This is a genomic window from Caballeronia udeis (assembly GCF_044909315.1).
In the GTDB taxonomy this organism is placed as follows: Bacteria; Pseudomonadota; Gammaproteobacteria; order Burkholderiales; family Burkholderiaceae; genus Caballeronia; species Caballeronia udeis_A.
In genome coordinates, this window is the sequence record NZ_JBIYEB010000024.1 from 111,965 (window position 1) to 155,754 (window position 43,790).

Here is a 43,790-nt window from a genome sequence, read left to right on the forward strand (position 1 = left end):
ACGAACGCTTCCTGTGCCACGTCGCTCGCCTCGTCACGGTCTCCCAGCATGCGGGTCGCGAGCGCGAGCAGCCGCGGCAGTTTGCGCGCGACCATCTCGCGAACCGCTCCGGGTTCCCTGCCATCGATACGGGCTAGCAACTCCGCGTCCGGGTCTTCTTGGTTCAATGTGTTTGATCTCGCAGCACATGTTCAACAGCCTGCGCCGGGTTGGCCTGCGACCCGGTGCGCTAGCGTGGGGACTGCTCAGTACACGACGACCGCGGGTCGATAATAAGCCGGCCGCGCGGGATAAACGACGCACGCGGAAAGCGCCGCGGCCGCCAGCGCAATGGTGACTAGAGTTTTAAGCATGAGTGCCTGCCTTGGCCCGAAGGGGGTGACATGCGGGTGCCCCGAGGGTTACCCGCGATGAAAGCGCCTGTGCCCGGTCTAGCGGGCCCAGTGACCTTCGATCCAGCGCCAGTTGGGTCCTCGTTGCACCCAGTGGCCCGGCACCCAATGTGCGCCGACTTGTACCGGCCGCCAGTGGCCCGGTATCCATTCGTAGCCCCGGCCGGCCCAGCGCCAGTGACCGCCGTCCCACACATAGCCGGGGCGTGCCGCGGGAACGACTTCCGTGCGCATCGGCGGCGGCGCCGACGGGGCGATGATCACTTCCTGAGCGAGTGCGGACACGCTGGTCAGTGCAGCCAGTGCGGTGACCATAGCCAAAACGGCTTTTACCGCGACGGCCTTTACCGCGAAGTTGGGCGAAGCCCGTTCTTTTAGTGCTTTCATAACGCTTCCTTGAAGGTGGAAAAGACGCTCGATGCAGGTGTCTGTCGAGTGCTTAAACGCGAGCCTCCAAGAAATCCGTCTCAAGATCTGAAATTTATTTATGCGGGCTGAAACCGGTGGCGATGCCGCAATACATCCGGGCCCGGATAAGCGGGTGAGCGCGCGGCTTCCCCTTATCCATCATCAATCTGCCCAGGTTCGACATTCCCTCAAGCCATGGAATCAGGAAATCTTCTTACAAATAAATGAAAACTTTCCTAAAGTATTTAGTTGGCTTTTAGTAATACACAGGTAATTAGTAGTAACATTAGGTAACATACGATGCCGCTCAACGATGCGGCAATGCATCACGCGAATGAGTGAACCGGAGCGCGGTTTGTAGCCCGTTTATAGCCCGATTCACAGGCTGATTCATAGCCCGGATTAAAGCCCCTTAACAACGACTTAAACGGCTTTTTCCTGCCGCTTGTGACGAAAGTGGCATCGCGTGCATGACGGCTGGATGTCGATCAGCCTAACCCCGGCGCTCACCAAGGGAGTTCGAGTTTCTATGTCTGACGCAATCAAGTCCGCGGGACAATCTCTGATCAACGGCTCGACCGGCAAGAATACCGACGTCCCCGCGCTGGTCGCGGCTATCGTCAACGCACGGGTTGCCGGATTAAACGCAACCAACGCGGCAAAACAGAAGACCAGCACCTCCCAACTGACGGCTGTCGGCTCGTTGAAATCGATCATGTCGCTGCTGCAAAGCTCGCTGGCGTCGCTGTCCGACGGCACCGCACTGGCCGCTGTCACCGCCAAGGCCGACGGCAAGGGCGTGACGGCTGTTGCAGGCAAGGGCGCGACGACAGGCAGCTATGCGATCCAGGTCACCAACATCGCGACATCGCAAAGTATCACTTCGGGCGCGTTCGGCGCCAAGGAAGCGCTGGGCGCCGGCACGCTGAAACTATCGGTAGGCGGCTCGGACGTTTCGATCAAGATCGATTCGTCGAACAACACGCTGAGCGGCATTGCGGCCGCGATCAATTCCGCCTCCGGCAATCCCGGCGTGAGCGCGACGGTGATCACCGGCACGGACGGCGCGCATCTTGTACTGCACTCGTCCACCACGGGCGTGGCAAACAGTATCTCGGTGGAGGTCACGCCGACCGGCTCCGGCGACAACACCGGGTTATCGAAGCTCAACGTCAGCTCGACCACGTCGACCGTCGATCCTTCGGACCCGGCCAAGACCGTGGCGCCGTACACGACCATCGGGACATCGGCGAACTGGAAGCAAACCGCGGCCGGCAAGGACGCGTTGCTGACCGTGGCTGGCACGGAGGTTAGCAGCCCGAGCAACAGCGTGACGTCGGCCATTGCGGGCTTGTCGATCAACCTGACCTCGGAGTCAGTGGGAACGACCCAGACGCTGGCCGTCACCTCCGACACGAGCGCCCAGACGACATCGATCAAGGCCTTCGTCACCGCGTATAACAATTTCGTCAACATGGCTGCGTCGCTGACGTCTTTCGACAAGTCGCAACCCAAGGGCTCGCAAGGCGGCCCGTTGCTCGGCGACTCGATGATGAATACGGTCAGGAACGCGCTTGCAACCGTGATCAGCAAGGGCGTGCCGACGGCGTCGGGCTCGACCAAGGCAATGGCGAACCTGGGAACCATTGGTATCACGCTGCAGCAGGACGGCACGTTGAAGATCGACGACACCGCGTTGAACTCGGCGCTGACCAACAAGCCCGGCACGGTCAACGCGTTGTTCAACCCGACCTCCGGCCTCGGCGCGGAGATGAACAAAACGCTCACGACCTTTCTCAAGAAAGACGGCCTGCTCGATACAAGAACAACGTCGCTCAACAAGGACCTCGACAACGTCAAGGTCCAGAGCACGAAGCTGGATGCATTCGCCACGCAACTGACGAACAGCTACAACGCGCAGTTCACCGCGCTCAACACGCTGATGGCGCATATGGCCAGCAATACGAGCTACCTGACTGCGTTGTTCGGCGGGGCCAACAGTGCGGGCGCACTGGCCGGAAACAAGGGTTGATCAGGAACGCGCCGCGCGACGAATGGCGGTAAAAACGAACCGGGGCGTCCTGTCAGGACGCCCCGGTTCGTTGTGCGGCGAAGAAGGGCGCGTGCGCCCCTTACTTGTGTTCTCTACCTGAGCGCTCTATTTAAAATCCCAGCGCATCTGCTCGACGATCCCCACGCCGCGCGACGTCCGCACGCATTCGCTCACGTAGTCGACAAACGGCAAGGGCTCGAAGCCGATCTCATCACGCAGGCGGCTGTTATCGAACTGATAGTCCAGGTTGGCGAACCCCGCGTAGAGACCCAGCGCATGTTCGATCACGCGGGCCACGCCTGAGTCCTGACGCCCGACCACCTCGCACGCGATCCTGCGGAAATCCCGCGGTGCGCAGATGGAATAGCGTTTCCCCGATACGCCCGTGGCTTCGTCCATTGCGCCGATAATCTGCCCGATGGTCGGTGCCTCCGATCCGGCCGATACGTGGTACGTATCGAACGCCAGCTTCGGCTTGACGGCGAGCAGGGCCAGTGCGCGGGCGCAATCGTCGACTGAAACCACATCCAGCCGGGTCATCGCTTTTGCGCTGAAACGCCGCGCGCCGTGCACCACGCGAAACACCCAGAAGATGCTCGCCGACGGCAACGTGCCCAGCACCGTATGCCCGACGACAATCGATGGCCGCACCACGACCACCGGCAACGACGGGTAGTAGATGCGCAGGAGCCGCTCGACGTCGCGTTTGCTTTGCGTATAGGGAACGAGATGGTTCGTTTCGCTCTCGTTTCCGGTATGGGTGAACGTGGATTCCGCCACGACCGGACTGCACTGCGTGCCGCATGCCATGGCCGTGCTGACGTGCAGGAAACGCCGCAGCGTCTTGCTGTCGGCAAAGTGCGACGCGAAACGCAACGTGTCGCGCACGTTGATTTCGAGTACTTGCGGGTTCGTGGAGAACGACGCCATGGCTGCGCAGTTGATCACATGGGACGCCTCCGTCAGGCGGGCGAGATCCGCTTCCGTAAAATCGCCGCCCAGGTCGCCCACGATCACGTTCGCCTCGGTCAGCCGTTGCGCGCGGACGTGGGGCAGGCCGCAACGGATGGCGGATACGCGCAGGCGGGTCAGCGCCTCGGCCTTGTTCGCCGCGCGCACGAGGCACACGAGGCGTTCGATCAGCCCGGCATTCATGAGCGTCACCAGCACAGTGCCGCCGATAAAACCGGTGGCGCCGGTCAGCACCAGCCGGTCGATGCCCACCACATGCATGCGCGTGGACGACGTGAGGCTGTCTTGCCAGGCGGTGGACAGAGGGGTTTGCCATGCAAACATAGCGTTCTCCGTTCAGAAGCAAAATAAGTAGTGGCCAAGCGCGGCCAATAGCGGCGGGCAGCGGATGGTCGCCGCGCCGATGCCGCGCCTGATACCTGATAGCGCCACGCCTAATATCGATAGGTCACTGCTGTCGTTGCGAAATAAGCGTTCTTCTTTTGCACGATCGGGCTGTCGGCGGACGAACCGAGAATGCGTGTCAGGCCGCCCGATGTGCGCAGCGACCATTTCGGCGTAAAGGAATAGGTCCATGCGGCCGAGACTGTCGCGTTGTCGAAACCAGCCTTGACCGAGTAAGGCCGGAAACCGCTGCTCGCGGACTGCGCTTCGGTGACGCCGAAGAAGGTCTGCGTATAGCGGCCGCTGCCGGCGTGCAGGCTGCCTGTGATGCTGATGTCGTTGGTGGCGGTGTGCAGGACCGGCTTGGTGATGTCGAGGTGTCCGCTGACGCCGCGCGTGGTGTGGGTGAGCGGCTGGTCGAGCGTCACGCTGATGGTGGTATCGCCGAACACGGTGGCGCCGACCTGGAACGACATCATCAGCGAGCCGGGAATGCGGCCCATGCCTTTCAGGTAGTTCGAGCCGGGCAGGTCCGCGCGGTTGCTGTCGCTGCGGCCGAAGTCATAGTCGAGCGCGGTCGAGACGAACATGCCATTGGCGAAGGTCTTTTTATAGCCGGCGCCTTCGAACGGGCTGATGAAAAAGCCGTTGGAAAATTCAGCGGAGAAGACCGGTGCGACCAGGCCACGGTAGTCCTTGCTGCCAAGGTAACGCGGTGCGACTCCGGTTCCCAGTCCGAAGGTATAGAAATTCTCGGCGTGCGCCATGGAGGAACACGTCAGGCCAAGCAGGGGGAGGCAAAGATAAGAAAGGCGTTTGCGCACGGTCAGGTCTTTTTTTAGGAGAGAAGCCGCAGTCTAGGTACGCCGCTGACCGGTGTCTGTTTTGAAGTTGAGCGAATTTGTGCTGAATTGTGTTCAAGTGTCCTTGAGTGTTGCGGGCGGCCCTTCCATACGCGCGCGAGGATAGAATCGACGGCTGCTAGTGTGCAAGTGCGGAGAAGAAAGATGAACGAGGTCTCGCCCAAGTACAACGTGTTGCTGATCGAGGACGATGACCGTCTCGCGCAACTGGTCGCGGAGTATCTGGATAGCTATGAATTTGCTGTGACCATTGTGCGGCGTGGCGATATTGCCGTGGCTGCCGTACGCGAGCATAAACCGGCGCTGGTGATTCTCGACCTGATGCTGCCCAACATGGATGGCATGGAAGTGTGCCGGCGCATTCGCGGTTTTTCGAGCGTGCCGGTGTTGATCCTGACTGCTCGTGTCGATGTCTTCGACCAGGTTGCCGGACTTGAAACCGGCGCGGACGACTATGTCGTCAAGCCGATCGAACCGCGTGTGCTGGTGGCGCGCGCACGAGCGCTGCTCAGGCGCTCGCAGCCGGCGGAGGAAGTCATCATGCCGGCCGTGGATGCCGGCACGCTCACGTTCGGCGAACTGGTGATCTCGCCGCCGAACCGGACCGTGACGTGGCGCGGCCAGGACATCGACCTGAAGACCGCCGAGTTCAACCTGCTCGTGATTCTCGCGCGCGCCGCCGGTACCGTGCTGAGCCGCGACGATATCCTCAAGCAATTGCGCGGCATCGAATTCGACGGGCTGGACCGCACCGTCGACTCCGGTATCTCGCGGCTGCGGCGCCGCTTCGAAGACGCATCACCGGAGCCGCACAAGATCAAGACGATCTGGGGCCGCGGTTATCTATTCAGCCCGTCTGCGTGGGAGGATTGAATGCTGCGTTCCCTGATCCGCCTGTATCTGATCGTGTTGCTGGGCGGCGGCCTGGCTATCGTGTTCGTCGATCAATCGTTCTCGCAACTGTTTCATCATCGGGTCACCCAGAACGTACGTGACAGCGTAAAAGCCTATGCGTTCGTGCTGACCGATTATCTTGAACGGCATCCTGGTGAGCAGCGGGCGGCGGCACTGGCTGAACTGCAACAACATGGTGAAGAGGGTTTCAGCCTGCTCACGATGAAAGACGTGATCCCTGTTCTCGACACCGAGCAGTTGCGCGACCTTCGGGATGGCAAGCTGGTGCTCAGCATGGATGCCAAGGATTACTACCTGCCGTTGCCCGACGGCACGATCGTCCATGCCCATCCCGATGAGCCCGGCAACCTGGACATCAAGGCGCTGGCTTATAGCCTGGTCGCGCTCGCGACGCTGTTGTCCGTCGTCCTGTGGGTTCACTATCACTGGCGCGACCTGAGGAAGCTCGAGGCTGCTGCCCGCGCGTTCGGCAGAGGCCAATTGTCGACCCGCGCCGATCTGTCGAAGAAATCGAATATCTACGACCTTTCAAAGCAGTTCAACGAAATGGCGCGGCAGATTGAAGCGTCGATCCTGCATCAGCGCGACATGATGCACGGCATCTCGCATGAGCTGAAAACGCCTCTTGCACGCCTCGAATTCGGCCTTGCGCTGTTGCAGTCGCCTGAATCCCCGGAGCGGCAGCGCGAACGTCAGCTTGCGCTGCGCCGCGATGTGCGTGAACTCGATGAGCTCGTCACCGAACTGCTGACGTTGAGCCGGCTTGAACAAGGCGCGGCGCATATGGTGCTGATGCAGGTGTCCGTAAGTGAATTGCTGGACAGCGTGGCGGCGAGCATGGCCCATGACGTCGCTGACCGCGCGTTGTCCCTGTCGGTCATCACAGCCGGCGCGCCCGTTAGTCATGTCTGCGATCCGAAGCTGGTCGCGCGGGCATTGTTGAACCTGATCCGCAACAGCACCCGCTACGCGCGGCACGCCATTTCGCTGAGTGCTTGCCTCGGGCCGGCGGGCGCGCTCGTGCTGATCGTGGACGATGACGGCCCCGGTATCCCGATCACGGAGCGCTCGCGTATCTTCGAACCGTTTCATCGGCTCGATGCAAGCCGCGACCGGCACACCGGCGGCTTCGGGCTTGGTCTGGCCATCGTGCACCGGGTGGCCCTGGTCCACGGCGGTGAGGTACGGCTGGAAGAGTCCGCGTCGGGTGGCGCGCGTTTCCTGATCACTTTGCCATCCGTGCCTTTGCCTGCAGCGGTAGGAACCCCGGGCGGCGCGACCGCCATCCAGGACAAGAGAGGGTTCGCGACCAAGCTCATGGTCTGATGGATGGTCAGTCCTCGTGACCCTGTCGCCTGTCGGCAAAATAACGGGCGGGGGGCTTGTGTTTACACATGCCCCATGACGCGGGTTTCGCGGCATACCACGCGGCGCATTCGATCGTATCCTTGCGCGGCCCTTGTCCGTTAGTAAGCGCTTGCCTGCTTAGTCACGCTAAGCGCACCGTTGCGCGTTAGCGGACTCCGCGTGAGCGGCACACGGAACTCAAGACCCGTCCACCACCAAAACCCACCGCCAATCGTTAAATGTTGTCAGATCGAGGCCGGCATTATTTCCTTTCGGCACGAATGCGGAGACACTAGCGTCACCCTTCCGAGGGTGTGTCCCGCGACGAAATCATCCTCGTCGCGCTTCAAGTCCCATCCCGCCCGGGTGGGACTTTTTTTTGATGCATCGACTAGCGGTTCGCAAAAGCCTGGCCACGGCGGAACAGGTCACGCGCGATGGAACAGAAGAGGGCGGTGGTCTGGCCTTCGTCCTGAAGACGGCGGCTCATGATGATCGGTGACGTGGGGCCGGGTTCAGGCAGGTGCCGGTAGACCACCCCATGCACCCTTAAACCATCGACACTCTCCGGTACAAGCGACACACCCACTCGCGCCGCCACGAGTCCAAGCGCCGTCTGCAGCTCCCGTACTTCGTGTACGGCGGCCGGTTCCAGCGCATGATCACGCAGTGCGGATAACTGCTGGTCCGCATAACTCGGACGCGGCGAACTCGGATAGACAATCAGCGTCTCGCGGGCCATATCCTCCAGCGTCACTTTCACCGAAGCGGCCGCTAATGGATGATCTTCCGGCAGCGCGGCAATCATCCGTTCCTCGACCAGTACTTCGCGCGTGAGTTGCACGTCGTCGAAACGCAATCGTCCAAAACCGACATCGATCCGTCCGCCCTTTAATGCACCGAGCTGTTCAAGCGTGAACATCTCGATCAACGACAATTCGATCTGCGGAGCAGCCTCGCGAAATGCGCGGATCACCTGTGGCAGCGCACCATAAAGCGTGGACGGTACGAAGCCGATCACAATGCGTTCGGCGAGTTGCGCGAGCCTGCGCGTGAGCGGAACGAGTTCGTCGCTTTCATCGATCAGGCGCTTGGCCTGCGCGTAGAAAACGCGGCCCGCTTCGGTCAGGCGCAAAGGCCGTGAGCCGTGCTCGAACAGCGGCAACCCGACGCTTTCTTCAATCTGCTGGATCTGCCGGCTGAGCGGCGGCTGCGTCATATGCAGGCGACCGGCCGCGCGCGTGATGTTCATTTCTTCGGCTACCGCGATGAAATAGCGGAGTTGTCGCAGCTCCATGCAAGCCTCAAGTGGTTAAAGATCCAGCGGTAGTGCCAACACGTCCGAATCGCTCCGAAGGACGGGCACAGGACATTGCATGAGGAGGTGTCCGGCGCCCGCATTTCATGGAGGCGCCGGGCGTGATTGTGGCATGGGGAATGAGCGAGCCGGCAAACGAGGGCGCTTGCCGATATGGAACCGTTTCTCCAGCGCCCGGCGGATTCAGCATCCGGAGCCCGGGAAACCCTGCGTTTCAACGGTCCTTGGCGACTTGTTCGATTGCACCGCCTAGCGTTGGCTTAGCAGTTTTATCGACAATGGCTGCCCTAAGGATCCAGTTATAAATGGCGCCCGCGATCATCAGGGCCGAGGTGCCGAAAAACACTTCCCGCATGCCGAAATGCCCTCCGACAAAACCGCCCGCAAGCGGTCCGGCAACCTGCCCGGTATATTGCGCCGACGTCGAATAACCCAGCATATTTCCCGCAACGGACGCCGGCACGTTGTGCCGGATCACGCTGGCAACGCAAGGCAGCAGTCCGCCGAGCGCCAGGCCCATCAGGAAGCGCAGCACGACCAATTGCCAGCCCCGCGTGACGAACGCCTGCGGGATCAGCAGGACGCCCGCGACCGCGAGGCAGGCGATAATGACGTTCCAGTGCCCTACGCGATCCGCGAGCTTGCCGAGGTACGAGGCCGAGAGAATGCTGCCCAATGCCGCGGCCGACATCACCAGTCCCGCTACAAACGTGACCTGATGCACATCGACCACCTGCGCCACATAAACGGTGATGATCGGCTCGATCGACATGTTTGCCAGCATCAGGAGCATGCCGGTCACCAGCATGGCGACCGTCGGCCGCTTGTCCGCGATCTCGGCCCAACTGCCACGCCGCTTGCCCTTCTTGTTCACGCCCGGGTGACGCTCGTTCTTGACGAAGAATACGGTCGCCAGGAATGTAATGAAAATAAGAGCGCCCGAGGCGAGAAAGGTCGACCGGATTCCGATCAGCGGCGGCAGTGAGCCACCAATGATCGGACCCACCAGATTGCCGGCCATGATGCCGGAAGACAGGACACCAAGCGCCCAGCCGCATCGATCCTTGGGTGTCTGGGTGGCGACCAGCACGGTGGAACCCGACGCAAATCCGCCGAGCAAGCCCGCAACAAGTCTAAGGCCCACAAGTTGCCAGACGTTATGCGCCATTCCCATCAACGACATGATGACGGCCATGCCGAGGCTGGCGCGGATCAGCATCGGCTTGCGGCCGTAGAGGTCGGCAAGCCGGCCCCACAGCGGCGCGGTCAGCGCGGCAGTGAAAAACGTCGCACCGTAAGCGACGCCGGACCACTGGACGATCGCAGCATGATCCCTGACGCCGAGCTGTTCCACGTAAAGCGGCAGGAATGGCAGCATGAGCGTCATGGCCACGATGGTCGTGAACGATCCAAATACGCAGACGATGAGATTGCGCCGCCAGTGAGTGAATTCCTCCGCGGCCGGGAAATCATCTTGACGGGCGCTTGCGGTTTGTTTGTTCATCAGTCTGTCCGGGTCAGCGCGGGAGGTTGAGTGTTGCCCGGCAACTTCCAGAGGGCCGGAACAACCGTCCCGCGCAAAGTGACGAAGCGAGCGGGCTTCAACCCGGATCGTAAGGCGTGAACCGCGGCGCAACCAGTCCGCTGTCTATACCGGTATTGCAACTACCCGGCAGGGTTCGGTCACGTGACAGAAGACGTGACCTAAGACGTCACCGAAGGCTCGAACTAAGCCGGCGCTTCAACACCGCGGGCCTGTAATGAAGTAAGCAGCTTCATCATAAGCCGGATGAGATCCTTCCTGTCTCGCGGGGTCAGATCTTCGAACAGCTCCGCTATTGCGAGTTGCGACGGCAGAAGTGTTTTTTCCACGACTCGTTTTCCGTCCTCTGTGATCTCGATGAGCGTGGCGCGGCGATCACGCTCGTGAGGCACACGCCGCACCAGATTCTCTTTTTCGAGGCCGTCAACGAGGACTGTCACATTACGGGGTGACATCTCGAGAAACTCCGCCAGCTCTCCCATGCTGACGCGCTCCGCCTTTGTCGCCAGACCCAGCAGCATGGTGGCGCGAGGCACGGTCAAGCCGGCGTCGACCGGCAGGTGCGAACGCGCCCAGCGATGATAAGCCAGACCGAATTTGCCAAAGACAACAAGCAACTGGCTGCTCTCCGGAGAGACAGGAACGCTAGCGGACAATTCGGCCGGAACACTTTTTCTTGACATCTAATTTAGTATCAATTGATAATTTATTAGATGATATCTAATCGCGGTTGCTTGCTCAACCTTTCGAAAAGATACGCGCCATACGGGGTGTCATGCCCACATCTGCGGGAAACTTCTACTGAGATTATGCTATGCGCTAACTCTCAGGATGACGCGTTGTCTGTGGGTGGTGCGAGATAAAAGAGGTGGATAGGTGATTGATGTCTTTCGGGACTTTTCTTTCTAAATACTTCGGATTACTTTCAATTATTTTGCAAGGTAATGCTCGCGAATATCTCCGTTGGCGGACAGAAGAATATGACACTGAATGAGTTCCCGATACGAAACGCTGGTGGGGTTCTATCCCGGATCGTGGGAAACGCGTGGCGGCGTTGCGGTATCGGACTGGTTGCGCTGGGCGTCGCCGGCTGCGCGGTCGGCCCGGATTACCAGAAACCAACCGTCGAGATTCCCGCCACTTTCAAGGAAGGAGTCGACTGGCAGCGGGCGCAGGCGAATCCCCAGGGGTCGCTGACAAGCACCTGGTGGCTCGCGTACCAGGACGATCAGCTCACGGACCTGATTGGCAAGGCGCTCAAGGCCAATCAGTCGATCGCACAGGCGGAGGCTGCCTATCGCCTCGCGCAGGCGACGGTTGAAGCCAACCGGGCGAGCCTGTTCCCTACGGTCACCGCGGGCTTGTCCGGCTCGCGAACCGGTGTAGGGGCGGGTGCGGTCGGCAGTAGCACGACAGCCACCCGCGCGGGCGTGTCCAATTCCGTCAACGCAAACGTGGCGGCGAGCTGGGAGCTTGACCTGTGGGGCGAAATCCGGCGTGAAGTCGAATCGAGCAAAGCCAGCGCTCAGGCAAGCGACGCCCAACTCGCGGGAGAGCGCCTGTCGATTTCGGCTACGCTCGCGACCGATTATTTTCTGCTGCGGCAAGACGATTTCGACATCGAATCGCTCAAACAGCAGCAGCATATTGACGAGCGCATCCTCGACATGACGCGGGCGGGCTTTATCCAGGGTACCCAGTCGAACGACGAAGTGCTGGTGGCACAGGACTCGCTGGAACTGGTGATCGCCGACCTGCAGACCACGCAGACGGCGCGTGAGCAATCTGAACATGCGATTGCCGTGCTGATCGGTGTGCCGCCAGGCAGCTTTACCCTGACGCCGCGGCCGGATTACGCCTTCGTGACGCCGGTGGTGCCGCTTGCCCTGCCTTCGCAGCTGCTCGAACGACGCTACGACGTGGTCAGCGCCGAGCGCACGGCAGCGGCGGCGAACGCAAAGATCGGCGCCGCCGAAGCGGCGTTCTATCCGACGCTCGATCTGTCGGCTCAAGGCGAGTTCCAGCACAACACGCTTGCCCACCTGTTCTCGCTGCCCAACCGCATCTGGACCCTGGGCCCCGATCTGGCCGCGACGATCTTCGACGGCGGTGCGCGCACGGCGGCGGTGCGGGAAGCGCGGGCGACTTACGACGGAGACGTGGCCGCCTATCGCGGGACCGTCCTGAGCGCATTCGAGAGCGTGGAGGACGGTCTGTCGAACTGGAATCACCTGCAGCAGCAGGAGCAGGCGTTCGCCAATATCTATCAGCGTAACCAGCAGCTCTTCTCGAGCGAGCATGCTCAGTTTCAGGTCGGCAGCGCGAGCGAGCAGAGCCTGCTGACGCAGCAGCTGACGCTGCTGCAGGCGCAACAGAACCTGAAAGATACCCAGTCCTCGCTGACGCAGGCCAGCGTCACGATGATCAAGGACCTGGGCGGCGGCTGGCAATGGGACGAGGCGCAAGGGGGAGCGGTGAGTACCGGTGCGCCGTCGGCGAGCGGGCCGAAAGCCGATCCATCAGTAACGGAAGCCTCGGCGCATTAAGGTGCGGCCGCCGAACGTGTGGCTGCATGAGTCCGCCATGCCCGGTTCGATCCCTTTCTTGTGTTGCAACCGGGATTGGCCGTGCCCGTCATCTCAAGATGAACATTTTATTTCCGTTTCCGCCCACCACGGCGAAAACGACGCAAAACGTGTCCCGACCGGCTGCTATCGAGCTCAAGCAAGAATGGAGTTTCAATGAATAAGCTATCAACACTGCGTGTACCCCTGCTTTGCCTGGGCGTGATTGCCGTTGCCGCTTGCAGCAAGAGCGGGCCGCCTCCTGCGCCCCCGCCGCCGCAGGTCGGCGTGGTGACAGTCGCGCCGCAAAGCACACCGCTCACCAAAAATCTGGTCGGCCGATTGTCGGCCTACATGAGCGCCAACGTGACCGCTCGTGTGTCGGGCGTGCTGATCAGGCGTGCCTATAAGGAAGGCGGTGCGGTCAAGAAAGGGCAGTTGCTGTTCGAGATTGATCCGACCTTCTACCAGACCGCGCTTAACAATAGTCTCGCCACGCTTGCCGGCGACCAGGCCACGTATGCCAACGACCGCGTGACGGCGGAGCGCAACCACAAGTTGCTGCCGGTCGGTTCGGTGTCGCAACAAACCGTGGACAATTCCGATGCGACCGTGCGCACCGACGCCGCCAAGGTCAAGGCTGACCAGGCGTCGGTTCAAAGCGCGCGGATCAATCTCGGCTATACGAAGGTCGTTTCGCCGATCGATGGCATTGCCAGCCAGCAACAGGTGACCGAGGGCGCTGTCGTCGGCAGCAGCACCAGCGATGCCGGCTCCAGCGGCACCTCGCTCACTACCGTCGACCAGATCGATTCCCTGTACGTCAACTTCTCGATGAGCGCGGCGGATCTGGTGACGCTGCGCCAGGCGCAGGGACTGGGCAACGTCGCCCTGTCTGCCCAGGACGAGACCAAGGTCCAGATCGTATTGCCCAACGGCACCGCCTATGACCAGTCAGGCACGCTGGACTTCTCCGATGTCGCCGTGAGTTCGGCCACGGGCTCCGTCAGCTTGCGCGCGCGCGTGCCGAATCCCCAGCACCAGCTGCTGCCCGGCATGTATGTGACGCTGGACGTCAATCTCGGCCAGCAGCACAACGTCTTCCTGGTCCCGCAGCAGGCTTTGCAGCGCGACACCGCCGGCGCCTATGTGTTGGTCGTGGGGCCGGACGGAAAGGTGAAGCGAAAGACTGTCGAGACGAGAGACAGTTATCGCAACAACTGGATCGTCACGAATGGCCTGGACAACGGCGATCAGGTCGTCGTGACGGGTCTGCAGGCCGTCCAGGTCGGCGGGCAGGCCAAGCCGGTGCCCTGGCAGTCACCAAGCGCGGCTTCGAACGGAAGCAATGCCCCCCAGGCATCCGCTGACCACGCTTAAGGAGTCTGCCTCATGCCACGTTTCTTTATCGACCGTCCCGTCTTCGCCTGGGTGATTCCGATCCTGATCTGCCTGATCGGCATCATTCTCATGCAGCGCATGGGCGTGGATTCCTATCCCGACGTTGCACCGCCCCAGGTCACGGTCACGGCGACCTATCCCGGCGCGAACGCGACGACCATGGAGTCGACGGTCACCCAGGTGATCGAGCAGCAGCTCACCGGGATCGACAACCTGTTGTACTTCAGTTCGTCATCCGGCAGCAACGGCACCGCGACGATCACGCTGAGCTTTGCGACGGGCACCAACCCGGATATTGCCGAGGTTCAGGTGCAGAACCGCGTCACCCTGGCGAACCCCTTGCTGCCGGCCGCGGTGACCCAGCAGGGCGTGACGGTCGCCAAGGCCAGCCCCGACATCCTGCTGTTCATCGGGCTGCAGTCTTCCGATCCGTCTATTGATGCGTCGCGGCTGAGCGACATCATCGCCTCGCAGATCCAGCCGGTGATCGCGCGTCTGAACGGCGTCGGCAACACGTTCATGCTGGGTTCGGAGTACGCGCTGCGGATCTGGCTGGACCCCGACAAGCTGCAGGGTTACGGGCTGTCGACCACCCAGGTGCTCAATGCGGTCACGTCGCAGAATGCGCAGTTCGCAACCGGCGCATTGGGCTCGGATCCCGCGGTCAAGGGACAGGTGTTTACCGCGACCGTGTCGGGAGACAGCCTGTTTTCGTCGCTACAGCAGTTTCGCGACATCATCCTGCTGACCAACACCGACGGTACCGTCGTTCGCCTCAGTGACGTGGCCCGGATTGATTTCGGGGCGCAATCGTACGGCTCGGCTGCGGCCTATAACGGCAAGGCGGCGGGCGGGATGGGCGTGTATCTGCTGCCGGGCGCCAACGCGCTGGCGGTCGCCAAGTCGGTCAAGGAGGAGATGGCGACGCTGGCAAAAGATCTGCCGCCCGGCGTGACCTGGAGCGTGCCGTACGACACCACGCCATTCATCACGGCGTCGATCACCGACGTGGTGCGCACGCTCGCCGAAGCAATCGGGCTGGTGTTCATCGTGATGCTGATCTTTCTGCAGAACATCCGCGCCACCATCATTCCGACGCTGGTTATTCCGGTGGCCCTGCTTGGCACGTTCATCGGGCTGTCGATACTGCATTACACGATCAACCAGCTCACGCTGTTCGGCATGGTGCTCGCAATCGGCATTGTGGTTGACGACGCAATCGTCGTCATCGAGAACGTCGAGCGGATCATGAGCGAAGAGCGGCTCAACCCCAAGGCTGCCACGCGCAAGGCAATGGGGCAGATCACCGGCGCGATTATCGCAATCACGGTGGTGCTGACGGCGGTGTTCGTGCCGTCCGCGCTGCAGCCGGGCGCGACCGGGATCATCTATGCGCAGTTTGCGCTGACCATCGCGATTTCGATGGCAATGTCCGCATTCCTGGCGATGTCGTTTACGCCGGCCCTGTGCGCCGCCATTCTGAAAGCGAACCATGATGAGCACAAGAACGTCGTCTTCCGCTGGTTCAACCAGGGGTTCGACCGGCTCACTCACGGGTATCACGGCCAGGTCGGGCGCGCGGTCCGCCACGCGCCGCGCTGGATGATCCTGTTCGTGCTGCTCGCCGCGCTCGCAGGGTTCATGTATACGCGGTTGCCGACGAGCTTCGTCCCGGACGAGGATCAGGGTTTCATGCTGGCCATCGTCAACCTCCCGTCGGGGGCGACGCTCGAACGCACCAGCTCGGTGATGGATGAAATCAGCGACAAGCTGAGTCATAGCGCGATAGCGAAAGACATCGACGGCATGTTCGCGGTCAAGGGCTTCAGCTTCGTGGGCAACAGCGAAAACAGCGGCATGGCCTTTATCAAGCTGAAGGACTGGGGCCAGCGCGACAGGACCGCCATGCAGTTGATCGGGCAGGCCAACATGATCCTGCACGGCATTCCGGACGCGCAGATTTTCGTGGTGAACCTGCCGACCATTCGCGGTCTGAGCCAGTTTGGCGGTATCGACATGTACCTGCAGGCGCGGTCGGGACAGACGCGTGCACAGCTTGCCCAGGCTCAAGGCATGTTGCTGGGAGCGGCGGCCAAGAGTTCGGTGCTGTACGGCATTCGACCCAACTCGCTGCCCGCGGCGACCCAGTTGAATGTGGCGGTGGACCGCGTGCAGGCTCAGTCGATGGGGCTCTCGCTGACCGACGTCTATGACGCGATCCAGATGCAACTCGCGCCTTTCTACGTGAATCAGTTCACGTACGGCGGCCGTGTCAAACGCGTTTATCTCGAAGCGGACGCACCGTTCCGGATGGGGCTGGATGCATTGCAGCACTCCTATACGCCGAGCGGCATTGCCAACGCAGCGTCGGGCACGGCCAGCACCACCGGATCGGCGACCACTACCGTCAGCAATCTGACGACCGTCAATCCGTCGGCGAGCAACACGTCGATCAGCCCGTACAACATGGTGCCGCTCTCGAGCGTGGTGAAGGCGGACTGGGGGGTGGGACCGCAGGCGCTGCCGCGCTACAACGGTTATTCGGCCGTCGAGATCGTGGGTAATTCGGCGCCTGGTTATTCCACCGGCCAGGCCATGGACGTGCTGCAGGGCATGGTCGACAAATCGTTGCCGGCGGGCTTCGCGGCGAACTGGACGGGGCAGTCATACCAGGAAGTATTGGCCGGCAATTCGGCGACCCAGTTAATGGTGCTGTCGATCGTGATCGTGTTCCTGTGTCTTGCAGCGCTTTACGAGAGCTGGTCGATTCCGGTCTCGGTTTTGCTCGTGGTGCCGTTGGGCCTGCTGGGTATGGCGGTCTTCTGCATGATGCGTGGCATACCGAACGATATCTACTTCAAGATCGGCATGGTGACCGTGATCGGGCTTGCCGCGAAGAATGCAATCCTGATCGTGGAGTTCGCCGTGGAGGGACAAAACGAGGGCAAGACCTTGTTCGACGCGGTGCTCCATGCAGCGAGGTTGCGGCTGCGCCCGATCCTGATGACGTCGATGGCTTTCATCCTGGGTGTCGTGCCGCTGGTGCTGTCGACCGGTGCGGGCGCGTCCTCGCGTCACGAGATCGGTACCGGCGTGATTGGCGGCATGCTGTTCGCCACCGTTTTTGGCTTGCTGCTGATCCCGGTGTTCTACGTGGCGGTTCGACGGGTGCTTGGCGACAAACTCGATGAAGCGTCACATAAGCTTCATCGTCACGATGAAACGCCCGACGAGGCTGAGGGCAGTGCGTGACCTTGAATTTCAGGCTTCGTGTCGTCGGTCATTCTCACGGCGGCGCCGTTTCTTGTTGTCATGGAACACGCGTTGCCGGCCAGTACCGCGATTCCTGTGATTGCGGCGCTGGCGCTCGTTCAGGTCGTCGTGCATTTTGGCGGCGGCAAACGGGCCGGTCATCCGAAGAAGATTATTCGCTCCATACCCCCAAGGTATTTCAAAAAGGTGTGGCACGACGAGCAGAGCATCGTAAGCGGGCGCGACGGTGATTGTCCTGGGCAGCTTCCGGTCACGCCCACTGCTGACGCGCATGTTTTACACGCAGGATGGTCACCACTTCATCGCTTGCCCTTTCGCATCGCCTCGATGCGCGCATCAGCTTTCCCCATTACATCGTCGTGGGCGATCGTCGGGAGCGGATCGTCGATCGCCTCTTGTACCTGCTGACGCACCCATGTGTCGTAGGCCGCTGCGCTCGCATGTGTGGCCTTCATCGCCTGCGCACGATCGGGGCGATTTTGCCGCTCGAACTTGACCTCATCCGGCCGCCATGCTTCAAGCGAGAAACGGCCAGTCTGTAATCCAAGCTCACGAATTACTTCCAACGCCTTGACAGGGTTGCGGAACGCACGGGGGCGTCGGTTGTTCGATGTGACGAGCACCGCAACGCCGGCCGTGCGCGTCTCCAGTTCGACATAAAACGAGCCACCCTCGGCTTTCAGGATGGCCGACAGAACGCCCCCCGTGTGAGCGGCGGCCGCGGCCTGAGACACGTCTAGCGTTTTCATGGCATGACCTATAGATGATTTCCCCACAATCAATTATAAACTGTTGCACAAGATTAGCTACCGTGACGGCGATTTTGGCTGATCCTGGCAGCGCCTAGGCGCCATGTGGCTTTGCGGCCCTATTAAAAGATCTCATTAAATCAAGTGCGTCCCGTCTGGTCTCTTTCCGGCAGCGGGAACGCCTTCATGACCACGACTCGAAGCCAGGGGTATGGCGAGTAACGGAACACAAAATCCGTCCGAGAGATTGCTCCCTGATAAACCGTTGCCCGCAGCTCGAGAAACGCCTTGGGGGAGTCCTGCCAACGGGCCGTTCGCATTCGCGCCGAGTCAAGTTTGCAAGAAAAATGCCGTTATTGGGCAGGTAGGCGCTGTGGCGCTGTCAGAAAAATAATGATATGGCTCGCGCTTTCATAAAAATTGGAATGTTGGCATTTGCCCTGCCTGCGGTCGCCTTACTTGCAGTGTCCTCGGTCACTCATGCGTCGGAGACGCTCGGGCCGGTTGACCCGAAACCTGGAGCGGTGGCCTCCGAGCCGGACAGCGCGGATTTGACATCCCTCCCGCTTGAACAGTTGATGGACGTATCCGTGATAACGACCGCGTCCAAGTTTGAGCAATCGATCAGCGAAGCACCGTCGGCTGTGGTCGTCTTGACGGCGCAGGACATCAAAGAATTCGGCTGGCGAACACTGGCCGATGCGTTAGCGTCGCTGCCGGGTCTATATGTCAGCAACGATCGAAATTACTCTTACCTGGGAGCACGCGGGTTTTTACGTCCGGGCGACTACGACAGCCGGTTTCTCTTAATGATCGACGGATACCGGACCAACGACGCCGTGTACGACGAAGCGACCATTGGGACCGAAGGGTTGATCGACATGGATCTGGTCGAGCGTATCGAGTACGTGCCGGGCCCTGGGTCCGCCGTTTACGGCTCCAACGCTTTTTTCGGCGTGGTCAATGTCATTACAAAAAAGGGGAGCGCTATCAATGGCGCCCAGACTGCGGTGGCAGCAGGAAGTTACGGGGAGAAAAGGGCGCGCGCCACGTACGGTTGGCATGGGCAAAACGGGGCCGACATCGTCCTGTCTGCGACGTCCTACATTCGAGACGGTCAGGACCTGTTCTACCCTGAATTCAATACTCCGCAACAAAATAACGGCGTCGCGCAAGGCCTCGATTACGACCGGGCACAAAACTTCTTCGCCAAAGTAACCTACGGCGACTTCACGGTCTCCGCAGCTCACAGCAACCGAACCAAGGGCGTTCCCACGGGGTCTTTCGGAGCGATCTTCAACACCCCCAATTCAACGAATGACGCGCAAAGTTTCATCAACGCTGTTTTCGCACATCAGATCAATTCCGGATTGGCCGTCTCGACGCAGGCTTATTGGGGACGATATGACTATCAGGGCGTCGCGATCGACCCTGGTGAAATCCCAACGACGAATGTCGACGGAGATCACGCCCTTTGGTATGGCGGTGACGCGCATGTCACCGTCACCAGCATATCGAACCAGAAAATCGTCGCGGGATTTGATTTCCAGCGTGACGCACGGCGCGACCAGTACAACTACAATCTGAACCCTTACGTCTCTCTGCTCGACGACAAGCGCTCCAGCAATCGGACAGGTGCGTACTTTGAAGATGAGATTCAACTACCCGCGAACTTCGCCCTCAATGCGGGGTTGCGGTACGACTGGGATAGCGTCACAGCCAGTAACGTAAATCCGCGCCTGGCGCTCATCTACAAACTGACTTCAAGGGATACCGTCAAACTCATTTATGGTACGGCGTACCGCGCGCCCAACGCATATGAGTTGTACTACGCGGTGCCGGGAAGCGGCGGACAATTGCCGAACCCCGATCTCAAGCCCGAACACATCACGACGGCCGAACTCGTGTTGGACCACGCCTTCTCCGATTCGGGACGCGCGACGCTGTCCCTGTTCAGATACTCGGTGAAAAACCTGATCTCCCTTGAAACCGATCCTGCCAGCGGATTGCTCATTTATCAGAATCTGGATCAAGCAAAGGCCACGGGGGTGGAACTCGCGACAGAACAGTCGTTTGGCGATGGTTACCGCGTGCGAGCGAGTTATTCCTGGCAGTTGGCGAAGGACGGCCAAACGGGCGCGATACTCCAAAACTCGCCACGCGACCTTGTCAAGCTCAATGCAGTTGCCCCGTTATTTCATAACGCGGTTCGATTCGGCACGGAGCTGCAATGCGTGTCGTCCCGGCTCAGCGAAAGTTCGACATCGGGAGGTTATTGCCTTGCGAACCTTACGGTCACTTCGTCCCGAGTGATTCCGCGGGCAATTGTTTCCCTCAGCGTGTACAACGCGTTCAACAAGCGTTATTCAGACCCTGCAGGGCCCGCCTTTGTCCAACAGGCAATTGAGCAGCAGAGCCGTACGCTCTATGCGAAATTGGTCTACGGATTCTGAGATGTGTGTGTCCACCCGATCCCGCTTCCACGTCTCTCTAGGGGGGGTGTGCCTGCTCGTATCTGTCTTATGCCACGGGCAGGTCCAGGACGCCGCCTTGAAGGCTGCGTTCATCTATAACTTCGCGCTCTTCACCAACTGGCCTCAATCACCATCAGCCTCGTCTACCTTCAATGTATGCGTCGTTCACCGCAGCCCAATGTGGGACAGCTTGCAGAAGCTGAATGGCAAGCTGATCGGTGGCAGGCCGTGGACGGTCCGGGATGCGCCCTCCACTGGCCAAAAGGTGGACTGCGACGTCGCCGTGTTAAGCGACGCATCGCAGTCCTTCGTGCCTGCATCGTCGAGCGCGACATTGGTCGTGCGCGACGGCGGGATATCTGGAGCGGACGGTGCGGCGATCACTCTGGTCACTGAAGACGATCACATCCATTTTGATATCGACACGGTGCAGGCGCAACGAAATGGATTGCGATTTAGTTCGAAGCTCCTGGCGCTTGCGAGGAACGTCCTATGACAACGAAACACGCGAGCGACACAAAACCGTTGGCCGACACATTCGGTCTGGGACAACTTGTCGCCGCCGCTACCGCCCTTTTCGTGGCCGGATGCATTTTGGCGGCATTCCAATTTATATCGCTTCGGCAGTCGCTTACCGACGATGTCGAGGTGCAAGCAGCGCTCGTTGCGGACAATCTCGCGGCTGCCATGATGTTTCGGGACAAGCAAACCGCGACGGAGTCTTTGCGCACGTTCAGGCCACCTCCCTATCTTCTCTCAATTTCGGCCTATGACCGGGATGGAAACCTGTTCGCGGGATTCGCCAAACTTGGGATGGTTCCCGACAAGAAGGAGGTGCTGCGACTTCTTGTGTCGGGCGGCGACAGCGCCTTGCTGCAGATATCCGTCGTAAAGCGGGTCGAATACAGACAGACGGAACTTGGCTATGTGGTTGTGGTTGCGAGTACTGCCCGCGTGCAGTCGGGTTTGCTCCGATACGTAGGTTTATTTGCGGTGGCCGCGTTCGGAGCATTGTTTGTGGCCGTACTCGTCGTTCTCAAGACGAAAGCACGCATGGCAAAAGCTGAGGAGCGACTGGACTACCTCGCGTACACAGACCCTGTCACGGAGCTCGCTAACCGTCGGGCAACTTACGACACTTTGGCCACGCAGATAAACATGCAGGGCAAGGAGGGAAGACAAGTTGCGCTTCTGATTGTTGATTTGGATAATTTCAAAGCGGTGAACGACACCGCCGGGCATAGTGCCGGGGATGCGCTGCTCCGAATGGTGGGAGAGGTATTGCGGGACGCTGTTCGAGAATCAGATGTCGTCGGACGGATTGGCGGAGATGAATTCGCGGTTATCGCGTCCCCGGTGCGCAATCGCATGGAAGCGGCCAACATCGCAGGGAGAATGGCCGACGCACTTGGTCGACCGTTCGACTTGGACGGGCAAAAGGTCTTCGCAACAGCAAGCATCGGCGTGAGCATCTTCCCAGACGATGCACAAACGCTTTCTGAACTGATCAGTAATGCAGACGTCGCGCTCTATCACGCCAAGGCCGCGGGCAAGAACCGGTTCGCTGAATTCAAGCGCGAAATGACGTTGGAAACGCAGCGACGAGTAAGCATCGAGCGTGATCTGCGCAAGGCGATGGAGTGCGGTGAGCTCGAAGTGCACTATCAGCCTCAGTTCGACTGTGCTTCGCAACTGATTGTCGGCGTGGAGGCTCTACTCAGATGGCCGCACCCCGAAGACGGATTTATTTCGCCCAACGACTTCATTCCGATCGCGGAAGAGTGCGGTCTGATAAACGAAATCGGGCGTTGGGTGCTCCTGCGTGCATGCTCCGACGCAACCGGGTGGCGCAGCGCGAGCGGAGCGCCCCTAAGCGTGGCAGTCAACGTTTCGGCACGCCAACTCAGGGAGAAGGATTTTATTGACCAGGTCCGCACGGCGCTGCATGAGAGCGGCCTGCCGTCGGCGCAATTGGAACTCGAACTGACCGAGAGTCTGTTAATGGACGACGTCGATGCGGCGCTGGACTTCATGCAAGCGGTGAGAGCGATGGGCGTCCGGCTGTCAATCGACGACTTTGGCACTGGCTACTCTTCACTCGCGTACCTGCAGTCGTTTCCTATCAATTGTCTAAAAATCGACCGCAGCTTCGTCCACCTCTTGCCGGAGGCCGGCTATACCATCGCGAGCGCGGTCATTGCGCTCGCGCGCGGCTTTAATCTCTCGGTCGTTGCTGAAGGCGTAGAGACTCGCGCTCAACTGACATGGCTGCAAGAAGCGGGATGCGATATCGTCCAAGGCTTTCTTCTGGGACGGCCGATGAATGCGGCCGCGTTGCGAGCGCTCCTGCAGCTCGAAGGTGTCGAACTGGAGCTTGCGGTAGCTGCTGGCGTAGCGCCGCCAATACCGTGCTTAGCATCTGAAACCGCATCAAAAGGCGGGGCCGGCGAGGTGGTGTGAACCCCGGGGGCGGTCGAGAAAATGGGCGGCACCGTCATTCCATCGGCAGATTACTGGCCGTGCAGACGGGGCCATCGATCGCAATGCTCCGTGCTATAGGGCTGAGGCCCCGTCAGGCAGTGAACTCGAATGCTCGAGCGGCTACCCTGCCTGCCCGTTGGGGCGCTATACGGTGAGTCGAAGTCATCATCAGCTCCCGCTGTTTGCAGTCCGAATATCGCTTCGCAGCAAGTGGTGTTGTCTGTTAATTCCGATAATGTGTCATCACTCGATTTTTACGAATAAAAAGGTTTCCTAAATAAAAAGTTACGAGCAGTAAAAAGCATCTTGTCATAGGCGGACGAGATAGCGGGGCCCCTCGCCGGCAGAATTGACGAGCACGATTAGCTTCCCTGTGGAAGTCGCTGGCACTCGCAGCGGACTTCAACGGATAGCGCGGCAAGAATGGCTGCAACGGCGGCCAACGCGGACTTCGAGGTTCGCCATGAGGGACGTGACCAAACGATGCGATGGATCGAAAAATGCCACGGCAACGCCGAGCAGTTGGAAACGCGTGCGCGGACCGTTTGCATTAGGAGGTGCGACCATGATTCTGCGCCGCAATATGCCATTTTGCATGACGTGCGGATGAGTGAAGGGTGAAATCATTCGCCCCCGGAGCGCCGGGAATGATACCTGCTGCGCGCACTTGGTCACTCGCGGTGATCGTGAACGCAAGCATGAGAAATGCGGGTCGTCGTGTCCACTCTGCCATCCATAAAACACCCAAAGGAGACTGCCATGAGTGATCGCCCCTCCAATCCGCCCGATCCCATCCGTCGTCAGATTCTCGCTGCGCTGGCTAGCTCCGTCGCGTTATCCGCGTGCGGAGGCGGAGGTGGGAGCGGCAGCACGGGGCCGGCAAACCCCGTTATCGGCCAGATTCCTCCCGACCGAGCCAACCTTCCGCGTCCTGTACTTCCCGAGCCGGCTACGTCCGGTATCGATAACATCGTCCTCGTGACGATGGAAAATCGCTCGTTCGACCACATGTTCGGCTGGGTGCCCAATGCCGAAGGGCTGCCTGCGGGGCGGCAGTTCGTCGATGCCTTCGGCCAGACGCAGACGCCGTTCGCGCTTGCCGCCAACTCAGCTTTTGGTTTTCAGGCCTGTGGCTACGCAGATCCGGACCACGCCTATGACGCTGGTCGCGTGCACCTCGCCAATGGCGCAATGAACGGTTTCCTGCTCACACCAAACACGAGCCTGACGCGCGGCGATATCCTGCCGGTCGGCTATTTTCAGCAAGCGGACATGGACTTCTATCGCGGCGCGATCGGTCAGTACACCGTGTGCGATTACTACATGAGCGGCATCCTCGGCCCCACCTTCCCCAATCGCGTGTATCTCCACAGCGGCGAGACCGACCGGCTGAGCGACACGGACGATACGTCGACGCTTCCGACCATCTGGGACCGGCTCGATGCGAAAAACGTCTCGTCTGCGTATTACTTCCACGACGTGCCGTTCACCGCGCTTTACGGGACGCGTTATGTCGGCCGCTCGAAGCTGATGGCCGAGTTTCTTGCCAATGCCTCAGCGGGCACGTTGCCCTCGTTCTGCATGGTCGACCCGAGTTTCGCCGGCGAGGTGAACGGCACGTCCAACGACGATCATCCTCACGCCGATATCCGCAACGGCCAGGTGCTGCTCGGCCAGATCTACGACGCGTTGCGCACGGGCCCGGCCTGGAGCCGTACGCTCATGATCATTGTCTACGACGAATGGGGCGGCTTCATGGAGCATGTGGCGCCGCCGGTGAAGCCGGTGTCGGCGGCGGAGCAGGCGCTCGGCAACGACGGACGGCTCGGTTTTCGCGTGCCGTGCATGTTGCTCGGTCCGCGTGTGCGTGCGAATGCGGTATCGCGATATCCGTTCGATCCTAGCTCTATTCATCAACTGCTCGCGTGGCGCTTCGGCCTTGATCCGCTCGGTGTGCGCGCAAGCGACGCGAGCACGTTCAACATGGCTTACGCACTCGATCTCGCGGACCCCGCGCGCACCGATGCCCCTGCTATCGCCGTAACGCAAGGCACCTTCGGCACCGCGTGCTCGCTGGCGGCAGCGTTGGGCGTGCCGGGCCTCGGGTCCATCGACAATGGGCAGGTGAACGGCGCGCCGTCGGCCAAGTCGATGGTGACCACCGACGAGGGAGGGCGGTTTGCCGATCTGCGTACGAAGGCGACAGCGCTCGGTTTCCCGGCGTCGCCGTAGGAGGGGAACGCGGAGCCGTGTTTCACCGGCGCATCAACGCCTCTGTCCTTCGGGGCGGAGGCGATGGTAACTGGGCGAAAACCGCTTGGCGTCCTGCTTAAACCAGTGAGCGCTCGATCTTGATCTGATGACGCTTGAGTCTGGCATAAAGCGCCAGTTCCTGTAGCTTCAGAAACCAGACAGATTCACCGGCAAATCCGTTCCCAATGGTGATGGTGCCAAACACGATGGCAGTGATGGTGATGATAGTAGGCAAATGCAGGGGTGGCGGCCGTGAAGCCTGTGAGAGCGACCACGATCACCATGGCGATCTTTTTCATGATTTCTTCTCGGTAAGTTGGAAAATTGCTGAAGCAGTTTGCGTGTCACGTCGTTGCCAGTTCAGCAACCGGGACCAGACGAAGATAATCCATAGAGGTTATCGGCCGCCCAACTTTGTTTCTCCGTGGGCCACACGTCACTGTGCGTCATATGCGTTGATCGTGACCCGAAGTATAGGGCCAGGACGCGCTGAGGCATCTATTCCCTGACGCCGGCGAGCTGCTCGATATCTCTCTCAATCCGTGCGCGCGCCTCGTTCTCTGCGTCGGTTGTCGCACGCGAAGTCAATGGAAAATTGAGCCCATTCCCTTTGAAATCGTGTTCACAATGCACCCAAGCCTTATAAGAAAACGTGCCCGAATCACACTGCGCTATGGTCAGTACCACGTCGTAGGTACGATGCTCGCCCCTTTGGCGCGTGTATTGAAATTTGGATGTGTGGTGTTCTTGCATCACGATCTCCCAGTCTTTAAAACTATGCTCCTGTGCGCTAAGCAGCGAGGATTGCGGAGAAGACGGACGACAAATCTTCAATAGAGTTCTCCATTTGAACGTCCTCAACCTCCCTTCGATTGCCAATGCGACAGCACACCAAAGAGTCGGGATCCCTTTCAGCGGTGCCACAACGGACGCTGCTAAGCGTGCAGCTAGCTTGCCGCCGCTATCCCGTAGGATGCCCTTCGATCCGATTGCGATTTCGATTCTCCGACGTCGGGCGAGTCACGGATGGTAGGTGGTACTGAGACAGTTGGTGACCGCCTATAGTCGTCGGCGTCGCCGGGTCTGAGGGGATTGCATCTCTCGCAATTGATACGACGCAATCCGTGGTGCCGCGGCGCTACCTTTCTATTGGCTGGTTGCCGAAGCGGACCCCGGCGCCTGCCCTGCGCTCGGTGCAGGCACCCCTGTAGTTTTGGGTGTTTCGTCGTTACCCGTACCCGACCGGTTACAACCGCTCACGCCACCTCCCAGAATGGCAACCGCGCTTACCAACAAGACACTTCGAAGGATCGACTTCATGGCCGCCCCCTGAAATAGCCGCGATACGGTTATCCAAGCAATGCTCGTGCCGCTTCCACTTCCAGAATTCCTCTCGGACCGGCTTGGCTCACCAATGTCTTCGAGACGGTAATGCGATGAATGCACAATCGCGCCCTTCAGGTCAACGCCGCCGGCAGCTGGCCCCGCAGCGGCCCCACAGTGCTATCAATAAGGCTTCTTTATGCCGCTGGCTGAGGCGGGCGCGTCCATCGTGCCCGTATTGGTTTTTGGTTGCGCACTGCCCGACGACATTCCCGTTGTGCTCGAACCCGGCGTCCGGGACGTTGAATCGGTAGTGCTGTTTCCAGTTGACGTCGTCATGCCAGTTCCACCCTGTCCAGTGCCGTTGCCTCCCGTAGTGCCGCCGACGGCGCCCGTACCCGCTCCACCACCCGCACCCTGTGCGAAAGCGGCACCGTAAACTCCAAAAATTAACGCTGAAACCAATAATCTAATTGTGGGAACTCGCATGGCAGCCTCCTTTACCCATGACCCGGGAGTGGCGCAACAGGCACAACCCGTGGCAAATCCATCGCAATCGTTATGCCACCGCGACCCAAAGTGCGTGGCTCCCGCGCCAGGGTCCGGCGACTCCTGTCAACGCTCGTCGCTTCTAAAGCCTCGACGATGGGTTGGCCCTCGTGCGCGCTGATGACGAAAGCCGATGACGGAGATGAGTCATCGACGCGTCTTCGAGGCAAACGAGGGTGGGTTTAACGCTTAAGCCATCATCGAGTTGCGGACGCACTGCAACATTGGCTATTGAGCACGTGAACATCCGGATCATCCGATGCATCGACGAGAACGCGTAGTATCAAGAGCAAAAGCCTGTAACACCGAAAACCTCGGTTCCGCAACCGCGTGCTGGCGCCTGACGCGATCCCTTTACGGAGACAAACACCATGGAAACAGACGACGTTGATGCCAGCGGACTCACGTCCCGGGAACGTGGTTGGCTGGCCAAGGCACATCGCAACGACATCAATGGCTGGATACACTTGCACATCGAGGGCGAACCCTTCGAACGAGGCTTTCAGCACGGTTACCTGACCGCCGCGGAGTACGCCGACGCCGTGCGCGTCTATCGGCAAATGACTTACATCTCAATGGGGGTGACGTACGACTTCCTGGTCGAAAATGCAGCAAAGTACCACCTGCCAATCATCGAGCAAGTGGCACCGGAACTGCTCGAAGAGATGCGCGGCATCGCGGCCGGCTACACGAGAGCCGGCGTACCCACGACGATAGAAGAAATCGTGGGCTGGAACGCATATGAAGAGATGAGCGGTTATTGGTGGCCAACGGTCGCCGCCAGGTACGCATCGAGCGGTATGAGTACCGGTGCAATGGCTAAGAGCCACTGCAGCGCCTTCATCGCCACCGGTTCGGCGACGCGTGACGGTGCGATCGTGCTCGGCCACCAATCGTTCACCGAGTTCTGGAACGGACAATTCATGAACGTGATTCTGGACATCACACCAGAATCGGGACAACGAATGGTGATGCAGACGAGCCCCGGCTGGATTGCAAGCATGACCGACTTCTGGATAACCGGCGCCGGGCTGGTGGTAGCGGAGACCACTATCGTCGGCTATTTCGGCTACGACGTAACCAAGGTGCCCGAATATGTGCGGGCGCGCAAAGCCTGCCAGTACGCGCAGGACATCGATAGCTGGGTTCAATTCCTTGACGCCGGAAACAACGGCGGCTACGCCAACATGTGGCTGATCGGGGACGTCCGCCGCAACGAGATTGCCCGCTACGAGCAGGGGCTGCGCTACCAGAGCTTCAATAAGAAGAAGGACGGTTGGTACTTCGGCGACAACGTCCCTGAAGACCCGCGCATTCGCAATCTGGAGTGCAGCGATACCGGGTACAACGACATCAGGCAGCAGACCGGCGCACGGCGAACGCGCTGGCCCCAGTTGCTGTCGCAGCATGCCGGAGCGATCGGCCTTGCTGCGGGGCAGAGCATCCTGGCCGACGACTTCGATGTCTATCTCATGCGTGCCAATCCTTCCTCTCGGACGATCTGCGCTCACTATGACGCTGACCCCATGTTTTACGCGAGCGATCCGAACGCCGTGTGGAACATCCCTTACTTTCCCGGCGGTTCGGTTGACGGGAAGGTGACGTCGGCAGCCTTGGCCAGGCCCCTGGGCCTGAGTGCGCGTTTTGGGCGTGCCGATGGGGTGCGTTTCGATGCCGAGGAATTTCTGAAGCAACACCCTCAGTGGAGCTGGCAGCAGGGCTACCTGAAGAGCCGGCCATCCCAACCATGGACCGTATTCGATGGCCACTGAAGGCCCACGCATCAATTTACGTAACGTCATGCTTCGGGGAAGGCAGATCATGTCCGCACGCCGGTCCTGCGCCCACGATGCTTCGTCGTGAGCCTTCGTCGTGACTCAAAGCGATGGGCTTTTCTTTCAGAAGCTTTTGGAATCAGACTGCTAGCCCTCGTCACGTGTCGATCGCGCTGCAGCCACAATCTGCACTCCAATCACGAAAATACTAACGACGCAAAGAGAGGTGCCGGGTTTATCGGGTTTTACCGCCGCCATCGATTCCCGAGCCCGTCTGCCAGATCTTTCTTCCTTCCTCAGAGAGTTTTCCCGAGCTGTGGTGCTTGTCCGGTTCCGTACCTTCTTGCGCCAGATGACCGCCGGGTTGTTCCTGCGCCCGCTGCTTTTCGCCCTTGCGTTGCGCCCGGCGTTCCTCCTGCGACCGCCCCGCGTAGTTCGTTTCAGTTTGCTTGCCTGTCATGTCGGCCTCCTTGAGATGAGTGACATGCAAGGCGCCGCAAAACCCGTTCCATGCGCAGATTCGATGGCTATTTTTGCAACGACGGGCATTGAACACCGCAGACGCGTTGGAAGGCTTTGAGTGGAGGACATTCCCGGAGGACTAGGCACACCGCTTGCAAAAGCTCTGGTGAACGAATGTCGACCTCTGCACGAATGAAACACGGAAACGCTTTTCGACCACGCCGACATTGAACCAGATCGAATCGACCCATTGGCCGCCGATGATGACGGCCTCGACGAGGACCCAGCAGGTCGGTAAAGACCCTGCCGTCCAGGCAAACGGAGCATCGCTTTCCGCGCGATTTTGCGTCGGCATATCCGTTGCGAACCAAGCAGGGGGGCGAAGGGAACATGCGGTGTCAGGCGTGCGCTCTCTGCATCTACGTTGAAGGAGAAAACACATGGCTAACACGCTGAATGGTTACAAGGTCGCGGTACTCGCCGTCGACGGGTTCGAACAGGCGGAATTGATTGAACCGAAACGGGCGCTGGCTGACGCTGGCGCAACGGTACACGTGATTTCAGCAAAACCCGGCAAGATTCAGGGTTTCAAGCATGTCGATAAGGGTGATGCTGTCGCGGTCGATTCGACTTTCGACAAGGCGAGCGCCGACGACTACGATGCAGTCGTTCTGCCGGGCGGGGTGGTGAACGGCGACGCGATTCGGTTGCTGCCGCAGGCCCAGGTTTTCGTCAAGGCCGCCGACGGCGCGAGCAAGCCGATCGCCGTGATCTGTCATGGCACGTGGCTGCTGGTGTCCGCAGGCATTATCAAGGGCCGCACGGTGACGAGCTGGCCGAGTCTGCAAGACGACATTCGCAACGCGGGCGGCACGTGGGTGGACAAGGAAGTGGTCGAAGACGGCAATCTGATCACGAGCCGCAAGCCTGACGATCTTCCAGCCTTCAACAAAACGCTGATTGCGCAATTGGAGAGGTGCAGGGCCGCATGAGCGCCATGTGGAAAATAAGGCGCACGCATGCAATCTGACACGCTGCGCCGAATGTATCCGCGGCGTGTCGGTGAATACGTCGACCAGGGAGAAAAAGCATGAAATCCCGATATTTCCTTCAATCGATCGCTGTCGCGCTGGGTCTTGGCGTCGCGTTGACCGGCCCGGTGTATGCACAGACGAGCGATGCAACGGAGGGCGCCGCTAAGGTGTCGCCAGCGGAGCAGCAGTTCGTGCAGGATGCCTCGCAGGCCGACGCCACAGAAATTGCGGCAAGCAAAATAGCGCTCAGGAATTCGAGTGATCCGCGCGTCAAGACATTTGCGCAGCAAATGATTACGGATCATACGAAGCTCTCGCACAGCATGGGCGTATTGGCTGCCAGAAAGGGTCTGGGCGCGGCACCGGCCGCCGATTCCGCGCTGGTCGGTAAGCTGCAAACGCTCAAGGGCAAGGACTTTGACCAGATGTACGTCGAACAGATCGCGTTGGAAGGTCACCGGAAGGCGGTCGATCTGTTCCAGAAGGAGAGCGAGAACGGCACCGACGCGCAACTGAAGGCCGCAGCCACACACGCGCTGCCGACCATCAAACATCACCTCGCGATGGCGTACCAACTTGCTGGCGCAATGAAGACTTCGTAGTGGTTGCGATTGTGCCGCAGCCAGCCCACGAGGATTTCCTTTTGCACGGCACTTAGGGCAGCGTGAACTCGCTGGCCGAGGCGCGCGAGTTTCCGGGCGACCTTACGCGGAAAAAAGCCGGATTCGAATCGAGCACGCCGACCTCCCGGCCGAAGTGCAGTCCGCCAGCGGCGAGTTGGCCGCGGCGCTCTTGATGCGTGCTGCAGAAGTGGCGCAGGAGGGCCTCGCCGCCACGCAGCACGAGAGGCAACTGGCCATTGCTGACGCGCAGGCCGGTTCACCGGGAACGGAGTACGCACATCTCCCATGGTGGATCTTGACGGCCCGCTTTTTGCTGAGAGCCGAGGAACGACTGACGGGAGTACGACATGGCCGGTTCCATGCAGCAAGCAGCGAAATTCGTCGATCTTCCCGAGGACCGCGGCACGCGCGTGACCGTCGCCGATACCCCCATCCTATTGATTCGGCAAGGCGACCAAGTGCACGCGGTTTCAGCCGATTGCCCGCATGCCGGCGCCCCCCTGGAGGAAGGCGCAGTATGTAATGGACGCATTGTTTGTCCGTGGCACAAAGGGACGTTTGCCATCGCCGACGGCAGCTTGATCGAGCCGCCGCCGCTGGCCGGTTTGAAATGCTACCCGGTCGCGATCGAAAACGGTAACGTACTCGTCTCGCCGGAAGCGAAAGCACAATCTCAGCGCAAAGCCACCGCGGATACTCGCACGATGGCTGTGATCGGCGCAGGCGCCGCGGGTGCCGCCGCGTGCGCCACGTTGCGCGAAGCCGGTTTCGACGGACGCCTCGTGCTGATCGGGCCCGAGCATGTCGTGCCCTACGATCGCACGGCACTCAGCAAGTTCGTGCTTGCCGGCGACATGCCACCCGAAAAAATCCCCCTCCTTCTGCCCGACGATTTCCTTTCGGCACAGCGCATTGAACGTGTTGAAGCGGAGGTCGTGAAACTTGACGCTGGCGCGAAGCGAATCGATTTGTCGAACGAACTCACGTTGCATTACGACGCTGCGCTGATCTGCACGGGCGGCATTCCGAAGCCGATGGACGTGCCTGGTTCAAACCTGCGCCGCGTGTTTCTGCTGCGTTCGCGCGATGACGCCGCGGTGATTCTCGCGTCGCTCGAAGGTCTCCAAAAAGCGCTGATCGTCGGGGCAAGTTTCATCGGACTGGAAGTGGCTTCGTCGTTGAGAAAGCGAGGGATGGACGTAACCGTCGTCGCACCCGGCAAGGTGCCACTCGGCTCGCAATTCGGCGAAAAGCTCGGCCGCCTGTTCCAGTGGCTGCACGAGAAAAATGGCGTGGTCTTTCGCATGGAATCCAAGATCGCGGCGTTCCTGGGCGATGACATCGTGAGCGAAGCAGAACTGGAAAGCGGCGAGAAACTGCCGACGGAGATAGTGATCATCGGCACGGGTGTGCGGCCTGCTACTGACTTTCTAAAGGGTGTCAATCTTGCCGACGATGGCGGTGTTCCCATGGATTCATCGATGCAAGCCGCCTCCGGCCTCTATGCAGCCGGCGATATCGCGCAATTTCCGCTGCCGCGCTCGGACCAGACACTGCGCATAGAACACTGGCGCGTCGCCCAACAGCACGCGCGTGTCGCGGCGTTGAACATGGTTGGCGGCGACGAACACTACACGGGCGTGCCGTACTTCTGGACTTATCACTTCGGCAAGCGCTTTGAATATCTCGGCCACGCGAGCGAGCACGACGACGTAGTAATCGACGGCGATCTCGATACGCATGCGTTCATCGCCTATCTGATGAAAGACGGGCTTGTTGCTGCGGCCGTAGCGTGCGACCGCGAAGCTCCCACTGCACGGCTGGCTGAAGCCATGCGATCCACACTAACGCTGGCACAAGCGCGCAGCGCTGCCGGTTGACGCAGCCATGATCTCCTCCGCTCCCATAGGCAGATGTATTCCTCTGACGTTAGGATAATTACTTGAAGGGGAATCGTAAGAAACCGTTTGACGTAAGAGAGGCGCGTTCCTGCCGATCCGACCAGGCCCGTGGACATCGCTCACATGCCCAGCTCTTGCCGAGTGCCGCCCTCAAGCGCGAGTCCAGGCATTGACCATCGGGCTCGCAGATGAACGCCACGGACGATTCTCTGCCGAGAGCCGCTGCCCCTTTGCCACAGCCGACTCGTTGCGGGAGCGCTGCGTCCAGGCAGTGAGCTTCTTAGCCGCCCGAGACTGCGATTTCCAGAGCAGCCAATTGTTTTCATTGGCTAGTCACATGATAATCGCGCGGACGGCGTTCTTGTGTTCAAACGGTCCTCCGCTTCTCAGGTCGGCCGAACCGCGACTTTTGCGTGTCCCGGCGGGATGCGCCCGATGGAGGCGAGAGAGTATGGACTCATTTGCAGACGTTCGGCAGGATGAAACCAGCCGGGAACTGGCGGCCATCAGCGCGGCGCTCGGCGCATTTCGGCGTGGCGAAACCTCTCCACGTTTGCCGGACAACTGGGAAGGCGACGCGGGGCGGATTGCCGCCGAGTTCAACCTGCTAGTCTCGCAAGCGAATCGGCTTACGCAAGATCTGGAGCACGTAGCACCACGGACCCGGGGCGTCCCCGATTTTAACCGTCGGGCTCGCGACTCCGAATTCGGTGGCTTCTGGCTCCAGGCCACCTCCAATATCAACAGTCTGCTCGATGAGGCGGAATCCGCTTCCGGATATGCGAAGGCCCTGCTTCAGGCGCTGACCTCATTGCAAAAAGGGGAAGCCGCTTCGCTTCCACAGGATTGGACAGGTCTTCAGGGCAAGCTGGCCTATGCCTTTAATGAGGTCGTTGAACAGAATCTTCGTATGGCTGACGAGCTCGCGCGGCTCAGCCGTGTTGTAGGCAAAGAAGGAAAGTTGAAAGAAAGGGCCTCGCTGCCGAATGCGCGAGGCTTCTGGCGCGATTCGGTTGATTCGGTCAACTCGCTGATTGGAGACTTAGTTCACCCGACTAGCGAGGTAGCGCGCGTGATCGGCGCGGTCGCACAAGGCGATCTTTCCAAAAGCATGGCGCTTGAGGCGGACGATCGCGCGTTAGAAGGCGAATTTTTGCGCACCGCAAAAATCATCAACAAGATGGTCGAGCAACTTGGCACCTTCGCCGCTGAAGTAACCCGAGTCGCACGTGAGGTTGGCACAGAAGGGAAACTTGGAGGTCAAGCCGATGTGCAGGGGGTGGCGGGTACATGGAAGGACCTGACCGATTCTGTCAACTTCATGGCAAGCAACCTCACTGCACAAGTTCGCAATATTGCTGGTGTGACGAAGGCGGTGGCTGCAGGGGACTTGTCCAAGAAGATAACAGTGGATGTGAAGGGGGAAATACTGGAGTTGAAAAATACCATCAACACGATGGTGGATCAGCTGCGGTCCTTTGCCTCGGAAGTCACCCGGGTCGCGCGCGAGGTCGGCACCGAAGGGAAACTGGGTGGGCAAGCGGATGTGCAAGGCGTTGCCGGGACCTGGAAAGACCTGACGGACAACGTGAATTTCATGGCCGGAAATTTGACCAGCCAGGTTCGCAATATCGCGGAGGTGACTAAGGCAGTCGCTGCCGGGGACCTATCGAAAAAAATCACCGTGGATGTCAAAGGCGAAATCCTTGAGCTCAAAAATACGATTAACACCATGGTCGATCAACTCAGATCCTTCGCCTCGGAGGTGACACGGGTGGCCCGCGAGGTCGGCACCGAGGGGAAGCTGGGTGGTCAAGCGGATGTGCAAGGCGTGGCGGGCACCTGGAAAGACTTGACCGACTCGGTCAACTCGATGGGGAGCAACTTGACGGGGCAGGTGCGAAACATCGCCGAAGTAACGACCGCGGTCGCCGCAGGGGATCTGTCGAAGAAAATCACAGTTGACGTAAAGGGCGAAATCCTCGAGCTCAAAAACACGATCAACACCATGGTCGATCAGTTGCGGTCTTTCGCTTCTGAGGTGACACGGGTGGCCCGCGAGGTCGGCACCGAGGGGAAGCTGGGTGGTCAAGCGGATGTGCAGGGCGTGGCGGGCACCTGGAAAGACTTGACCGACTCGGTCAACTCGATGGGTAGCAACCTGACAGGACAGGTACGAAATATCGCGGAGGTAACGACCGCGGTTGCCGCAGGTGATCTTTCGAAGAAAATCACGGTTGATGTGAAAGGCGAAATACTTGAGCTGAAAAATACGATCAACACGATGGTGGATCAGCTTAGCTCGTTTGCATCGGAAGTGACGCGCGTAGCGCGAGAGGTTGGCACTGAAGGCAAGCTCGGCGGGCAGGCAGATGTACAGGGCGTAGCGGGCACATGGAAGGACCTTACAGACTCAGTTAATTCGATGGGCGGCAACCTGACCGCGCAGGTTCGTAACATTGCGGAGGTTACAACCGCTGTCGCGGCCGGTGACTTGTCCAAGAAGATCACTGTTGACGTGAAGGGGGAAATTCTTGAGCTAAAGAACACGATCAACACTATGGTGGACCAGTTGCGCTCCTTCGCCTCGGAGGTGACCCGTGTAGCGCGTGAGGTCGGGACCGAAGGCAAGCTAGGTGGACAGGCCGATGTGCAGGGGGTCGCTGGCACCTGGAAAGACCTGACTGATAACGTGAACTTCATGGCAGGTAACCTGACCAGTCAGGTTCGGAATATTGCGGACGTTACGAAGGCTGTGGCTGCAGGCGACTTATCAAAAAAAATCACGGTCGATGTGAAGGGCGAAATTCTCGAGCTTAAAAACACGATCAATACGATGGTGGACCAGCTTAGCTCGTTCGCATCCGAGGTGACACGCGTAGCGCGTGAGGTCGGCACCGAAGGCAAGCTCGGCGGACAAGCTGACGTTCAGGGCGTGGCGGGAACATGGAAGGATTTGACCGACAACGTCAACTTCATGGCGGGCAACCTGACCAGTCAGGTGCGCAACATCGCCGACGTGACCAAGGCGGTCGCAGCGGGGGACTTGTCCAAGAAAATCACTGTTGATGTCAAAGGAGAAATTCTCGAGCTAAAGAACACCATCAACACGATGGTAGATCAGCTGAGGTCGTTTGCTTCTGAAGTGACCCGGGTGGCGCGTGAGGTGGGGACCGAAGGAAAACTTGGAGGGCAGGCCGATGTTCAAGGCGTGGCTGGAACATGGAAGGACCTGACCGACAACGTGAACTTCATGGCGGGCAATCTCACCAGCCAGGTTCGTGGTATCGCAAAGGTGGTAACGGCGGTAGCAAACGGTGACCTCGCGCGAAAGCTGACCGTTGAGGCAAAGGGAGAAATCGCGGCGCTTGCCGACACAATCAATAGCATGACCGACACGCTGGCGACTTTCGCTGATCAGGTGACGACGGTGGCTCGGGAAGTTGGAGTAGAAGGCAAACTTGGCGGCCAAGCCAAGGTACCGGGAGCAGCTGGCACGTGGAAAGGGCTGACAGAAAACGTGAACCAGCTTGCGGCGAATCTGACCACACAGGTGCGTGCAATCGCCGAAGTGGCGACCGCGGTGACCCAAGGTGACTTGACGCGATCCATTACGGTCGAGGCACTCGGTGAAGTGGCAGCGCTGAAAGACACGATCAACGAGATGATCCGTAACTTGAAGGACACGACACAGGTCAATACGGAACAAGACTGGCTCAAAACGAACCTCGCCAAGTTTAGTCGCATGCTCCAGGGACAAAAGGATCTTGTTGCAGTGGGGCATTTAATTCTATCGGAACTCGCGCCAGTGGTCGGCGTGCAGCAAGCAGAATTCTACGTGCTTGACGCTTCCGGCGAATCACCGGCCTTGCGACTTATGGCGAGTTACGCTTCAGAAGGTCATCACGCCCATGGCAAGGAAGTGCGACTTGGCGAAGGACTGGTCGGACAATGCGCAGTCGAAAAACGGAAGATCCTGCTTGCTTCGTCAATTCCCGGCCACCTGCGCATCAGCTCGGGTCTGGTTGAGGTGATGCCGCAAAACGTTTTGGTGTTGCCGATCGTCTTCGAGGGTCACGTCAAAGGTGTCATCGAACTGGCCTCGGTTGAGCGCTTTAATCCGCCCCATCAGGCTTTTCTCGATCAGTTGACCGAGAGTATTGGCATCGTTATCAACACGATCGAAGCGAACATGCGAACGGAGGGTCTGCTTAAGCAATCGCAGTCGCTGGCGCACGAATTGCAAAGCCGCCAGGAAGAACTGCAACAGACCAACGAGGAATTGCAAGAGAAAGCGCGCCTCCTCGCCCATCAGAATCAGGAGGTCGAGCGGAAAAATACCGAAGTTGAACAGGCTCGGCAAGCGTTGGAAGAAAAAGCAAGACAGCTTGCTCTAACTTCAAAATACAAGTCGGAGTTTTTAGCGAATATGTCGCACGAACTCCGTACGCCGCTGAATAGCCTCCTGATCTTGTCCGACCAGCTCTGTAAAAATCTGGAAGGCAACCTGTCGTCGAAGCAAATAGAATTCTCAAGGACCATTCATTCGTCGGGCAATGATCTGCTTATGCTCATCAATGACATCCTGGACCTGTCCAAAATCGAATCTGGAACCGTTGTCGTTGACGTGGGTGAACACCGTCTTGCAGACTTGAATACGTTCGTCGAACGTACGTTCCGGCATGTCGCTGAGGCGCGCAATGTCGACTTTACGATCGGCACGGGTCCCCGGTTGCCAACCGCCATCATGACTGACCTGAAGCGGCTGCAACAGATTCTAAAAAACTTGCTGTCGAATGCCTTTAAGTTCACGCATCAAGGACAGGTAACGCTGACGATTGAAGAGGTGTTCGCGGGCTGGAGCTCGGACAACGACGACCTCAATCGTGCACAACAGGTCATCGCATTTTCAGTATCGGATACCGGTATCGGGATTTCGGGCGACAAACAGCAGATCATATTCGAAGCTTTCCAGCAAGCTGACGGGAGCACCAGTCGGAAATACGGTGGCACGGGGCTGGGGCTTGCGATCAGCCGGGAACTGTCCAAGCTTCTTGGCGGGGAAATCAGGCTCGTCAGCACGCCCAACGCAGGAAGCACTTTTACGCTCTATCTGCCCGTTTCTTATCCGGCGACCCGCACCACTCGCAAGGCGTTTTCGCCCCCGGAGGGCTCGGTTCCAAACCTGTACACGCGCAGTAATGCGGAGGTGTCAGAGTGGGATCCAGAGACACTGGCGACCGGGGAGCATGATGAAACGGTATATGAGGCGAGGGACGTGCTGTTGGTGAATGAGGCGCACGATGACAGAGACAATATCGCGCAGGGCGACCTCGTCGTGCTCATCGTGGAGAATGATCTTGCTTTCGCACGCTTTGTTCTGGATGCAGCGCGCGACATTGGCTTCAAGGGGTTAGTGACGTCGCTGGGTGCGGGCGCCCTGACACTTGCCAACCAGTTCAAGCCAGGGGTGGTAACACTCGACATGGTCCTGCCGGATATGGATGGCTGGCGGGTACTTTCGCGACTCAAACATGACCTCACCACTCGGCACATACCCGTTTGCGTTATCTCGACGGATGATTCCCGAGATCGTGCCCTGCGCGCCGGGGCGTACGCGTTTTTGTCCAAGCCCGTCCAGTCTCGGGACGTACTTGACGCCTCGTTGCGTACATTACAAGAGCATATTGCAACGCCTGTGCGGCGTCTGCTGATAGGCATGCGCGAGGGGAAGGAGCGTAACGAAATCGTCGCGTGGGTGAGCGGAGAGAAAATCGAAACAGTTGTGGTTGATACTTTCGACGACGCTCTTGAAGAGCTTGCGCTGAATACCTTCGACGCAATCATGTTGTCCGCGGACGCATGCGACGGCGCGCCTTCCAGACTAGAGGAGGCACTTGCGCAGCGCGGCTCTTTAGCTCCGCTACCGGTGCTATTTTTCGACCCGAGCCAGGACAACCAGCTCTCGTCGCGCTGGTCGCAACGTGCGGAGACGTTCGTTGCCTACAGCGCTCCAACCCTTGTGCAACTATTCGATTCGCTGCTTGCCGTCGCCCATATCAACTGCGCCGTCCTCAGCAGCGACACGCGCGATCTGCTAGACCAATTGCATGGATCGATGTCGGCGTTGCGCGGGAAAAAGGTTTTGATCGTCGACGACGACATGCGCAATATCTTTGCGTTGGCGACCATCCTCGAAGAGCACGAGATCGCCCACGTCTGGGCCGATAACGGTCGAGACGCAATCAAGCAGGTCGAAGCTGACTCGGAGATCGAATTGGTGCTGATGGACATCATGATGCCGGAGATGGACGGCCTGGCCACGATGAAAGAGATCCGCAAACTACCGATCGGACAGAGGTTGCCGATGATCGCGGTCACCGCCAAGGCGATGAAGGGCGACAGGGAAAAGTGCATCCAGGCCGGGGCCTGGGACTATTTGTCCAAACCCGTGAACCGCGACGATTTGCTGACCGTGTTGCGTGCGTGGCTGCACCGTTAATTGGGGCCACGAACCATGGCGGTCGCCCTTGCCCCGAATGAGAAGGTCAACATCCTCGTCGTTGATGACCTTCCACAGAAACACGTCGTTTTCCGCACCGTCCTCGAGGATCTGGGCGAGAACGTGGTGACGGTGACATCTGGCCGTGAGGCGCTGCGCGAAGTGATGGAACGCCCGTTCGCGGTGATTTTGCTAGACGTCAACATGCCAGGCATGGACGGGTTCGAAACCGCTTCGCTGCTGCGTTCGTATCCGCGCACGGCGAACACGCCAATCATTTTTATCACCGCCTATATCGATGATGTAGACGCCATTCGGGGCTATGCGCTTGGCGCGGTCGATTACATATCCTCTCCAGTCATACCCGAGATACTTCGTTCGAAGGTACGCGTGTTCGCGGAAATGTATCGGATGAACCGGCAATTGCTCCACCGCGCCTCGGAGCAAGAAGCACTCGCTCGAGCAGAGGCGCAGCGTATAGCCGCGGACCAGGCCCGCAGGCGCGCCGATTTCCTGGCGAATGCCAGTCTCCTGATGACTCGGTCCCTTGATGTGCACGCGACGATTTCAAAGGTCCTGGACGTCGTTGTGCCGTCGCTGGCCGATCTCGCAATCGTCTCTCTGGTCGACGAAGAGGGGAAGCCGTGCCAGACGATATGGCGCTCGACCTCTGCCGTTCAACAGGAAACCGGGTTGGCTGATTCGCACGCAATCAGAGAAGGGGAGCTAGCGGTGGAACGGGAACTGGAGGAATGGATCAACCGAGTTCTCCAGACGGGCGAGCCGCACAAATTTAACGCTTCTGAGCTTGCATTGATTAAGCTAAGTGCGCTGACCCGCTCGACCGGATCAAGTCATGGCGTCCATTCTCCATTGGCCGGAAGCGCCAGCCGTCTATTACCGCTGCCGGTGGAGGAGCTGAGCATTTACCCTCTTCTGACGGGCGTGTTCAAGCGGGGCGCATTGACGCTCGGTCATGTAAACACGCCTAGCGACGCAGGCGACGCCTCGCTCGCGATGGAAGTTACCAGCCGCGCTTCGATCGCACTTGAAAATGCCTTTCTGTTTTCCGCAATCCAGGACGGTGATCGCCGCAAGAACGAGTTCCTCGCTATGCTTGCCCACGAATTGCGCAACCCGCTTGCCCCGGTTCGCAACGCAGTGCAAGTATTGCGAACTGTCGGTTCGGAGGATTCCGTCGTTTCTTGGGCACGGGACATTATCGGTGTGCAGGTCGAACACATGGTGCGGATCGTCGACGATTTGCTCGATGTTTCAAGGATCGCTAGGGGTTCTATCACGCTTAGTTGCGAAAGCGTATCGCTTGCGACGGTTCTTGAACGTGCTATGGATACGAGCAAACCTCATCTCGTTGATCGCGCACAGACTTTCACCTACGAGCCTTGCATCGAGGATGCGATTATAGAAGGCGATATCGTCCGTCTTGCTCAGATCGTTTCGAATCTGCTGAACAACGCATCCAAGTTTTCGCCTCCTGGTGCGCACGTGATGTTGGCGGCGGAGTTTGACGGGCATGTCGCGACCATCACGGTAAGTGACAATGGGCAGGGCATCGATCCAACATTCTTACCGCATGTTTTCGAGCTTTTCGTGCAGGGCGACACGTCCCTGGATCGCTCTCAAGGCGGCTTGGGTATCGGCCTTACGCTGGTACGTCAGTTGACCGAGATGCATAACGGCACGGTTGAGTGTTTCAGTGCAGGTGTGGATCGGGGCGCGCGGTTCATTGTTCGCCTTCCCGCGCGAAAGCCTTTTCGGCGACAATTGAACCCTAGTAACGTTGTACCCATCTTGCGCACTCGAACCCTGCGCGTCCTGGTCGTCGACGACGTGGCGGCATCGGTGGAAAGCTTGACGATGTTGTTAGATCTGCAAGGCCACGAAGTGAGATCGGCGCTCGACGGGATATCGGCGCTTGAGGTCGCCCAGTCGTTCTTGCCCGACGCTGTAATACTGGATATCGGCTTGCCAGGCATGAACGGTTACGAGGTCGCAAAACACCTGCGTTCCGACAAGCGGTTCACGAGTACCCTGCTCATCGCGCTGACTGGTTACGGTCAAGCGGAAGATCATCGTCGAACGGCTGAAGCAGGAATCGATGAGCACTTTGTCAAGCCAGCGGATTTGGACCGGTTGTTTCGTGTCATCACCACTTACGCTGGGTCCGCGCGGTTTACCCGATCGGGTGGGCCGGGTACTGGCGAGGTAGGCCCGCTGTATGGAAGGACGGAAGAGTGATGCCAATGCCTTTCGAGTGCGTGCGCTTAGCGCACAGCGGTCGGTTCGAATCGGTGACTAAAGTGCGCGCTGGCTCCCTGTTTCGCTGCCACTTGACGCGCCATCTGTGCGAGTGATGACCACGAAGCAGTTCAGGCGTGGCTGTCGCTGTTTGTTGCCCGCGAATTCTGCTAACGGGGCCGATAGATAACGCTAGCGGCGAGATCGCTGTGAAACTCTCCACGTAGGGCACGAGTTGGAAAATTGGGTTTGGTCGCAGCAAGACGGGATAGACGAGCAAATTTTATTGCTATGCATTACGTATTAAATGACCGCGTTCGCCGAACTGCGATACGAAGGTGAAGCGGCCTACGAGAACATAAACCAAAACATGGCCCCGGCCGCGGCCCCCATGGCGGCTGTGGCCAACCATCCCACCACGCGTAACCGCATCGAGATCACGAACTCGCCCATGATCTTCGGATTGACAGCCATGAACATGATCAGTCCCATGATCGGGACCGAGACCACGCCGTTGATAACCGCACTCCAATAGAGCGCCTTGATCGGGTCAATTGGAGTAAAGCCAATAACTACACCCACTATCGTTGATAACACGATGATCCCGTAGAACCGCCTCGCGAGCTGCGGTTTCAGTGCCAGGCTATTGCGCCATCTGAATGTTCCAGCCATCGCGTACGCGGCTGACCCGGCCAGCACCGGTAGCGCAAGCAAACCCGTGCCGATGATTCCCAGGCTAAAGAGCAGAAATGCGAATTCGCCTGCGATGGGCTTGAGCGCGCGCGCTGCCTGGGAGGATGTCTGGATGTTCGTGACACCATGAGCGTTTAGCGTCGCCGCCGTGGTCAAAATAATGAAGAAAGCGACCAAGTTCGAGAAGCCCATTCCGATCCACGTATCCATCCGAATGCGTTTAAGGCTCGATGCCCCCTGAGCCGGCGCGTTCTTCAAAGCTTTTTGACCGGTCTCGGCGCGCATCTCTTCGACCTCTTGAGACGCCTGCCAGAAAAACAGATAGGGGCTGATGGTCGTCCCGAGGACCGCGACCACCGTCGTAACGTATTCACTCTTCCAGGACCAATGAGGAAAAATCGTCCGGATGACTACTGTCTGCCATGGAACTTGCACGACAAACAGCGTCGCCACGTATGCAAAAAGCACGAGAGTAAGCCACTTCAGCACGTGAACATAGCTGCGATAGGGGACAAACACCTGCAACAAAACGGATACCAGTCCGAGCCCGATGGTATAGACGCGCGTCGGACCACCCACAACCAGATTGACCGCCGCCCCCATCGCGGTGAGATCGGCTGCGATGTTGATGGTGTTAGCAACGAGAAGCAAGACGACAGAGCTGTAGAGCAGCCAAGCCGGATAGAAACGTCGGATGTTGGTAGCGAGTCCATGTCCGCTGACTCGTCCCAATCTTGCGCTGATCACCTGGATGGCTACCATCAGCGGGTACGTAATGATGATGGTCCACAGCATGTTGAAACCGAACTGCGCCCCCGCCTGCGAGTAGGTGGCAATACCGCTGGGATCGTCGTCCGCGGCGCCCGTAATCAGGCCGGGCCCTATTTTATGCAGCCAGGATTGATCTTCCGTATTGGACGAGTCGGACGGGTTGATGTCGATGGACATATAAGGCATCAGTTGGGTTGAACGGCCGCGCAATCGGCACGGGGGTGGGCAGCTTGCCTTATAAATGTCGAAAAATATCGACGGTGAATTACGTCGTTAGCAGGGCGAATGATTCCGTGTGGGGAGGAGCATCACTCTCAGCTTGCAGGACAAATCGGAATCGATAAATCTGCTCGGATTCCCCGTCTGGGACGGGGAGTGGGACACGATGGTTGCCTTCACATCGAATCTCTTTAAGAGGGCAGTTCAAAAAGGCTGCTCAGTTCGGCTGAAGATGTTCCAGCAGACGAGTGAGCAGGCTAGTTTGAGGAATGCTTCGTGAATGTCAGAT

The 43,790-nt window shown here is 59.3% G+C and carries 27 protein-coding genes (1 of these 27 cut by a window edge); 16 read left to right on the forward strand and 11 right to left on the reverse strand.

Annotated features, from left to right (window positions below; genetic code table 11):
• On the reverse strand, window positions 1-167 hold the 5' end (the start) of the coding sequence (locus ABH944_RS31480; protein WP_404611095.1) for an RNA polymerase sigma factor. It extends 409 nt beyond the left edge of the window; 167 of the gene's 576 nt are visible here — the first part of the coding sequence; the start codon lies at window positions 165-167; its stop codon lies off the left edge, out of view.
• A 264-nt stretch (window positions 168-431) separates the two neighbouring features.
• Window positions 432-707 carry a YXWGXW repeat-containing protein gene (locus ABH944_RS31485; protein ID WP_404611202.1) on the reverse strand — a complete coding sequence of 92 codons (276 nt, stop codon included), beginning with the start codon at window positions 705-707 and terminating at the stop codon, window positions 432-434.
• 622 nt (window positions 708-1,329) lie between these two features.
• Here ABH944_RS31485 and fliD point away from each other — a divergent pair.
• Window positions 1,330-2,832: a flagellar filament capping protein FliD gene (gene fliD, locus ABH944_RS31490; protein ID WP_404611094.1), complete on the forward strand. Its 1,503-nt coding sequence runs from the start codon at window positions 1,330-1,332 to the stop codon at window positions 2,830-2,832.
• 126 nt (window positions 2,833-2,958) lie between these two features.
• Here fliD and ABH944_RS31495 read toward each other — a convergent pair whose 3' ends face one another.
• Window positions 2,959-4,149, reverse strand: coding sequence for an SDR family oxidoreductase (locus ABH944_RS31495; protein WP_404611093.1), 1,191 nt, complete (start codon window positions 4,147-4,149; stop codon window positions 2,959-2,961).
• Window positions 4,150-4,259: 110 nt separating this feature from the next.
• The gene (locus ABH944_RS31500; RefSeq protein ID WP_404611092.1) at window positions 4,260-4,976 is read right to left on the reverse strand and encodes a MipA/OmpV family protein; all 717 of its coding nucleotides are present in this window, start codon (window positions 4,974-4,976) and stop codon (window positions 4,260-4,262) included.
• A gap of 240 nt (window positions 4,977-5,216) precedes the next feature.
• Here ABH944_RS31500 and ABH944_RS31505 point away from each other — a divergent pair, with 240 nt between their 5' ends.
• Window positions 5,217-5,945, forward strand: a complete 729-nt coding sequence (locus tag ABH944_RS31505; RefSeq protein WP_404611091.1) for a response regulator — start codon at window positions 5,217-5,219, stop codon at window positions 5,943-5,945.
• Entirely contained in the window at window positions 5,946-7,313 is a 1,368-nt protein-coding gene (locus ABH944_RS31510; protein ID WP_404611090.1) for an ATP-binding protein, read from the forward strand. It begins immediately after the preceding gene.
• A gap of 412 nt (window positions 7,314-7,725) precedes the next feature.
• On the opposite strand, the gene ABH944_RS31515 is transcribed toward ABH944_RS31510, so the two are convergent.
• The 3 genes from ABH944_RS31515 to ABH944_RS31525 all read right to left on the reverse strand — a co-directional run bounded on the left by ABH944_RS31515 (window position 7,726) and on the right by ABH944_RS31525 (window position 10,812).
• Window positions 7,726-8,631 carry a LysR family transcriptional regulator gene (locus ABH944_RS31515; protein ID WP_404611089.1) on the reverse strand — a complete coding sequence of 302 codons (906 nt, stop codon included), beginning with the start codon at window positions 8,629-8,631 and terminating at the stop codon, window positions 7,726-7,728.
• A 235-nt stretch (window positions 8,632-8,866) separates the two neighbouring features.
• On the reverse strand, window positions 8,867-10,156 hold the full coding sequence (locus ABH944_RS31520; RefSeq protein WP_404611088.1) for a multidrug efflux MFS transporter: 1,290 nt from the start codon (window positions 10,154-10,156) through the stop codon (window positions 8,867-8,869).
• Window positions 10,157-10,380: 224 nt separating this feature from the next.
• Entirely contained in the window at window positions 10,381-10,812 is a 432-nt protein-coding gene (locus ABH944_RS31525) for a MarR family winged helix-turn-helix transcriptional regulator (protein WP_404611087.1), read from the reverse strand.
• Window positions 10,813-11,175: 363 nt separating this feature from the next.
• Here ABH944_RS31525 and ABH944_RS31530 point away from each other — a divergent pair, with 363 nt between their 5' ends.
• The 3 genes from ABH944_RS31530 (at window position 11,176) to ABH944_RS31540 (ending at window position 17,412) form a co-directional block, all read left to right on the forward strand.
• The gene (locus ABH944_RS31530) at window positions 11,176-12,741 is read left to right on the forward strand and encodes an efflux transporter outer membrane subunit (protein WP_404611086.1); all 1,566 of its coding nucleotides are present in this window, start codon (window positions 11,176-11,178) and stop codon (window positions 12,739-12,741) included.
• 195 nt (window positions 12,742-12,936) lie between these two features.
• Complete coding sequence (locus ABH944_RS31535; protein ID WP_404611085.1) at window positions 12,937-14,139, forward strand: efflux RND transporter periplasmic adaptor subunit; 1,203 nt, start codon at window positions 12,937-12,939, stop codon at window positions 14,137-14,139.
• 12 nt (window positions 14,140-14,151) lie between these two features.
• Complete coding sequence (locus ABH944_RS31540) at window positions 14,152-17,412, forward strand: efflux RND transporter permease subunit (protein ID WP_404611084.1); 3,261 nt, start codon at window positions 14,152-14,154, stop codon at window positions 17,410-17,412.
• Window positions 17,413-17,732: 320 nt separating this feature from the next.
• Here ABH944_RS31540 and ABH944_RS31545 read toward each other — a convergent pair whose 3' ends face one another.
• On the reverse strand, window positions 17,733-18,182 hold the full coding sequence (locus tag ABH944_RS31545; RefSeq protein WP_404611083.1) for an antitoxin PaaA2 family protein: 450 nt from the start codon (window positions 18,180-18,182) through the stop codon (window positions 17,733-17,735).
• A gap of 398 nt (window positions 18,183-18,580) precedes the next feature.
• Between ABH944_RS31545 and ABH944_RS31550 the strand changes: the two genes are divergently transcribed.
• From ABH944_RS31550 to ABH944_RS31565, 4 genes are all read left to right on the forward strand, one after another.
• Window positions 18,581-20,635, forward strand: a complete 2,055-nt coding sequence (locus ABH944_RS31550; protein WP_404659605.1) for a TonB-dependent receptor plug domain-containing protein — start codon at window positions 18,581-18,583, stop codon at window positions 20,633-20,635.
• Window positions 20,636-20,732: 97 nt separating this feature from the next.
• Window positions 20,733-21,152, forward strand: coding sequence for a YfiR family protein (locus ABH944_RS31555; RefSeq protein ID WP_404611081.1), 420 nt, complete (start codon window positions 20,733-20,735; stop codon window positions 21,150-21,152).
• Window positions 21,149-23,116, forward strand: a complete 1,968-nt coding sequence (locus ABH944_RS31560; protein ID WP_404611080.1) for a putative bifunctional diguanylate cyclase/phosphodiesterase — start codon at window positions 21,149-21,151, stop codon at window positions 23,114-23,116. The genes ABH944_RS31555 and ABH944_RS31560 overlap by 4 nt, the downstream gene beginning before the upstream one ends.
• A gap of 780 nt (window positions 23,117-23,896) precedes the next feature.
• Complete coding sequence (locus ABH944_RS31565; RefSeq protein ID WP_404611079.1) at window positions 23,897-25,369, forward strand: alkaline phosphatase family protein; 1,473 nt, start codon at window positions 23,897-23,899, stop codon at window positions 25,367-25,369.
• 185 nt (window positions 25,370-25,554) lie between these two features.
• On the opposite strand, the gene ABH944_RS31570 is transcribed toward ABH944_RS31565, so the two are convergent.
• Window positions 25,555-25,689 (reverse strand): hypothetical protein, encoded by a 135-nt coding sequence (locus ABH944_RS31570; protein ID WP_404611078.1) that lies wholly within the window; start codon window positions 25,687-25,689, stop codon window positions 25,555-25,557.
• 1,944 nt (window positions 25,690-27,633) lie between these two features.
• On the opposite strand from ABH944_RS31570, the gene ABH944_RS31575 reads away from it, so the two are divergent.
• Entirely contained in the window at window positions 27,634-29,034 is a 1,401-nt protein-coding gene (locus ABH944_RS31575; protein ID WP_404611077.1) for a C45 family autoproteolytic acyltransferase/hydrolase, read from the forward strand.
• A gap of 238 nt (window positions 29,035-29,272) precedes the next feature.
• On the opposite strand, the gene ABH944_RS31580 is transcribed toward ABH944_RS31575, so the two are convergent.
• Window positions 29,273-29,497, reverse strand: a complete 225-nt coding sequence (locus tag ABH944_RS31580) for a hypothetical protein (RefSeq protein ID WP_404611076.1) — start codon at window positions 29,495-29,497, stop codon at window positions 29,273-29,275.
• A 442-nt stretch (window positions 29,498-29,939) separates the two neighbouring features.
• Here ABH944_RS31580 and ABH944_RS31585 point away from each other — a divergent pair, with 442 nt between their 5' ends.
• The 5 genes from ABH944_RS31585 to ABH944_RS31605 all read left to right on the forward strand — a co-directional run bounded on the left by ABH944_RS31585 (window position 29,940) and on the right by ABH944_RS31605 (window position 41,818).
• Entirely contained in the window at window positions 29,940-30,491 is a 552-nt protein-coding gene (locus tag ABH944_RS31585) for a type 1 glutamine amidotransferase domain-containing protein (protein WP_404611074.1), read from the forward strand.
• 98 nt (window positions 30,492-30,589) lie between these two features.
• On the forward strand, window positions 30,590-31,135 hold the full coding sequence (locus ABH944_RS31590) for a DUF4142 domain-containing protein (RefSeq protein WP_404611073.1): 546 nt from the start codon (window positions 30,590-30,592) through the stop codon (window positions 31,133-31,135).
• Between the two features lie 368 nt (window positions 31,136-31,503).
• The gene (locus ABH944_RS31595; RefSeq protein ID WP_404611072.1) at window positions 31,504-33,036 is read left to right on the forward strand and encodes an FAD-dependent oxidoreductase; all 1,533 of its coding nucleotides are present in this window, start codon (window positions 31,504-31,506) and stop codon (window positions 33,034-33,036) included.
• A 472-nt stretch (window positions 33,037-33,508) separates the two neighbouring features.
• Window positions 33,509-39,559, forward strand: a complete 6,051-nt coding sequence (locus ABH944_RS31600) for a hybrid sensor histidine kinase/response regulator (RefSeq protein ID WP_404611071.1) — start codon at window positions 33,509-33,511, stop codon at window positions 39,557-39,559.
• Between the two features lie 15 nt (window positions 39,560-39,574).
• Window positions 39,575-41,818, forward strand: a complete 2,244-nt coding sequence (locus tag ABH944_RS31605; protein ID WP_404611070.1) for a response regulator — start codon at window positions 39,575-39,577, stop codon at window positions 41,816-41,818.
• Window positions 41,819-42,166: 348 nt separating this feature from the next.
• Here the strand turns inward: ABH944_RS31605 and ABH944_RS31610 are convergent, their stop codons facing one another.
• On the reverse strand, window positions 42,167-43,459 hold the full coding sequence (locus tag ABH944_RS31610) for an NRAMP family divalent metal transporter (RefSeq protein WP_404611068.1): 1,293 nt from the start codon (window positions 43,457-43,459) through the stop codon (window positions 42,167-42,169).
• Between the last annotated feature and the right edge of the window lie 331 nt (window positions 43,460-43,790).

Excerpts from the sequence above, each read along its gene's own strand:
- ABH944_RS31485 (WP_404611202.1), bottom strand. The coding sequence starts at position 707 with ATGGTCACCGCACTGGCTGCACTGACCAGCGTGTCCGCACTCGCTCAG.
- fliD (WP_404611094.1), top strand. The coding sequence starts at position 1,330 with ATGTCTGACGCAATCAAGTCCGCGGGACAATCTCTGATCAACGGCTCG.
- ABH944_RS31495 (WP_404611093.1), bottom strand. The coding sequence starts at position 4,149 with ATGTTTGCATGGCAAACCCCTCTGTCCACCGCCTGGCAAGACAGCCTC.
- ABH944_RS31500 (WP_404611092.1), bottom strand. The coding sequence starts at position 4,976 with ATGGCGCACGCCGAGAATTTCTATACCTTCGGACTGGGAACCGGAGTC.
- ABH944_RS31505 (WP_404611091.1), top strand. The coding sequence starts at position 5,217 with ATGAACGAGGTCTCGCCCAAGTACAACGTGTTGCTGATCGAGGACGAT.
- ABH944_RS31510 (WP_404611090.1), top strand. The coding sequence starts at position 5,946 with ATGCTGCGTTCCCTGATCCGCCTGTATCTGATCGTGTTGCTGGGCGGC.
- ABH944_RS31515 (WP_404611089.1), bottom strand. The coding sequence starts at position 8,631 with ATGGAGCTGCGACAACTCCGCTATTTCATCGCGGTAGCCGAAGAAATG.
- ABH944_RS31520 (WP_404611088.1), bottom strand. The coding sequence starts at position 10,156 with ATGAACAAACAAACCGCAAGCGCCCGTCAAGATGATTTCCCGGCCGCG.
- ABH944_RS31530 (WP_404611086.1), top strand. The coding sequence starts at position 11,176 with ATGACACTGAATGAGTTCCCGATACGAAACGCTGGTGGGGTTCTATCC.
- ABH944_RS31535 (WP_404611085.1), top strand. The coding sequence starts at position 12,937 with ATGAATAAGCTATCAACACTGCGTGTACCCCTGCTTTGCCTGGGCGTG.
- ABH944_RS31540 (WP_404611084.1), top strand. The coding sequence starts at position 14,152 with ATGCCACGTTTCTTTATCGACCGTCCCGTCTTCGCCTGGGTGATTCCG.
- ABH944_RS31545 (WP_404611083.1), bottom strand. The coding sequence starts at position 18,182 with ATGAAAACGCTAGACGTGTCTCAGGCCGCGGCCGCCGCTCACACGGGG.
- ABH944_RS31550 (WP_404659605.1), top strand. The coding sequence starts at position 18,581 with ATGGCTCGCGCTTTCATAAAAATTGGAATGTTGGCATTTGCCCTGCCT.
- ABH944_RS31560 (WP_404611080.1), top strand. The coding sequence starts at position 21,149 with ATGACAACGAAACACGCGAGCGACACAAAACCGTTGGCCGACACATTC.
- ABH944_RS31565 (WP_404611079.1), top strand. The coding sequence starts at position 23,897 with ATGAGTGATCGCCCCTCCAATCCGCCCGATCCCATCCGTCGTCAGATT.
- ABH944_RS31570 (WP_404611078.1), bottom strand. The coding sequence starts at position 25,689 with ATGAAAAAGATCGCCATGGTGATCGTGGTCGCTCTCACAGGCTTCACG.
- ABH944_RS31575 (WP_404611077.1), top strand. The coding sequence starts at position 27,634 with ATGGAAACAGACGACGTTGATGCCAGCGGACTCACGTCCCGGGAACGT.
- ABH944_RS31580 (WP_404611076.1), bottom strand. The coding sequence starts at position 29,497 with ATGACAGGCAAGCAAACTGAAACGAACTACGCGGGGCGGTCGCAGGAG.
- ABH944_RS31585 (WP_404611074.1), top strand. The coding sequence starts at position 29,940 with ATGGCTAACACGCTGAATGGTTACAAGGTCGCGGTACTCGCCGTCGAC.
- ABH944_RS31590 (WP_404611073.1), top strand. The coding sequence starts at position 30,590 with ATGAAATCCCGATATTTCCTTCAATCGATCGCTGTCGCGCTGGGTCTT.
- ABH944_RS31595 (WP_404611072.1), top strand. The coding sequence starts at position 31,504 with ATGGCCGGTTCCATGCAGCAAGCAGCGAAATTCGTCGATCTTCCCGAG.
- ABH944_RS31600 (WP_404611071.1), top strand. The coding sequence starts at position 33,509 with ATGGACTCATTTGCAGACGTTCGGCAGGATGAAACCAGCCGGGAACTG.
- ABH944_RS31605 (WP_404611070.1), top strand. The coding sequence starts at position 39,575 with ATGGCGGTCGCCCTTGCCCCGAATGAGAAGGTCAACATCCTCGTCGTT.
- ABH944_RS31610 (WP_404611068.1), bottom strand. The coding sequence starts at position 43,459 with ATGTCCATCGACATCAACCCGTCCGACTCGTCCAATACGGAAGATCAA.